The organism is Vibrio sp. J1-1 (assembly GCF_021728395.1).
Taxonomy (GTDB): domain Bacteria; phylum Pseudomonadota; class Gammaproteobacteria; order Enterobacterales; family Vibrionaceae; genus Vibrio.
In genome coordinates this window covers 173,015-230,685 of record NZ_JAKKCM010000001.1, presented here as the reverse complement: position 1 = coordinate 230,685, position 57,671 = coordinate 173,015, and the positions used below count along the sequence as shown (strand labels likewise).

The following is a 57,671-nucleotide window of genomic DNA, read 5'->3' as shown; positions in this document are numbered from 1 at the left end:
ACCTTGTTAGGATTATTGGCTCTCAACTACAAAGTCCAATGGTGCGTAGCGCCTTTAAGAAAGACTATGACGGAATTAACTTAACGGGAAGCTGATTATACTTATTGAAGTGATAGTTGGTAGCTATGGTCTAGAACTGGGTGAAATCAGAAACGGACTACGTTGAAACGTTTGATTTTTATGTGAAGGGTCTTGTTAGACGTCAGGGGCTGTTGTAAATGATGAACAATTGGTCCAGGGAACACCGCTAATCTGCGGCGAATTGTTCTCTCTGGACCAAGAATGTCGAGCATATTTGGCTATAAGCCCTTCGGTGAACTTATTACACCGAAGGAGCATAGTTAAGCGTATTTAACTTCGATTTGCTCTGCTTTTGAGAACCCTTCGTGCGTGGCAAGTTGTTTCCCGTAACGTTCAATATTAGGGAAATGTTTGCCTATGCCAAACTTATGTACCAATTCCACGATGAAAGACATCATGATGTCTGCCCCGGTTAAGCGTTCCTCTACCAGATAGGTTTTATCTTGCAAAGCTTGCTCGAAGTAACTCAAAACACTCATGGTTTCTTTATCTGCATAGCCTGATAGGAACTCTGTTTGAGCCGGTTCTTTACCTACGAAGACTTTCAGCAATATTGGTAAAATCGCTGAGCTTTCAGCAAAGTGCATCCACTGCAAGTACTGCGTATGAGCTTTCGTTCCACGCTCTGGAGCAAGTTGATCATCGCTGTACTTTTCAATCAGATACTCAGTGATAGCACCTGATTCAATGATGATTTCACCATCATCTTCGAGCACTGGTGACTTGCCAAGTGGGTGTATACTTTTAAGCTCTGGAGGAGCTAAAAAAGTCACTTTGTCACGTGTATACGGCACGATTTCATAGTCTACATTGAGCTCTTCAAGTAACCAGATAATACGCTTCGAGCGAGACTGATTGAGATGGTGAAGTTTAATCATTTTTTATCCTATATTTACAGAGGGTTGTTTACCTGTACGACAAGTTTGCCGAAGTTCTTTCCTTCGAGCAGACCCATAAACGCATCTGGTGCATATTTCAGGCCTTGTACGAGTTGTTCACGGTATTGGATCTTTCCTTCTGCCAACCACTGGTTCATGTCTTGCGCAAATTCATCGTAACGGTGTCCGTAGTCATCAAAAATGATGAAACCTTGTACTTTGATTCTCTTTACCAGAATTTTGGACATCAGCAGTGGTAGGTGATCAGTTCCTTGTGGAAGCTCAGTCGCGTTGTATTGAGAAATCAAACCACATACAGGAATACGGGCTTTAACATTCAGTAGTGGCATCACAGCGTCAAATACTTTGCCTCCGACGTTTTCAAAGTAAACATCGATACCGTTGTCACACGCATTTTTTAATTGTTGCGCGAAATCCTCGGCTTTATGATCGATACACTCATCGAAGCCAAGCTCTTCTTTTGCATAGCGACATTTTTCTTCACCACCTGCAATACCAACAACGCGACAGCCTTTAAGCTTAGCAATTTGACCAACCGTTGAGCCAACTGGTCCAGTTGCTGAAGCAACGACGATGGTCTCACCAGGTTTTGGCTGGCCAATATCAAGCAATCCCATGTATGCTGTAAAGCCTGGCATACCCGCTACGCCTAATGCATACGAAGGGTTTTGTGGGTTTTTACCCAGTTTAATCACCATTTCGCCAGTTGAAATTGCGTAATCTTGCCAGCCAGTATAAGCAAGCACCCACTCGCCAACTTCATAATCTGGGTGATTGGAAACTTCTACCTGAGATACGGTACCACCGACCATTACGTCGTCAATCGCAACAGGCTCCGCGTAAGATTCTGCATCACTCATACGACCGCGCATATAAGGGTCTAGTGATAAGTAAACGGCTCTTAACAACATTTCACCATCTTGTGGAACTGGTTTTGCCACTTCTTCCAGTCTAAAGTTTTCAGTTGTTGGTGCACCGTGTGGACGTGATGCAAGTACGATTCTGCGGTTAAGTGCGTCTGTCATGTTATTTTCACCTTTAAATTAGACCGGTCGTCTAGTTTCTGTTGCAAAATATCCCGCTATGAGAGCGGGAAAGTATTTTGTATCTGCAGAAGGCTAGCTTCAAACAGACACTAATAGGGTTGTTCTCTTACTGCGTTGAAGTCACTTACGATAAAGTGCGTGTATTCTGCAGCAGATCTTGAGTATAGGTCAGACTCTGCGTCAGTGCTGTCTGATCTTGATACAGCTTGTTAAGTAAACTTGCGCCATTCCAAAGATAGTAGAGTTGCCTTGCTAATAAAGCACTATCACCATTTGCAATAGAACCATCTCGAATACCCACATCAATACAGTCTGCGATGGCTTGAATTGATTTATCAGCTCCACGACGCAGTGCAAGTCGCATTGGTTCGGAAAGATCAGAAACTTCAGCGCTAAGTTTGACTAACAGACATTTGTTCGCATTACATACATCTTGTTCAACTTTTACCAACTCCTCAAAGTAGCTCATCAGACGCTGGTATCCGTTATGCTCGGTATTCGTAAAGAGTTCACCTAGCTTGCGGAAATAGCGATCGAAGTAAGCCTCAATCAAAGCCTCACCAAATTGCTCTTTAGACTTAAAGTAATGATAAAACGAGCCCTTCGGCACCGCTGCCGCTTTTAGGAGCTCGGAAAGTCCAACACTCGTAAAGCCTCGGGTTACGATTAGCTCGTATCCGACCTCGAGAATATGTTGGCGTGTGTCGTTAGTCTTTGTGTTCATGGGACATACTATAATTAAAATTAGACCAGTCGTCTAGTTTGTTTTGGTTAATTGGTATTCAATAACGAACAGTGTGTCGGTATCGGGGTAAATTTCCCGAATCAACTGCTTTAATTTGGGTAACTCCATGGCTTCTTGTTCCGCATGGAACTCATTGATTTCATCAAAGTTAAGTGGGGTTACAGATAGGATTTTGATATCGCAGACCTTACGGTTTGTCTCTAAAGTAAAGACTTCCACTTCAGTATTTGGGATGTAGTGACTTTCTGATTTATCCCGTATTGTGATGGTTTTTTTGCCCGATGTGATCAAAGGGGTCAGGAATTCAAAAAAGGTAATGGTTGTTGGATGAGATGACATGCAGCACTCACTTCTCAAGATTATTTCATCGCATTATATAGCGATACCTAAATAACCTCGAGGTGCTTATTTCAATGCACGTTGCTTAGTAATCCTCAGTTGGTACTGAGATGCGCAACGCTAAATGTACGACTGGCGATAAAAAGCTGACTAAACTCGTCAAGAGAAACTACGAATAGCAGACACAGTAAAGGCGAATACCAAAAGCATCCGCTTTTCATTCCGCGTATTGCTATGGGGGATTCTGGTGATTAGCCTGCTCTATTTGGCTAGATATAAAAAATCCCTCTCGATTGAGAGGGATTGATAAGGAGTAAAGGTGAATTAATTATTCGACGTCTACGCCATTCTCTTTAAATAGGCGGCGACATGCACGACCATCACTATGGAATAGATGACAACGATGTGCAGGGATACCAATTTCTATTTTATCTCCGAGATCAACAGCTAGCGTATCTGGTTGACGGAATATAACGTCAGCATCTGCACCGTCAAGATTTAGGTATACCTGAGTTTCGTTACCTAGTTTCTCAACAATCATCACTTCACCGTGAATGCTTGCGTCTGCTTCAGAAGCGGGTAGTAAATGCTCCGGACGAACACCCAAAGACATACGGTCACCGCGGTTAACGGTTGTGCCGTCAACAGGAATCCAGAATGATATGCCGTTAGATAGCTGAACTTTTACGCGTTCTGCTTCGGCTTCGTCAATAAATACACTCATGAAGTTCATTTTCGGAGAACCGATAAAGCCTGCAACGAAACGGTTTTGTGGGTAATGGTATAGCTCTAGAGGTTTACCAACCTGAGAGACATAACCACCATCCAAAACGACGATCTTATCAGCCATCGTCATCGCTTCTACCTGATCGTGCGTAACGTAAATCATCGTACAGCCCAATTGGCGCTGTAGTTTAGTGATTTGAGAACGCATGTTTACACGCAGTGCCGCGTCAAGGTTAGACAGTGGCTCATCCAGCAGGAACACGTTTGGTTGTGAAACCAGGGTACGGCCAATCGCGACACGTTGGCGTTGACCGCCTGAAAGTGCTTTTGGTTGGCGTTCAAGCAGGTGGCCTAACTGTAGGATTTCTGATGCGTGCTCAACACGTTTGTCAATCTCAGCTTTATCTGCTTTCGCTAGCTTGAGACCAAACGACATGTTGTCATAAAGGTTTAAGTGTGGGTATAGAGCGTAAGACTGGAATACCATACCAACACCACGTTTGGATGGTTCAACGTCATTCATGCGCTCGTCACCAATATATAAATCACCTGAAGTAATGTCTTCTAGACCGGCAATACAACGTAGTAGGGTAGATTTACCACAACCTGATGGACCTACGAAAACAACGAATTCACCTTCGTTAATTTCCAGATCTACGTTTTTAGAAATCAATACGTCGCCATACGCTTTACAAACATTTTTTAACGTGACACTCGCCATGTAGCTCGTCCTCGATCAAATTTTTATTTTTCACCACTCATCATTATATGAATTATCTAGCGAGCAGTAACAGTAGGAATCGGTAAGTTAAGGTGGTCGATAAGAAAAGTAGGGTAGCACTTCAATCAATTGTCCTAAGAAGTGCTACCCGTCACAGCCAAGTACGAGTTTCTCTCCCCCACATCAATAGCGTTGTCTCCCCCGTGAAAAAATAACCACAAACAACACCAATTAATGACATTCCACTCGTATGGCAATGCAAAACCAGCATATTTTCACCTAACGTATAGGTATTGCTGGGAAAGGGTTCTTACCATCCACTCTTGGATGGGTGCAGTTTCTAAGATTGTTCCATTTGTCACATCCTCCTAATCGAAATAATTGTGGGGGGAGTAGGCGGGGAGGAGTAAAAAGGGAGGAGTAATTAAGGAGTTGGGCGGAAATCACATTATCACACCACCTAAAGTTGAAGTGGATCACGACAAAAGCCCTTTTTGTGATTTGGGTCTCCTATGCATGGCGATATAGATCACGAAAATACGCCATAATTGATAGGGCGTAGGGATTAGGAGGATGAGACATAGTGGATTATTTCAGATGATATATGTCGAAATACGGCTGAACCTCAATGGACTAGCCCTACATCAAAAATATAACAAAGGATACGAACATGAAAAAGTTAAGCGCTGTAGCACTAGGTACTCTTGTTGCTTTGGGGTCATTTGGTGCTCATGCTGCCATCGAAGAAGGGCAACTGACTATCTGGATCAACGGCGACAAAGGTTACAACGGCCTTGCTGAAGTTGGTAAGAAGTTTGAAGAAGACACTGGCATTAAAGTAACAGTGGCTCACCCTGATGGCCTTCAAGATAGATTCCCACAAACAGCAGCGACTGGTGACGGTCCTGATATCGTATTCTGGGCACACGACCGTTTTGGTGGTTACGCGGAAGCTGGCCTTTTGGCTGAAATCAAACCTTCTAAAGAAATCCAGGAAGGTATCGTTGATTTCGCATGGGATGCAGTTCGTTACGACGGCAAACTTATCGGCTACCCTGTAGCGGTTGAGTCTCTATCTCTAATCTACAACAAAGATCTTGTTCCTAACCCACCTAAGAGCTGGGAAGAAGTTGCCGAGCTTGACGCGAAACTTAAGAAAGACGGCAAGTCTGCAATCATGTGGAACCTAAAAGAACCGTACTTCACTTGGCCATTAATGGCTGCTGATGGTGGTTACGCGTTCAAATACACTTCTGAAGGCTACGACGTTAAAGACGCTGGTATCGCTAAGCAGGGCGTGAAAGACTCTATGTCTTTCGTTAAAGCTCTTGTAGACAAAGGCGTAATTTCTGCAGATATGGATTACTCAGTATCTGAGTCTGCGTTCAACCAAGGTGAAACTGCGATGACGATTAACGGTCCGTGGTCTTGGGGCAACATCGAGAAGTCTGGCATCAACTACGGTGTTACTACACTACCTAAATTCCAAGGTCAGTCTTCTAAGCCATTCGTTGGTGTTCTAACTGCTGGTATCAGCACTGCATCACCAAACAAAGACCTAGCGGTAGAATTCCTAGAAAACTACCTGTTAACTAACGATGGTCTGCGTAAAGTTAATGATGACAAGCCATTGGGCGCGGTAGCACTTAACTCATTCCAACGTGAGCTAGATTCTGATGCTCGAATCTCGGCAACAATGGATAACGCAATGAACGGCGAAATCATGCCAAACATCCCTCAAATGAATGCATTCTGGGGTGCGGCTAAGAACGCAATCATCAACGTTGTTGACGGTCGCCAAACCGTAGATGCAGCGCTTGCTGATGCAGAAAAACAAATGACTAAATAATTCTGTAACACCTTTTTAAGGAGGGGGTAACTCCTCCTTACTTTTCTATACATATTCTTTATTCGCTAGCAGGTTCCCTATGCAGTCAGTTCAAGGTACAAAAGCTATGACAGCACCAGCAGCCAACCTTCCGAGCAGCAAAAAAGTGTTTATTAAATGGGCGCTTTTAGGCACAGTCGGCACTCTTAATGGTTACGCAACAATTCTTATGTATTCGCGCGGTGAGATTGCGTTTGCACTTCTTACGATTATTCTTACTGCTTTAGCGCTGTACATTTTTGGTAGTAAAAAGACTTACGCTCACCGCTACATCTATCCTGGTATTGCAGGGATGATTTTGTTCATTCTTTTCCCGTTGGCATATACCGTAGGTCTGGCATTTACTAACTACAGCGCGAAAAACCAGCTCTCTTTCGAGCGAGCTCAAACTGTACTTTTGGACAGAACGTATCAAAGTGGTGATAGCTACCCGTTCACGTTATACAAAACTGAGCAGGGACATCAAATTGTCATTGATAAAGACGGTGAGTTGCTGGCTACGCCTACTTTCCAGCTACAAGGCTTCTCTGCAACGGGTTTAGATCTTGAGCCAATCCAAGAAGTGACTGGTGAGAAAGAGCAAATCAAAACCATCGTGAGTAATCGTGATGCATTAAGCAGTGTTGACCTTCATCTCCCAAGTGGTGATGACATCCGCATGAGTGGTCTGCGTAAGTTTGCTGCCGTTGTACCGTTGTATACGCTACAAGAGGATGGTGAAGCTCTCTATAACAACCAAACTCAAGAAACACTTCTGCCAAATATGGAAACGGGTTACTACCAGCCGATTGATGAAAGTGGTCAGTTTGTTGGCAGTACAGTTTCACCAGGTTTCGTCGTTGGCATCGGCACCCATAACTTTGAGCGTGTTTGGAAAGATGACGGTATCAAAGAACCATTTATTAGCATCTTTATCTGGACGATTGTTTTCTCTGCACTAACTGTACTATTTACTCTAATTATCGGTTTGGTACTGGCGAGTGTGGTTCAGTGGGAAGAGCTAAAAGGCCGCTCTGCTTACCGACTATTACTTATTCTGCCTTATGCGGTACCAGCGTTTATTTCTATCTTGATCTTTAAAGGTTTGTTCAACCAAAGCTTTGGTGAGATCAACTTGCTACTTGAAGGCCTGTTCGGTATCAGCCCTGCTTGGTTCTCTGACCCGTTCATGGCGAAAAGCATGATCTTGATTGTAAACACCTGGCTTGGCTTCCCTTACATGATGATTCTATGTATGGGTCTGCTAAAAGCGATTCCGGATGACCTTTATGAGGCTTCTGCTATCGATGGTGCGAACTTTGTCTCGAACTTTACGCGCATTACATTACCAATGATGCTTAAGCCGTTGACACCACTGTTGATTGCAAGCTTTGCATTTAACTTCAACAACTTCGTACTAATCCAGTTGTTGACAGGTGGTGGTCCAAACATGATTGGTACATCGGAACCTGCGGGTTACACAGACTTGTTGGTAAGCTACACCTACCGAATCGCATTTGAAGGTGCTGGTGGTCAAGACTTTGGTCTGGCAAGTGCAGTAGCAACACTTATCTTCCTGTTGGTTGGCGCGTTGGCTCTACTAAACCTACGTGTTACTAAAGTAGCTCAAGATTAAGGAGACATTATAATGGCAATGGTACAAGGTAAGTCATTAAAGTATCGTGTTTGGGCTACTCATATTGCGATGTGGGCATTCTTGGCACTGATCATTTTCCCTTTGCTGATGATCATCGCGATTTCATTCCGTGAAGGTAACTTTGCAACGGGCAGTATGATCCCAGATAACCCGACATTGGATCACTGGAAACTGGCGCTCGGTTTCTCTGTGACCAACGCAGACGGTACAGTTACACCGCCTCCATTCCCGGTAATGACATGGCTATGGAACTCGATAAAAGTAGGTGGTATCTCTGCGATTCTGATTGTAGCGCTATCGACAACTTCTGCTTACGCGTTTGCTCGTATGAAGTTTAAAGGCAAGAACACCATCCTAAAAGCGATGATGATCTTCCAAATGTTCCCAGCAGTATTGGCACTGGTTGCCCTGTACGCTCTATTCGATAAGCTTGGTCAGTACATTCCGTTCCTAGGTTTAAATACTCACGGTGGTTTGATCTTCGCTTACTTGGGTGGTATTGCACTGCATGTATGGACGATTAAAGGTTACTTTGAAAGTATTGATTCTTCTCTGGAAGAAGCGGCAGCACTGGATGGTGCGACACCATGGCAAGCGTTCCGTTTGGTATTGCTCCCACTGTCAGTGCCAATCCTAGCTGTAGTATTTATCCTATCGTTCATCATGGTAATCGGTGAAGTTCCTGTGGCATCACTCCTACTTTCTGATGTAGACTCTTACACACTTGCAGTAGGTATGCAGCAATACCTATACCCACAAAACTACTTGTGGGGCGATTTCGCTGCTGCTGCAGTACTATCAGCAGTGCCAATCACTGCAGTATTCTTACTTGCTCAACGCTGGTTGGTTGGTGGTCTAACCGCCGGTGGTGTAAAAGGATAATCTCAACTGGTCTTTGAGGTTGACAAGAATAACTAGAAAAGGGCGACCAGAAGGTCGCCCTTATACTTAGCACTGATATTACACTTTTGGTTTGGCCGCCGATCAGTAATGTCGTGCTTATATTGGCGTTACGCATAGCTGGCTGTTAGCTTAGTTCCTTACGACACAATCACTAACAGTTCCTTGTAACCATAACCTGAGTTTCGGCTCAGGTTTTTTTATATTTGTATAATTATTATCTTTACGCCGAGAAACTCCCACGCACACGCTTTCGTATACCACGATTAAGTTAACAAGTAACAATGATTAGATAATTGCTGATGTTAGTGTACGCAAACCAAGATTATCGGCTTTGTAATGGATTACACATAGCCTTGGCGGTGGCCTGCGTAGCACTTCACATAAAAGTTATCGCGTAAAGCTGAAGGTTGAAGGGAAGATCGAACGGTTAGCGGTTAAAACTCGCGGCTGGAAGGTGCGCACCCAACATGTTGAAGCAAGGTATATAAGCTTTCTTGCTGCAGTGCGACACGACGAAATAGGTTGGCAAAGGTCACATCACCACCAAAGCACGTTTGAATATAATGGTTAATTTCAGTCTCGCTATAACCCTCGACATACATCGTTCTTACCCATTGATATTCGACTGCTTTTAAATTGGTCAATGTATCTTCACTTAAGGTGGTTTTTACTGGTTCCAAGATCCACACTCATCCATTTCCAAATTAGTGCTTGGATTTAAGCAAAGCAAGGTGAAGTATTTATGACAGGGGAGGAGGGCGTGTGAAACAAATGGTAGAACCATGACATTGCTTCACACAAAAATAGGGAAAGCGGTTTATGAAGGGTTAGCGTAGCGATTACTTGAGGTATTTAACGTGAGCTTCCATCTCTTCGCCGATTTCTTTACGCATGTTCATCAGCGTAATGGCGGAGCGCTCTAGTGCTTTGTCTTCATCGGATTCAGGAACCCACTTAGGAACATCTGTTGGCTTACCCTCTTCGTCTACGGCAACCATGATCACAATACAATGCGTGGTTAGACGGTTTTTCATTTCTTTGGGGTCGCTCGCCTGCACGTCAATGGCGATGTGCATCGAGGTACGACCGGTGTAAATCACTTTTGCGCTTACTTCGACGAGGTTACCAACATGAATCGGCGCAACAAATCGAATCCCACCCGCATAGGCGGTAATACAGTACTTCCCGCTCCAAGCGGCTGAGCATGCATAAGCTGCCAAGTCGATCCATTTCATTACTGCGCCGCCGTGGACTTTACCACCAAAATTGACGTCGCTAGGTTCTGCTAAAAATCGAAGGGTAATATCTCTTTGACCACTGCTCATCTGTGATTCCTTTGTGAGTTTTGTTGATACAACATACCTTGAAAAAATGATCGACACCACTAGTTTTGGACACCAAGTCAGTGCGTACAATCCACATAAAAAAGCAGGCACCGAGTTTGAACACCGTACCTGCTTTTATTGGTTATTAAACGTCTTGTTCGCTTAGAGCCATGGTCTTTTTGTATTGACTCAACTCGGCTTTGATTTGAACCAAAACATCTAGAGCGACACCAAAATGGTAAGTTGATACCGCTTCAGACAGAGCGTAACTCAGTTCAGGGTTGAGTTTTTCAAAACAACCTTGGTGCTTTCTATAATAAAACTCAGATTCTAAATCGCACTCTTCAAGCAAAGACTTTAGGTGGTTCACTTTGGACTCAAATTCCTCGAAACATTTAATATCACACTCCGGTTGAAGAGCTGTGGTATTAACGATACCTGGTTCTGAGATTTCTTTACACTTAGGAATTATTGATACACCGGAGTGATCGATATCGAGTTCAATGGTAAACCAAAAATTGCTCCCTTTATCTAGATCACTTTCGACACCAACTTGACCGCCCATTAACTCTGCAATGTGCTTAGAAATAGCGAGTCCGAGGCCTGTACCTCCGTATTTTCTGGTCGTAGAGGCGTCTGCCTGTTGGTAGCTGTCAAATACGACGGCCTGGTCGTGTTCAGATAAACCAATACCTGTGTCCATGACACTAAAGTACAAGTGAATATGGTTTTCGGTTCTGTGAATTACACTGACTGCAATGGTTACCTCTCCTCCTTCAGTAAACTTGATGGCATTACTGACATAGTTCAGGAGGATTTGCTTAATACGAAGTTGATCCCCAACGATTTGAGGAATGGACGGGTCAACTTTAGTCATAAGATGAACATCTTTTTTTCTGGATTTGTGCTCAAAAAGGTCATGTACATCCTGAATTGTCGCTTGGATGTCGAATGGTGCCTTCTCAAAGTCAACCTTATTTGCTTCAAGCTTAGAAAGATCCAGAATGTCGTTAATCAGTGTTAGTAAGTGTTTGCCAGATTTATCAATTTTCATCAGGTTATTTTTCTGCTCAGATGTGAGGTCTGAATTTAGCAGTATGTGAGATAACCCGAGAATCGAGTTCATTGGGGTGCGGATTTCATGGCTGACATTCGATATAAACTGGCTTTTGGCTACGTTAGCATCTTCTGCCGACCGTTTTGCCTCGGTCAGTTCAGAGGTCAGCCTATCCAATTTGCCGCCCATGTGTATGATTGCGTTTGCTGTTTCGTTAAGCTCTTTTAAACGGAAACCTTCATGAGCCAAATTAAAGTCACCAAGCCCGACTTGATTTACCATGCTCTGGATCTGGGTTAATGGCTTAGCAATAAATTCGCTCATCTTCTTGGAAGAACGCCAGATAAGGATCAAGAATAGAGTGTAGAAGGTGACTAAACCGAAGATAAGAATATAACCAATGTTTTGGTATTTTTCCTCTAGCGCACGAGAAGTTGCATACATTTCGTTCTCATCAACAATCATCAATAAGCGCCACTGGGTTTCAGGTATTGTCGACCAAGAGAGCAACTTATTTTCACCATTCAGTGTAAGCTGCATGAATCCGTTGTTGTTCTTGAGTAAACGCATACTCAAATCAGCGGTGTCGTCGCGTTTATGTAAGTTAAACGCGTCAGGCTTAAAAACTTCTTTGGTGATTGCTTGCTGGTAGCTGTGCTCAGTGAGTTCTTTCAGGCCAAAATCGTGTTCGCCTTGTGGTGGCAAAGCCATAATTGTACCGTTACTACTTGCTAAAATAGCGTAGCCCCCCCAAGGAATGGCTAGGTTTTGAATGCTATCGATAATGTCACTGACTTTGATATCAAGCCCGACAACCCCTTCGAGAAAACCTTGGTTATAGACTGGAGCGATAGCGGATGCCATCCAGCCATGACCCGCAGGATCAATATAAACATCTGTCCAAACTGTTTTCTGATCAGGGTTATTTTCAGCGTTAGCTTGGTAGTAAAAATTGTACTTTGGAATGTCCATTTTGGCCGGATACTGTTCGACGGTATAAAACCAAGGGTAGATTCGGTTGTAAGAGTCCCAGGAATTAAAGTAGATCGATGCAACCAAATCGTTATTTTTTTCGATTTGCTTCATCAGAGGATCAAGGTGAGCAAGCTTATACACCTTCTCCCAATCTTTGTCGGCGGTAAGGCCAGAGTAGAAAGAAGCGGAACCACCTAAATCTTCTTTAGAGTACAAGACGCCATCTTCGCTAACTGCAAGGTTAACTTTTTCAGAGCGGTCAATGGTGTGTTCTTCTGATAAAACACGTTCCGTTTCGTTGCTGTATAATGCGGTTAAGCTTTCTATTGAAAGCAGTTTTTCCCGAATGATTGCCGCCTCTCTTTCCGATGATATCTTTAACTCATCATTTACTTGTGTGTAAATGTACTCCATGTTGTCGGTGCTGATAAAGTGGTTACTTATCAGGTAAACGGCAATAAGAACCGATTCCACGAGGATGAGGGGAATGATTCCGGTTTTGACCATTGAACGCCACACCCACGATTGTGTGGTGATTTTTTTGTTTTTCATTCTTGTTCCAGCAGCTTCCATAAGAACTCGTCTTATCTAATCAGTGTATTTTTGTGCTATTGCATCGAATTCGTCAGCAATTTCAGCGAAGGCTTCGGTGATAGCAGGGTCAAACTGAGCTCCTTTCCCCGACAAAATGATCTTCACTGCGTCTGAATGTGAAAAGGCAGGTTTGTAAACTCGTTTGTTGATTAGCGCATCATAGACGTCTGCTAACGACATGAGTCGGGCGGACAATGGAATTTGCTCACCAGCAAGACCTAATGGGTATCCTTCACCATCCCAGCGTTCGTGATGTGAGTAAGCGATCTCTTTTGCGACCGTCAAGAATTTCATTGGCTGTCCGCATACTTTCTCTGCGCTTTTAATCGCTTCGTAACCAATGGTGGTGTGGGTTTTCATTATCTGAAACTCATCATCTGTCAGGGGACCTTCCTTCAACAAGATATTGTCTGGAATACCTATTTTTCCGATGTCGTGGAGTGGGGCTGATTTATGTAATAGAGCAATAAATTCATCGTTTAGCTCTGAAACATAACGCGAGTTTTGGCATAATTGTTCTGCTAAACGTTTTATGTAGGCTTGGGTACGCTTAATGTGGTTGCCCGTTTCGTTGTCACGGGTTTCTGCTAACGAAACCATGGCATAAAAGGCCACATCTTGAATTGCGTGAAGCTCTTCTTTTTGGCGCAAAGCTTCTTTGGTTCGTCTTTCAACCTCCTGCTCTAGGATTTGATTCTTGCCTTTTAAGGTATCAGAAGCCATTTTGAGCGTCACATGTGTGTTAACTCGTGCTTTCACGATCTCTGGGATAATCGGTTTAGTTATGTAGTCAACGGCACCTAGTTTTAGTCCTTTCTGTTCATCGACTCTTTCAGCTTTAGCTGTGATAAATATTATGGGGATATCACGGGTTGCTGGATTTGATTTAAGCTGCTCACATACCTGATAGCCGTCTATTTCCGGCATCATGATGTCGAGCAAAATCAAATCGGGATTAGCAGTTTCTGCAAGCGTAAGTCCGAGCTCGCCGCTGTTTGCCCCTTTTACCTTGTAATCATCTTTAAGTAATTGGTACATCAACGAGAGGTTCTCGGGGATATCGTCGATAACCAATACAGTTGGCTTGGATGAAGAAAAATCGAACATCCGTTCTCCTTTTGGCAGCAATAAGGCAAATTGCGATTTAGTGCTTATTATTTGTGTCAAAAATCGCTTAATGACAATGCACTATTATTTTTTAGTATTAGATAAGTCTAAAGTAGCACAAGGTTCTGTTACATATAGTGATGACCTTCAACTTATAGTGATCTCGGTTCCAAATTTTATTGGTTTTTAATATGGAATTTTAGCTGTGACAGGGTGAGTTTAGTGGTTTGTATAACTGGGTGCTTCTTGTGAGCGATTATGTTATCTACTTCATAAATTGTCATATTTGAAATGTATCAAAGAAAGCTATTATACTCTCGTTTAGACACGTTACTTAGAGCACTTTGTCACTGAAATACGTTACATTTTTGCTTCGTGTGCTTGCATTTAGATGTCTAACCAATGCCGTTTATTTTTGACTTTTTGAGTTGGTTTTGAACGCATTCGAGATGTTTTTATTTATTAAGACTTATACTTATGGCTATTAAGTAGTTGTTAATTGATCCATGCCTTTCACCTATTTAGGTTGTGTAAAGATAAAGGAACATTCAATGAGTAAAGATAATGGTGGTATTCCTAAACACAGCGGAAAAGCAAACCCTATAGATACCGATTATCAAGTCGGTCAGGACAACGTCGTGTTATCCGTTGGGCCTTTTGGTTTAGATATTCATAACCGAGTGTTTGCGGTTTCAGGGTTAGCAATTGTGATATTCGTATTTGCTACCTTAATTTTCAGGGAGCAAGTAGAGCCGATTTTTGTCCACATGCGATCCTGGTTAACCTCTAGCCTTGATTGGTTTTTCATCCTTTCCGGTAACATATTTGTCTTAGTTTGTATTGGACTCGCTATTTCTCCTCTAGGCAAAGTTCGGATAGGTGGGACCGAGGCTTTACCCGACTACAGTTACGCAGGCTGGCTGGCAATGTTGTTTGCCGCTGGTATGGGGATTGGGTTGGTGTTCTTTGGCGTATCGGAGCCAATGTCCCACTTCAGTTCTTCCCTTGCAGGGCCTGTACTTGAAAACGGAGTCCGGACAGATTGGGCGCCATTAGGTGGGGCTTCTGGTGATACAGAGGCGGCTCAATCATTAGGCATGGCAGCGACGATATACCACTGGGCTTTGCATCCGTGGGCTATTTATGCGTTATTAGCGTTAGGCTTGGCCATATTCTCTTACAATAAGGGGTTGCCATTAACGATGCGTTCAGTCTTTTACCCAGTTTTTGGTGAACGTATTTGGGGGTGGCCAGGGCACATTATTGATATTTTGGCGGTAGTCGCTACGGTATTTGGTCTCGCGACGTCATTGGGTTATGGTGCTTCACAAGCAGCAACCGGTTTAAACTTCCTGTTTGGTGTACCACTAACGGATACAACACAAATAGTCCTAATTATTGTTATTACTGCTTTTGCTTTGATATCCGTACTTGCGGGGTTGGACGGTGGCGTTAAACGCCTTTCTGAAATTAACATGGTATTGGCGGCATTATTGCTGTTCTTTATAGTTATTGTTGGACCAACCTTGTTTATCTTGACGGGCTTTTTCGACAACATTCTGTCTTATATGAAAAATTTCCCTGCATTGTCGATGCCATTTAATCGCGAAGACGTCAACTACTCTCAAGGCTGGACTTCATTCTACTGGGCTTGGTGGATTTCATGGTCGCCATTTGTTGGTATGTTTATCGCACGTGTATCGCGCGGACGTACCGTTCGTGAATTTATTTTCTGCGTACTCATTGTCCCTTCAACAGTCTGTGTTTTCTGGATGACGGCCTTTGGTGGAACAGCAATTAGCCAGTTTGTAAATGATGGTTATGAAGCTGTGAAAGATGCCGAACTTCCGTTGAAGTTGTTTGAAATGCTGGAAGTTATGCCTTTATCAAGCATTACCTCTTTTGTTGGTATCATTCTGGTTGTGGTGTTCTTCATTACATCATCGGACTCGGGTTCGTTGGTTATCGACACTATTGCAGCTGGTGGTAAAGTCGATGCACCGACACCACAGCGCGTATTTTGGTGTACGTTTGAAGGTTTAGTTGCGATTGCGTTGTTGCTAGGTGGTGGTCTAGGCGCGGCACAAGCGATGGCCGTGACGACAGGTTTCCCATTCACTATCGTCTTATTAATCGCTACATTCTCTCTGATTTTAGGGCTAATGAATGAGCCAAGAGACCAAAAGTAGGGCTCTCTAATCACTAGCCATGGGCGTATCCATCAGGATGCGCCCGTTATCGTTCTTAAGAGGCCATTCAGTCAGGCTCTTCCAAAACCTTTTGGTCTCTTTGTCATCACCAATACCTAATCCAACTTTGTTGAAGTCAGCAATATGCACCCACTTTATGGGCCGATTTTGGGTGGCTTTAATAGTCTAGTGTTATACCTTCAAGACGAAATTGCTTTACGTGCAGGTTAGTTCTTACTGGGCGTAGATGTGACAATTATGTTAATGTCGCTGCACGTTGTCGGTTATATCGAACTGGCTCTATCAATACTCTGCGGTGTCATATTGAACTTTATCATTGGTTTAAATCACCGTGCAGACCGTTATCAAGTTAATAATTAACAAGGAGAATTTCAGTGCTTAATCATGTAACAGCCTATGCCGGAGACCCAATTTTGTCTCTCATGGAACAATTTATGGCGGATGAACGTTCTGAAAAAGTGAATCTGAGTATCGGCCTGTACTACGATGAAAATGGCAAAATTCCAACGCTACCATCTGTGGCAACTTCTCAGCAGCAGTTAGCAGCAGAAGAAAGTCAGCCCTGTATCTATCTGCCAATGGAAGGCTTAGCACCATACCGCGATGCGGTTCAAGCTCTTGTGTTTGGTGAAAATCATCCTGCTTTGGAAGAAAAGCGAGTGGCGACGATTCAATCACTCGGTGGTTCTGGTGCGCTGATGATCGGTGCGGATTTCCTTAATCATTATTTTCCAAACTCGAAAGTGTGGGTGAGTAATCCAACATGGGAAAATCACAATGCTATTTTTGCCGGTGCTGGGTTTGAAGTGGATACTTACCCGTACTTTAGCCCCGAAACCAAAATGCTCGATTTCGATGGCATGATTTCAACGTTAAAAGCGCTGCCAGAGCAAAGTATTGTCCTGCTTCATCCTTGTTGTCATAACCCTACGGGCGTTGATCTTACCAATGAGCAATGGGACAAAGTGATCGAAGTGGTTAAAGCACAGAAACTGATCCCATTTTTCGATATGGCTTATCAAGGATATGGTGAAGGGATTAATGAAGACGCTTACGTTATTCGTCAAATTTCGCAAGAAAAAGACGTCGTGAGCTTTGTAAGCAACTCATTCTCGAAAACTTTCTCACTTTACGGTGAACGAGTTGGTGGATTATCTGTAGTATGTAGCAACGATGAAGAAGCGTCCCGTGTTCTTGGTCAGTTAAAAGCGACGGTTCGCCGTAACTACTCAAGCCCTGCAAAACACGGTGCCGTTGTGGTTTCGAACGTGCTAAATACTGAAGATCTCAAAGCTCAATGGTTTGGTGAAGTAGAAGGCATGCGTCGCCGTATTCTGACGATGCGTGAAAATCTGCACGAACAGCTAAGAAATCTGTGTCCGGACAAAGATTTTAGCTTCTTAATCAAGCAAAAAGGCATGTTCAGTTACACGGGCTTCTCGCAAGAGACGGTTGAAAAACTTCGTGATGAACACGGTATCTATCTGATTAACAGTGGCCGTATGTGTCTAGCAGGTTTAAACGAACAGAATGTTACCCGAGTGGCTAAAGCATTTTCTGCTGTTTAATAAGACATTAGATTAAGAATATACACCTAAGCACTCTTAAGGTGCTTGGGTGATTTCTTATGTTTGTTATCAATGTGAATGTAAGACCCTGGTTACCCTTGTCTGAAAACAATTAAGATCGTGATCTCGGCCTTATGAAGCTATATTAATAAATCTATCATCATCTATATAGCCAAAAAGAATAATTACTATTAGATTAAAAAGTCTAAAGTTTTATCTCTCAATACCATTTTTGTATCGTTCAAAACCTATCTCTTTTAGGTCCGTTCTTATCGCTGTTTACTCTGGTAACTCTTCAATTAACAGTTCACTAACCTTTTGCTGTTAAGGGTAAATCTGAACAAAGTGTCGCCCTGGTATATTCCAAAGCGTACTTTGACTTGAATCCTTTTGCTGCCACTCCATCGTCTCCTCTGCTTTATGAGAGCTGAGGCGTTCCTCCAGCTTAGCACAGCGTAGGCTGACGTTTTACCGCTCGCTAAACTACAAGTTGCATATTGTTATTCCTATTTAATCTGATGCATATACATATGTGTAACTACAATTTTACAAATGATTTACAACCTAAATGGCCCAATCTCGAGCTATTTTAGTCACCACAACACAAGGAAGAACAGCTATGAACAAGACAATGATTTTTGTTTTGATAAGTTCACTGTTGAGCACTGGCGCGTGGGCTGGTCCGCCAGGAGAAAATACGAATGGTAGTACAACGATTTCGATATCCGAGAGCATTCTCGGTGCGGATTCGTGCACAAATCCGGCATCTGCCACTGCAAACGATTCTGATAGCGATGTGTCAGCTAATGCTTTAGCTTACGCCATGTCTGGCGCTTCATCTTATATAGATATCAGTTATTCCGGTGGAGTGACTCTGGACCTAACAAGGCACGGGAATAATGGTGCTGTGCATCAGGTCGAGCTGAACGCGAGTATGGGAAGTGGTACGCTTTTTGCTCAAGTTGCTAAGTCTGAAAGCGAAGGAGGAGCAGAGGCTTCAGCTTATACTAGTGCAGAAGCGCAAGCAGCTGCTGAGATGATAGCAATAGCCTACATGAGTGTATTCCAAGGTATAGATGAGGATATTGACCTCGTAGTAACAGAGATCACCGTTAAGATTGGCACCGAAGCGATAGCTTCTGCTGTTGCCGGGGTAGAAGGCAGCGCGGAGAGCTCGGCGAGTTCAGAGTCTGGTGCTGATGCTGATAGTGATAGTTCGGCTTCTGCGAGTGCTGAAGGGGGAGGCCTATCTGCGAGTGGTTCTTCATTTTACGTACAAGGTGCGAATATAGAGGAGTTCACAACACAAATGAGTGCGACAAGCGGCACTGTATTTAATGTTCAAACCTCTGCTCTTGCTAAAGTATACGCTGACGCGATGGCCACATCATTCGCCTACGCGATGGCAGAAGCATCTGCTGAAGCTCAGGCTGCTGGGCAGCTTACATTTGAATGGGATTTACCTGTTTTAGGATCCGGTTCGTTACCTATTGTGACAGATTTTAACTCCGCGACTAATGCGGCGCAACAAATTGCAAATGCCGCTCAATCCATCGCTGCATACGCACAAGCGGCTGCTACCTCTTCAGCAAGCGCTTTAGGTGGATCTTCCGTTACCATGGGTATGATGGTTCATTATGAGAATTTGCCTGGTACCGAAGATTTATTGGAAGTCGTGGGAAATGGTAGCCTTGGTTTAAACTGTTCTCAAGCTTCGGCCAGTGCGACTGCAAGTGCGGATGCGGAAACCAATTAAGTATTAAGCAAAAATTAATAACAAGTCATCCAACAAATACGTTGGGTGACTTTACTTTTTGCTCAAAGATTTAATTATATTCAATTTCTTCTAGTAGTCGTGCACGGTAAGTCCTTGGCGTAACGCCAAACCAAACCCGACACGCACGATTGAACGTCGCTTGCTCTGAATATCCAAGTAACCCACTAATTTGGCTTAGTTTTAGGTTTGGGTCCTTCAAGTACTTTGTCACTATCATTTGTCGATCGTTCGCTAACAGTTGCTCGTAGGTTGTATTCTCCCGGGCGAGTTTTCTCTGCAGAGTTCGCTTGTGCATTGAGAGGTGCGCAGCAATGTTTTCAGTGCTGCATTGACCTGTGGGAAGCAGCGCACGAATTAATCGTCTTACATCACCAGATACGGAACTTGCAAAGGGAGTGGGTTGTGAATCCAGATAGTGCCTTGCCAGTTTGCAGGTTTGTTCATCTTCACTAGAGAGCGGTATGGCAAATGCTGATTTGGGAAGGATAAACCCACACCAGTCTTGATTGAACTTTACAGGGCAGCCAAATACGGTTTGGTAAGAGGCTTCATCTCCCAATCGAGCATGCATAAAGTGCACAGAGAGCGGTTTAAACTCATGGCCGCATAATAACTTTATGACCTGCATAGCATTGGCCAAACCCAGCTCGTAGCACTGAACTGAATAGTCTATACCGCGTCCCTGGACAGTGTATTCCAGCCTCATCGCGCTAACTTTTTCACTGGTTTCAGGCGTATACTTGGTGGTTAATGCAGAGCAATGTAGATGCAAATAGTCGGATATATTGTCGAGCGCATCACCAACTGTGGCGGAGCTTCGCGCGATGACTGAAATCGGGCCAAGAATGCCCATACCCTGATATTTTGCGAGTCGCAGCCCAAAGTCAGGGCAGTCAAGAGCCGTTACGGTATCTTCTAGCAGCGCAATCATATTGCGAAAAATAAGAAAGGAATCCTCATCCCGTCTTTGCTCGTTAGGTATGTGATACTTTGCGAGCAGCGAATTCGGATCTCCGCCCAATAACCTGGTCAGATTGTCATACCCGCGAAGGTTTGTTGCCCTAATTAAAATGTGCACGACTTCTCCGTTGTCTAGATTAACCATTCCATGGTTATCCATTCCTCTATTTAGCGAAAGTTTTAGAGTTAACATTTTAGTAACATTGTCGCGTTATATCAAAAAAAAGTCGTCATTCATCAATATTGTCTTACCCCCTTTCTGAAATATTGAGCAATGTTTAGTCAACAAGGAAAAGGTTATGAACGCTGTACACTACGACACAATCATTATCGGGGCTGGTCTTTCAGGGATTGGAACGGCTTGCCACCTAGCGTCTGAGCACCCTGATAAAACACTGGCGATTTTAGAAAGAAGGGAACGAATGGGAGGTACCTGGGATTTATTTCGCTACCCAGGAATTCGTTCTGATTCAGATATGGCGAGTTTCGGGTTTGACTTTAAACCTTGGTATTCAGATAAAGTGTTGGCTGAAGGAAAAAGCATCCGGGAGTACGTTGCGGAAACAGCCGAAGAATTTGGCTTTGATGATAAGGTGCAATACGGCTTGGCGATAACCAAAGCAGATTGGTCGGATGAAAAACAGCGCTGGACAGTGACGGCGACTCATGAGCCTTCTGGTGAGGAAAGAATATTTACTTGCTCGTTTTTGATCAACTGCGCTGGCTACTACAATTTTGATAAAGGCCATCGACCTCATTTCCAAGGAGAAGAGTCGTTTAAGGGGAACATTGTTCATCCTCAGTTTTGGCCAGAGGGTTTTGATTATTCGAATAAGAAAGTGGTCGTCATTGGTAGTGGTGCAACAGCCATAACACTTTTGCCAAGTATGGCGGAAAAAGCTGCGGGTGTGACTATGCTCCAGCGCTCGCCAAGCTACATTATGGCGGTTCCGAATACGGATAAAATTTCTGTTTTCCTTAATCGTTTTTTACCGAAAAAGTGGGTGTTCAATCTGATAAGAAAACGCAACATTCTCATGCAACGAGGTATGTATCTGGCGTGTCGTAAATGGCCAATGAGAATGCGTAAAGTGCTGCTATCGCATGTTCGTAAACAAGTGGGATCTGATTTTGATATGAGCCACTTCACTCCGAATTACAACCCATGGGAGCAGCGCTTGTGTGCAGCGCCTGACGGTGATTTTTTCAAAACCTTGCGTTCAGGTAAGGCGAATATCGTCACGGATCATATCGAACATTTTACGGGAAAAGGCATTAAGCTGAAATCTGGACAGTACCTAGAGGCTGATGTGGTTGTGACCGCAACGGGTTTGGATATCCAGTTAATGGGTGGCATGGAGTTTCTGTTAAATGGCGAGCCAATCAACGTTCCGAATCGCATGATCTACAAAGGAATCATGGTTGAAGGGGTGCCAAATTATGGTTGGATATTTGGTTATACCAATGCGCCTTGGACGTTAAAAGCGGATATAGGCGGCCGTTATTTATGTAACTTGTTTACTCTTATGAAACAGAAGGGCTTCGCAGCGGTTCGTCCAGTAGACAACGATAACACGAGTACTGGCGTCAGTATGCTGGATGGGTTTGCTCCGGGCTATATGGAACGAGCAAAAGAAAGAATGCCGAGACAAGGGAAGGAGGGGCCTTGGGTTGTCACTATGCACTACGGGAAAGACAAAAAAGCGTTGACTGAGGATCCTATCGAAGATGGCGTTTTGCAGTTTTCTCCTGCTGTAGATCAAGATAAAGCAATGGTTCAGGAAGTTGAAGCGACAGCATAACCCGACTTGCCAGATGATAAGGACGTGAAAAATGACAATACCAGATCACACCAAGCCGCCAGTAGTACTTATCCCAGGTATGTGGAGTACCGGAGAAACCTTGTCAGAACTAAAGCAGGCTTTTGAGGCTCAAGGGTATGAAGTGGATTCTTTGTGTCTTCCAGAGCACAAGGCGAAGCTCGAATACGATCAAGCGGATAAGAACCGACTTGCGAGAACGTCTTTACAAGACTATGTCGATTTTATCTGTGCCAAAGTTAAAGCTCATGGTGTCGCTCCGATTCTCGTCGGGCATTCAATGGGAGGATTGTTAGCACAATTAGTGGCGGCTAGGGTACCAGTCAGTAAGTTAGTACTCCTTTCGTCAGCGGCTCCTGGCGGAATTAATGGCTGGAGCTGGTCTGTGATTCGTACCTTTGGACGTAACTTATTGATATTTCACCTTTGGCGCAAAGTCACGGAAGTTGGCGAGAGTAATGTCCGCTATGGTATTGCTAATTCTCAAAGTGACTCTGTTCAAGAGCAAATCCTGGACAATATGACCTTTGAGTCGGGCATGGCAACGTTTCAGATTGGCGTTGGTGGCTTTTTCAAAAGTGGTTTTTCACGGGTTGATGCGAAGCAGGTGAGGAGCCCAATACTGGTACTGGGCGGAACCGCAGATTGTATTACGCCTATCAAGGTACAACGCGCTATCACGAAAAAGTATGGGAAACAGGCTACTCTGGTCGAATTACCAGAGGTATGTCACTGGACCATAGGAGGAAGCAATTTACCCCAGGTTACATCGGTGATCTTTGACTGGCTTGATGAGCAAATGAAAATCGCAGCATAGCGGCCGCAGTTTGAAAAATGCCCTCCAGTAAAAGGAGGGCATTTTGTTTACTCTTAGCTAGCGAATTGGAATCTTGTGTTCTTCTTCACTTTGGCCGGTTAGTTTAGGTACCACGACAGTCAAAACACCGTCGGAAAAATCAGCGCTAATTTCTTCGACATTGATGTTGTTACCGAGCGTAAAACTTCGAGACATCTTGCCACTGTAGCGTTCACTGTGGACTACCTTACCTTCTTTTTCTGTCTCTTTTTTAGTTTCGATACTTGCTTCGATGGATAACACACCTTGCTGGCAGCTAAGTTTGATATCTTCTTTTTTCACTCCCGGCAAATCGGCAGTGACTTCGAAGGCTTGGTCTTTCTCGACAATATCAACTCGTGGCGAAAAAGTACCCTCTTCGAATCGTGTCCTCAATGCAGGAAATGAATTGTCAAAGAACCGGGAGAAATCAGCCCAGCTATCACGAGGAACCAAGCTCATAAGTACCTCCTAATTCACTCTTTCCTAACATCACTATAAGTGTAATCCGGGTGTGCGAATTTTCAGGAAAAATCACTTCTCTGTTTGATTAAAATCAATTATCCGAGAAGAGTTCTGACCCGGTATTTAAACAGTTGTCGAAGGTACCTCTGGTGGGAAGTTACGGCTTGTACGGCGCACTTTGAACTGCGAGAGAATAACTCCGAAAATAACAAATAAGCCGCCAAAAATATGGTAGAGATGGATCGCTTCGCCCAGCAGTGAGGATGCCAATGCCACAGAAACCACAGGCAACAAATTCATAAACATGGCGGTGGAGTCAGCTCCAATTAAATCTATCGCCTTTACCCACATCAGTGGTGCGAAAATTGAGGCAGCGATACCCGCGTAAGCAATTAACGGTAGCGCTTCTTGGCTTGGTAAAAGTTGCTCGCTCGTCAACCAGAGTGGTGTCAGCATGGTCACTGAGAAGAACCCTTGTATGTAAACCAATGTTAAATTGTTAAAAGGCATCTTCCAACGCTTTAGTAGCACGCAATAAGCTGCGTAAACGAACGCGGCCAGTAACATCAAACCATCACCCTGAGTGATATCCTGATGCAAGAAATAAGTGATGTCTCCATGGCCAAGCATAAAGGCTAACCCCAATAACGACATTGAGCCGCCCACGATGCTCAGTTTAGAAATAGACTTACCTAACAAAGGCACGCTGAGAAATACACTGATGAGTGGAACCAATGAAGTAATCAGTGCCATATTAGAAGCTGTGGTGGTTAAACCAGCGTAATAGCCAAGAGATTGATTTAAAACCATACCTAGTAGAGCAAGGCAAGCCAGCTTGGTGAGATAAGGGCGAATAACCTGACGCTGCTTAATCACGGCTGGTAGACAAAATGGTGTCAGGATCAGCAGTGCGATAAACCAGCGGTAGAAACTCATCGCACTAGGCTCAATCACGCTGGCCGCCATTTTGTTTACGATAGTATTCCCACCCCAAATCATGACGGTAAAAAACGGAAGTAAGTAAACCATGAAAATCCTATCGAACAATAATTGATGACGATAGTCTGGCAGGTCTTTATAATGAAAAGTATCTCCTAAAAGACATAGTGAGCGATAGGAAGACAATTTTGAAAAAGAGTTCGCGAAACCTCCACCCTTCATTATCAATCGATCGGGCTCCATCCGATGTGTTTATGAATTTTGAAGCGTTTTTGTCAAATACAGAGACTCGAATGCATAGCCATCCATGGGGGCAGGTGCAATTGATCAGCGGTGGTATTTTGGAAATAGATGCCGAAGACACGCGCTTTTTAGCCCCCCCTCATTTAGCTATTTGGGTGCCTGCGGGTATTCGTCATACCAGTTATAACCGTAAACCGATCGAATATTGCTCGTTAAATATCTCTCCGGAATTGACGGCGCATTTCCCGACCAAAACCAGTTTGATTAAGGTGACATCGGTTATTGCAGCCATAATTGAAGACTTTCGCCAACGTGACATCAATGTCGCACATAGTGATGAAGACAAACGCCTAGTGCAGGTGCTGCTCGATCAACTGGCAAAACAAGAAGTGGAGCACCATTTTTTACCGACCACCGATAATAAGTATCTGGAACCTATCCTTAAAGCGGTGGAAGAATCACCCACGGATGAAATCAGTTTGGCGGAGTGGGCCGCAAAGGTGCATACCACAGAGAGAACGTTAGCGCGTCACTGTCAGAGTGAACTAGGGATGAGTTTTACAGAGTGGCGATTACGTGTTCGGTATCTGCACTCTATGGAGTTGCTGCGTAAGGGACAAACGGTAAAAGAAGTCGCACTGACGTTGGGTTACAATCAGGCTAGCCCTTTTATTGCCATGTTTAAGAAATACTCCGGCATGACACCGGAGCAATACAAGAATCGCTTGTTATAACTGACATCGTTGAAAGTATAAAATGTCTAAATGAATTCCATACACACTCAGCCAACTATTTATAACGAGCTTAAGCAAGCGTTATCCTAAGTGCTTAAACTGCAACGCCACCAGTCGCTGATAAAGCTCGCAGCTTTGCATCAATGATTGGTGGTTACCAATATCGATCAGTGCGCCATCCTCTAATACGGCTATCTTATCTGCATGTTGGATGGTTGATAAACGATGAGCAATGATCAGCGTGGTGCGGCCTTTCATTAACGCCTCAAGTGCTTGCTGAACATAGTGTTCACTCTCGCTGTCTAGTGCGCTGGTGGCTTCATCAAGCAGTAGGATTTTAGGATCTTTAAGAATGGCGCGAGCAATCGCAATTCGCTGTTTTTGGCCTCCCGATAGCCTTACGCCACGCTCGCCTAAAAAGCTACGATAGCCCTCAGGCAGCTTCTCAATAAACTCATGCGCATGGGCTTTTTTCGCGGCTTCGATAACTTGTTCGTCCGTTGCCTCTGGGTTGCCGTAGCGAATATTGTGGAATACGTCGTGGCTGAATAAAGCGGGCTGTTGTGGGACTAGTGCCATCTGCTGGCGAAGCTCGTTCGGGTCGAACTGACGAATATCAACGCCTCCAAACAGAACCTGACCTTGCTGTGGGTCGTAAAAACGTTGTAGCAGTTCGAACAGTGTCGTTTTACCAGCACCCGACGGGCCAACCAGCGCCAATACTTTACCTTGCTCAGCAGTGAGGTTTAATTCTTTGATAGTCGGTTGGTCGGGGCGAGAAGGATAGTTGAAATTAACCGAGCTAAATGTAACCTCCGCTGGCATCTCTGTGCTTATCGGTAAAACATGGTTTGGCGCACGAATATCGCTTTCAACTTGCAGAATCTCAATCAGCCTTTCGGTTGCGCCTGCGGCTCTTTGTAGCTCACCAAGCACTTCGGAAATGGTTGCTGTGGAGGAGGCGACCATAATGGCATAAAACACAAATGCCGCTAGATCACCAGCTGACATTTTTCCGTGGATGACATCACTTCCGCCAACCCAAAGCATGCCAGCAATCGCGCTAAACACAATCAGAATGACACCAGATATTAAAATCGCGCGTTGCTTCACTCGCTGTCTACCAATCTCGAATGCTTTCTCCACCTCCACGGCAAAGGCGGCTTTCTCATGTTGTTCTGAGCTAAAACTTTGTACCGTTTTAATATGTTCTATCGCTTCACCTGCATAGCTGCCCACATCTGCCATTGAGTCTTGGCTTTGGCGAGACAGTGCACGTACTCGTCGCCCATAAACCAAAATGGGTACCAGAACGAATGGCACAGAAGCAAGGACAATCAGCGTGAGCTTAAAGTTGGTGGCAAATAACATAATGATCGCGCCAATGCACATTAAGGCGCTGCGCATCGCCATAGAAAATGAGGAGCCAATAATGCTCTGTAGCAAAGTGGTGTCAGTAGTGAGGCGCGACATAATATCGCCACTACTGTTGGTCTCAAAATAACTAGGGTGCAGAGAAATAACATGGTTAAACACTGCGAGGCGAATATCTGCGCTGACGCGTTCACCTACGGATGAAACAAGATAGAAACGAAAGAAAGTCCCGATAGCAATACACAGAGTGACACCGACAATAAACTGAATCGCACTCGTTAGCTCTTGCAATGACTGTTGAGCAAAACCTTGATCGATCAGCATGCGTACCCCATAGCCAACTGATAACGTCAGGCTTGCGGTTGCGACTAGTGCGAGCAAGGCAGCAGCAACACGCCACTTATAAGGAGAAATAAAGGTGGTTAGTTTAAGAAGAATGCTGAGGTTTTTGCTATTTTTACTGCTCATGAGTGGTCCATAAACCTTTAATAGTATTTGGAATAGTAAGCCACTTAGTCTAGTGAAACCAGTAACAGTTACTTTCGAGGAACGATGAACGGTTTTTACTATAATAAATAAAAGGCATGCTGGTGGTCTTGCTGGTTACCAATCTAATGGCTGAAGAAGCAATTGGTTTTGTATCACGTGTTAAATAAATACTGTTGGCTGATATAACAAAGAAACAGTGCTATACCATAGAGTGGGAAGTAATAAATAAAGGTGAAATAACTCATGAGCAACAGATTAGAAACCGCCATGAAATTTTTCGACGCATGTGAAACAGGAAAAGGCTGGGATGCATGCAAATCTTATTGTCACTCTGGTGCAACTTTTTCATCTCAGGCTGGCGCACTGGCAGATATTGACAGCCTAGAAGCTTATACAGAATGGACGAAGTGGTTATTAACACCTATTCCAGATGGCCGTTACGAATTAAAGAGCTTTTCAGAAGACAAAGAGCGTAATATTGTTACTGCTTTCGCTGTTTTTCATGGCACACAAACTGGTTTAGGTGGCCCAGTCGATCCTACAGGAAATACTGTCGAAGCTGATTATGTCTATGCGATTCTATTTGAAGGTGACCTTATCAAGCATATGACCAAAATATGGAATGATACTATCAGTCTTCAACAACTCGGCTGGGCATAGCTCACCTATCAAGGTTATCAAACTCACTTCGGCACACTGTACCGCCGTCGATGCCGTTTAATGTAGTGATAGAAATCTGTTTAACACCGAGTCGCAATTTAACTTAACGTTTTCCTACTTCCTGCTGCTTGCCTTACTTTTATCCATATTCAATTCAGTCACGTATGGATGAATTGATTTTGCCCCATTCGTTATTAACCCTGATTTACGTCCCAATTCAGAAAGTCACTCTTTGGCTTACTTTTACTCCTCTTTGATCGAAATAAGAAGCAAGTAAAAATTAGTGTTACTGAGCTCTCAATGAGTTAAGTTCAAATCAGCTAAAACGTGACAAAGTAAGAGTGAGCGAACAACCCACTCTGCTTCGTAGGATTACCAAATACCTACCAACGATTAGCAAGATAGTTAAGGGAAAGTAATTTGAGTGATTAACAATGCTTATGAAGAGCATTTTGCTACCGTAAACCATTGCGAAGTTAGCAATTGCTTTCGCTAACTTCACTGTTCAGTTTTTCCTTCCGTAGCCCGACATTCGAAAGTTGCATAGGCACAAAGCCAGATAGTCCTTCTACTCGTTTGAGCCAAGTTTCCAGAACAGGGTAGTCAGCTAAACTTATTCCGCCTTCTGGTGCTAACTTGATATAACTATAGAGGGCTAAATCCGCAATAGTAGGCTTTGTTCCAACCAACCATTGGCGGCCGTTTTGGTAGTTCTGAAGTTGTTTGAGTAGCTTATGTGCTTCTTGAGTGAGTGGTTCACGGTCTATGCTGCGATTGAACAGGTTCGCTGCGCGTAGTTTGGCTATTGAGCCTGCGAGTCGATGAGCCGCTAGAGAAAGAAACTGTTCGATATTTGCACGTGCTAGAGGCGAATCCGGAAGCCATTGCTGTTCTCTATCATAGACGGTAGCGAGATAAACCAAGATTGCGTTTGAGTCAGAAATAACGGTTTCACCATCTACTAATACGGGTATTTGACCAAACGGATTAAGTGCCAAAAACTCTGGCCGTTGATGTTCCCCTGCTGGTAAATCGACGGGAATGAGCTCAAAATTCAATTCGAGGATACTTAAAAGCATGTGCACACGGTGTGCGTGCCCTGAAAAGGGGTGCCAGTATAGTTTTATCATTGTGTTCTCCTAACTCGTTGTCTGTTAGATATTTAAGAACAACTTGCGAAGAAGAAAAACCCCGCTAACATGGAATGATAATTTCCAGCATGTTGACAATTTATGGACACTATAGATGGAATGAGAACAGTAGTGGCAGTAATAGAAACCGGCTCATTTACCGCTGCTTCAGAGCGTTTAGGTATTTCTAAATCTTTGACTTCCAAATACGTTAATCGCGTAGAAGAGCAGCTCGGAGTCACACTGTTTCATCGCACCACCCGCAAGCTTTCAGTTAATCAGTCTGGCCAAGAATACTACCTTCAAGCACAACAGGTTTTGGCTAAGTTTGACCAGCTTTACCATCAACTTCACTCAAATAATAAGGAGGCTTCAGGTCCTCTACGTATAACGGCATCGCAGGGTTTTGCAGAAGAGTTATTAAGTCCACTTATTCCTGAGTTTCACGCTCTCTATCCAGATATACAGATTGATATCATCGTTACCAACCAAAAACTTGATTTAGTGGAACAAGCCATAGACATCGCTTTTCGTGCCAGTGAATTAGAAGACTCCAGCTTAAGATACCGCAAGGTCATGTCACTTCAAAGTTCAGTTTACGCCGCGCCTGAGTTAGCAAGACAGTACTGCCATGATCGGGAAATAACACAATTGCCTTGCCTTATCGATAGCAATCTTCACCCGACAGCTCGTTGGCCTGTAGCTAGCACTTTGAACCAGAGCAATAGTTGCAATAGTCTTGCCGTACGTGCCGTTTTCAAAAGCAATAGTCCAAGGCTTATTCGTCAGTTGACGCTCTCAGCAATCGGGGCAAGCTATCAACCCGATATTATCGCTGCACCTTATGTGAAAAAGGGTCTATTGCAAAAGCTTGATATCGGTTTTAAACCACTTAAGTATCCATTGAACGCTCTCTACCGTGGAGGTGCTTATCAACCTGAACGAGTGAAAGTCTTTTTAGATTTTGTTATTGATAAGCTCGGTATGCTTAACTGAAAGTAATCAAAAGACAATCAGTTTTGACATGCGAAAATATCATAGATTCTAGGCAACACCTCATCAGAGTTTGTATACAAGCCAACATCTGTAAGCTAGCTGTACTAGTTAGCTCAGATCTTCCTCAAAGCGAGTTTCAGAAGTCACTGCAATATATTATCAAGACTAATAATAAGTGGTTCAGACAAAGTCTTTTATTGAAATTGTTCTTCTTCCTACGTGCTTTTATCTAAACTTGCTTGGTGCTGTAAATGTTCAATAAACATTGGGATCTTTTTTGCCAAGTGTTTTCTGGAAGCGTAAAAAACATACAAAACCAAATCTTCAGGCTTGTACTCCATTTTAACAATTTCCAGAGAACCAGCATCTATCTCATTACGACAGGATTCGGTTGGTAGTATCGCGAATCCCAAACCGGCTAATGCGCCTGATTTAGCTAGATGCCCACTATTGACTTTAAATGAAGACTGTACTTTTTGAGTTATAAGCTCACCTTTAGCGTTTTTGAAGACCCACGGTGTTCCATTTAACGCGGTAAAGCTATTGATACACGGAACGTGTTTCAAATCGGTAATCTGAAAAGGTATGAGAGACGTCTGTATGAGTTTGGGGGATACTACAACAGCACTTGGCCAGCGCTTAATCTCTTTGGCTACCCAATTATTGTCTTCGAGCTTTCCTCGGTGAAAACTTAAAATGATGTCAAACCCATCAAGTAAATCCTCTTTCGGGCTAATGCTGGTATCGCAACATAATGAGATTGAGGGATGCTGGGTACAAAAAGAAACCACTGCTTGGGCTAAAGCAGGTGAATCAGGCATTAGAACTTTAAGTTGCCCCATGACTTCATGAGAATGCTGAGTCACTTCCTCAAGAGCATCATTAAGTTTGTCTAGCAATGGCTGCGTACGTAAATAAAGGTGTTCTCCTGCATCCGTCGGAGCGATTCGGCGTGTGGTTCTGTCAAATAGTCGAGTATCCAGCCGTTCTTCCAGCAAAGCGATATGGCGACTGACATTTGATGTTGGCAAACTTAGAAATTCCGCAGCCCGTTTAAAGCTGTTGTTCTCATAGACACAGTGAAAACTTTTTAGCCACTGTTGGTCAATCTTATCAAGCATCTCATTTAATCCCATTATATTGGATTATCAAACCCATATAACCCACTTTATTACCAGAAACAGGCTTATACAATAGCCCTCACTAAAGTTATCTGGAGAGGTCTCCCATGAGTTGGTTAGAAAAGCTATTAGATAAGAAGAATATTATCAGTACACGTAAAGCGTCGATTCCAGAGGGGGTATGGGTTAAATGCCCCTCTTGTGACCAGATCTTATATCGCATAACCCTTGAGGAGAATCTGGAGGTGTGTCCAAAATGCGAACACCATATGAGGATGGCGGCACGCCGACGCTTAGACAGCTTTTTGGATAAAGGAGAGCGAGTTGAGATTGCCAGTGAACATGAGCCGAAAGATTTGCTGAATTTTAAGGATCTGAAGCGCTACAAGGAACGCCTTGCTCTAGCCCAGAAAAGTACAGGAGAAAAAGATGCCTTAGTTGCGATAAGAGGAAAACTTATGGGCTTACCTGTTGTTGCCTGTGCATTCGAGTTTTCTTTTATGGCAGGCTCGATGGGTTCAGTTGTAGGTGCTCGTTTCGTTCGGGCAGTTGAAGCTGCTATTGATGCAAACTGTGGATTAATATGCTTTTCTGCTTGTGGGGGGGCTCGAATGCAAGAGTCATTAATGGCTCTGATGCAAATGGCGAAAACCAGTGCAGCTTTGAATCAATTATCAATGGCTAAATTACCCTACATATCGGTCCTAACAGATCAGACCTATGGTGGTGTCTCAGCAAGTCTAGCCATGCTAGGAGATATTAACATTGGCGAGCCTAAAGCAAGAATCGGATTTGCGGGGCGTCGTGTTATAGAACAAACTGTCCGAGAAAAATTACCCGAGGGCTTTCAGCAGAGTGAGTTCCTCTTAGATCATGGTGCTTTAGACATGATTGTTGATAGACGTGAAATGCGCAAACGAGTTGGTGGGCTAATTGCTAAAATGACAAATACAACTGTTTCGCTCGATGTATAGCTTATAGGTTCTGTAACCAAGCAGATCTAGCCAACTGAGTGAGATTTACTCGAATTTGCATAAAATCATTTGAGATATTCAAAGTTACGATGTTCATTCATGTCCATTTTTTGTAAGAAAGTTTCCTACTACAATTTGGCGTCTTAAAAATATTGTCACATAAATATCAACTTATGGTTGTTTTTGATGATATCAATATATGGTTGTTTCACATTTCGAATAATTAAGAGCCGCATATAGCGGCTCTTTTTTTGCCCTAAATTTGGTTAGGAGAGTGGTGCCAGTTCAAGCAATTATCACACTTACCGCAGTTAACTACTCGTATTTGTACGACACTTGTAAAAGATGACTGTTATTTAAACTCTGATAACTAAAAATCGGCCAACTACCACCAAATGGCTATTTTTTAATTCAGTAACTAAAGTGTGAGAATTCTAGCAATACACTGACAATTAATGTGGAAAAATCGAAGAACAAAATATGGTGCTAAATTATCCAATCAAAGTAAATAGGTGCTCAAAGTAGCACAGAGAAAACACTTGATAGCAAAACAAATTTTTTCGAAAACTCGTTTTCATTTTGAATTGAAGTTAACCAGTGTTTTACCAGCTAGAATGAATGTTTATTGACTACGATTGGTACAACAACAAATAGAGGCAGAACAATGAAAAACGTCTTTCTGGGAGTACTGGTTGGTCTAACTGCTTTCACATCTCCGGTTTTTGCTGGTGGTGATATCGAAGCAGGTAAAGCGAAATCCGCTACATGCGCTGCTTGTCATGGTGCTAATGGCATCGCAATCATGCCTATTTACCCCAACTTAAAAGGACAAAATGAGCAGTATCTGGTCAGCTCATTGAAAGCCTACAAGAATAAAGAGCGTAGTGGCGGTCAAGCTGCGATCATGCAACCTCAGGCGGCAATGTTGAGTGATGAAGATATCGCCAACGTCGCGGCATACTATGCGAGCCTCAAATAGTCTAACTGGCAGCCTTAAGACCGTTGGTAACTCCATGGATTAAGGCTCTCAACCGGACATCTATACGCCAGTTCAAAAGTCAGAAAGTCACTACAAACCTATGCGAAATCACTTGCATTGCCTTCGTAGTACGTTGCCGAGAATACGTCCATGTTAAGTGGGTATTTACAAACTCAGTTATTTCTATCCATGAGTTAAGTGTTTTGACTTTTGTGGTGCCAATTCATTCACGCCAGACCCGGCTTTAAAATGAATGAGCAACAAACAAATTAAGCAAGGAACGCAGGATGCATTGGTTCACACGACTAAACAAAATCGTCAAAGCATTTGTTTTTGTTACCCTTCTAAGTTGGCTAGCTCTGTCTCCCGCTTATGCTCTGTTTGTCAGCCCGGCCAAAGACCCTTTCGTTTTATTAAACAACGCTTTCCCTGCAGCTACCCGTATCAGCGAAAAACAAACGCACCCTCCTGTTTGGGAGGTTTATCAGCAGGAAAACCTTGTCGGCTATGCTTTTGAAACCAACGATATCGAGCCAATCCCTGCTTATTCAGGCGAACCCGTTAACATGCTGGTTGTAATAGATCCGCAGGGAAAATACCTCAACGCTCAAATTATCGAACACCACGAACCCATAATTCTTGCTGGCATTCCGGAAAGCAAGCTTGCCGCTTTTGCTGAACAATACCTTGGGTTATCAGTCAACGACAAAATAAAAGTCGGTAATAGTAAATCCTCTGAATATGTGGCCATTGACGGTTTATCTGGTGCGACGGTAACCGTAAAAGTCATGAACGCGGCTCTTACCAAATCTGCAAATGAGGTGGCGAAAACACTTGGTATCATTGAAGCGGAGCGGGGCGTTATCCAACCGCCGTCGACTATTATTGATGACCTATTTGAAACCGCTACCTGGCAACAACTCACAGGAGACGGGTCGATTCGTAGGTTATTCCTCAATCGCGGTAATGTAGATAAAGCTTTTGACGGTACCGAAGCTGAAAACGTGGACAATGCTCCTCCCGGAAAAGAACAAGAGATGTTCGCGGAAATATATTATGCATTGGCCGATGTACCTACGATCGGGAGAAACCTGTTCAGTGAAAAAGACTACGACTGGCTGATGTCAACACTTAAACCCAATGAACATATGCTGGTAGTGTTGGGGAACGGTTACTCATTTAAAGGTTCCGGGTACGTTCGCGGCGGCATTTTTGACCGAATCCAGGTCTTGCAGAATGATAATGAGATCGAGTTTCGGGATCTTGACCATCACCGAATCACCGACCTTGCTATTGCAGGCGCACCTCAATTTAAAGAGATGTCGGTCTTTCGTATTCAGACACATCACGAATTTGATCCCGGCGCTGACTGGCAACTTGAACTATTAGTCCGTCGGCAAACCGGCCCAATTGATAGTATTTTCTCCAGTTTTCAGGCTGAATATGATATCCCGGATCGCTACGTTGATACACCGCCAGCCATTTATCCCGAGCCTGAGCTAACACTTGTCGAACAAGCTTGGCAGGAACGAAACGTAGAGGTCTATATCCTATCTGCGTTATTGCTGGTGTTACTTTTAGTTCTTTTTTTTCAGGACATATTGGTCCGTCACCCCAAATTTATGCATAACCTGCGTCATGCATTTTTGATCGTTACAGTCGTATTTATCGGTTGGTCATGGGGCGGTCAGCTTTCAATTGTCAACGTATTCACCTTCCTTCAGGCATTGATGAAGGACTTCTCATGGGATCTATTCCTGCTTGACCCGATTATCTTTACGCTCTGGAGCGCAACTGCAGTCATTCTATTATTATGGGGGCGCGCTGTGTATTGCGGCTGGCTATGCCCGTTTGGTGCCTTACAAGAGCTAATCAATGTCGCCGCCCGCTATCTTAAAATTCCCCAATATGAATTACCGTTCGCCGTTCATGAACGTTTGTGGGCTATCAAGTATCTTATCCTGCTGGGCTTATTTGGCCTATCACTCGATTCGCTGGCATTAGCTGAAAAATTTGCCGAAATTGAGCCATTTAAAACAACATTTTTACTCAAATTTGATCGTGAATGGCCATTTATTTTTTGGGCCGGGTTGTTACTACTCGCTAACCTGTTTCAACGAAAAACTTTCTGCCGTTACCTATGTCCATTGGGTGCCGCTCTGTCTGTATCCAGTAACATACGCCAGTTCAACTGGCTAAAACGTCGTTCAGAGTGCGGTCAACCCTGTAAAACATGTGCCAAAGAATGTGAGATCCAAGCCATTCATCCGAATGGACAGATAAACATGCGCGAATGTCATTATTGCTTAGACTGCCAAATCACTTACTACAACGCGGATAAATGTCCACCGCTTAAAAAGCTGGCTCGAAAAAAACGTCGAGATTCCAGCCAGGATATTCCAATAACGGAAACACCCTAAGTGCAACACAAAAGTACTCTATAAGCTTTAACTACATGAAAACTGAATGTAAAGAAGCACTAACTTAGCAAACGGAGACATAATAATGAGTGACCCCAAGAATAACGGACTACCAACACAAATCGATAGTGATGCGCCAGTGGATGAATCACGGCGTAAATTTTTTGGTAAGAGTGCAGCCATTGGTTTAGGTGCTGCTGTTGCTCCTATGTCTGCCGCTATGTTTGCTTCAATGGCACAGGCAAAAGCACAGGAAGTGAGTAACTCTGCTGTTGTACACCCAGGTGATATGGACGAGTATTACGGTTTTTGGAGTGGTGGCCATTCCGGAGAAGTTCGTATTCTTGGTCTTCCGTCCATGCGTGAATTAATGCGTATCCCTGTATTTAATGTCGACAGTGCGACTGGTTGGGGAATTACCAACGAAAGTAAGCGTATCAAAGGTGATAGCGCTCACTTACTAACTGGTGACTCACACCACCCACATATGAGCATGACTGACGGCCGATATAACGGTAAGTATGTATTTATCAACGATAAAGCCAACACCCGAGTTGCACGTATTCGATGTAACGTAATGAAAACAGACAAAATGCTCACCGTACCAAACGTGCAGGCAATTCATGGATTACGGGTACAAAAAGTACCTGAAACTAAGTATGTCGTCTGTAACGGTGAGTTTGAGATCCCGATGAATAATGACGGGAAGTCTAATCTGGAAGACGTGAGTACTTATCGTTCACTCTTCAATGTTATCGACGCGGAAAAAATGGAAGTAGCATTCCAGGTGATGGTCGATGGAAACCTCGACAACACTGATGCTGATTATGACGGCAAGTATTTTGCGTCAACCTGCTATAACTCCGAAATGGGCATGAACTTAGCAGAGATGATTACCGCAGAACGTGACCATGTTGTGGTCTTTAACCTGGCACGATGTGAACAAGCGTTAAAAGCAGGCAATTATAAAACCTACAATGGCAACAACGTACCGGTACTTGACGGTCGCAAAGGCTCAGAGCTCACTCGTTACATTCCGGTTCCTAAATCCCCTCACGGTTTAAACACCTCTTCTGACGGAAAATACTTTGTTGCCAATGGCAAACTATCTCCCACTGTATCTGTAATTGCTATCGATAAACTTGATGACCTTTTCAATGATAGCATTCAGCCTCGGGATACCATCGTTGCAGAACCAGAATTAGGCCTTGGGCCGCTACACACAGCATTTGATAACCGGGGGAATGCATACACGACCCTGTTCCTTGATAGCCAGATTGCCAAATGGAACGTTGAAGACGCCATCAAGGCATATAATGGTGAAAAGGTGAATTATCTGCGCCAAAAACTGGACGTACACTATCAACCTGGGCATAACCATACCTCACAAGGTGAAACCCGCGATGCTGACGGAAAATGGCTCGTTTCACTGTGTAAGTTTTCCAAAGACCGCTTCCTTCCTGTCGGCCCGCTACGCCCGGAAAATGATCAGCTTATCGATATTTCCGGCGAAGAAATGAAGTTAGTACATGATGGTCCAACTTATGCTGAACCTCATGACTGCATGATCGTCCACCGCAGTATCGTTAAACCACAAAAACTGTGGACACGTGATGATCCGCTGTTTGCAGAAACTGTAGCAATGGCAGAAAAAGATGGTGTTGATGTCATGACACAGAACAAAGTTATCCGTGAAGGTAATAAAGTCCGTGTTTACATGACCTCAATCGCTCCTAACTTTGGCATGACAGAGTTCAAAGTAAAACTTGGTGACGAGGTGACCGTCGTTGTGACTAACCTGGATATGGTCGAAGATGTCACACATGGTTTCTGTATGACAAACCATGGTGTTCAAATGGAAATCGGTCCGCAAGCTACAGCGTCAGTCACCTTTATCGCTGATAAACCAGGCGTACAATGGTACTACTGTAACTGGTTCTGTCACGCGCTACATATGGAAATGCGCGGGCGTATGCTGGTTGAGGCATAATCGTCAGAAACGCTATCGCCAGTCGATAGCGTTTCATTCCTGCATCGTAATTAAACCTGATATAAGCCGAAGAGGACAGTGATGCTCTATCGTTTCATTGCATTAGTCATACTATTATCCCTGCAGGGTAACGCTTTTGCGGCAACAATTAAGGTAACAGAAGACGATGATTTACAACGGATATTAGACGCCGCGGTTAATGGCGATCAGATTATCCTCTCCGATGGAGAGTACAATGGTAATTTTATCATTCGCCATGGCATTACGTTACAAGGTTCATCACGAGCAGTTCTCAATGCTAACGGCAAAGGACATGGGCTGTTATTAAAAAGTGATAATATTCAAATTATTGGTGTAAAAATTGGTAACTGGGGGCACAACTTAACCGAAGAAAACGCTGCTATCTATGCAGATAAAAGCGCTAATCATCTGGTTATTAAGGATAACCACTTACAGGGAGACGGCTTTGGGATATGGCTACAAGGTGGTCAAAATATTGAGGTCATCAACAATACGATTATTGGTAACCCACAGTTACGTTCCGCTGACAGAGGCAACGGAATTCAGTTATCCCAGGTAAAGAATGTCACAGTAGAAGGGAATAATGTCAGCAATACCCGTGACGGACTTTATATTATCGCCAGTCAGAACAATGAATTGCTCAATAATACCATGCACAACCTTCGTTATGGTATTCACTATATGTATTCCCACAGCAACCGGGTTGAAGGCAATCTCGCCTATCAAACCAGAGCAGGCTACGCCTTAATGAGTTCACGCCAGTTAACCGTCACCAATAACATCAGTCGTGATAGTGAAGACTATGGTATTTTGATGAATTTCATCACGTATTCAACAATAAGTCACAATCAGATCAAGCATGTCTGGACTAAGCCGGAGCACAAAGTTAACGGTCGCGACGGGAAAGGGCTATTCATCTACAACTCCGGCTACAACACCATCAGCTATAACACCATTGAAACGGCAGAAATTGGCATTCACCTTACCGCAGGTTCGGAAAACGTTCAGGTGTATGGCAACAGCTTTATCAACAACCCAGTGCAAATCAAATATGTTGTTAATCGAGAACAAGAGTGGAGCAAGGATGGGACCGGAAACTACTGGAGCAATTATTTAGGATGGGATCTCAACCACGACCAGCGGGGTGATACCCCTTTTGAGCCAAATGACGGAATAGACAAACTCATTTGGAAATATCCGGAAGCAAAAATACTGTTAGATAGCCCTGCTTTATTAATGCTGCGCTGGATCCAAAAGCAGTTTCCGGTCCTTAAGCCTGCTGGCGTAAAAGACAGCTTTCCTTTGCTCGCACCAATAGCTCACTCCAGCAAGGAGTTCAATAATTTACAAACTGAGCATCCCTAATGCTCCTTAAATCATCCGACATCAGAGTAACCCTATGACAGCCGAAACGCCCATTCTTACATTGAGTGAGACAAGCAAAAAATACCAACAGCTCACTGCGCTGCATACTATAAACCTGACTTTAAATCCGGGAGAGGTGCTCGGGCTGTTTGGTCACAACGGTGCAGGTAAAACCACTATGATGAAAATCATCTTAGGAGTAACCCCGGCCAGTAGTGGACAGGCACGTGTTTTTGGCGTAGACCCTCTATCACAACAAGCATGGCTAAGCCGTCGAAAAATTGGTTACCTGCCGGAAAACGTCAGTTTTTACGAACAACTGACAGGACTAGAAGTACTTACCTACTTTGCCCGGCTCAAACGAGTTGCCAAGCAAGAAGTATATGAATTATTAGAACAGGTCGGTTTGACTCATGCTCAAAACAGACAAGTAAAACAGTATTCGAAAGGGATGCGGCAACGTCTGGGTCTCGCACAGGCCTTCCTGGGCAACCCTAAGCTATTACTATTAGACGAACCCACCGTTGGACTGGACCCTATCGCTACTCAAGACTTCTATCAGCGCGTTGACCAGCTAAAAGCTAATGGTGCCAGTGTGATTCTTTGTTCTCATGTTCTACCCGGCGTCGAACAACACATAGACAGAGCCTTAATTCTGGCGAAAGGTCAGCAGAAAGCCATTGGAAGCTTAGATCATTTGCGCAAGCAGGCGAATCTTCCGGCAACCATCAATGTTCCGCACCTTTCCCGACTTATAGAAAACGACTCGAGATTAGTTCAATGGCAGACAGGTACAGATCAGTTGCAGGTACCTGAAAAGCAAAAGTTAGAGGTTATCCGTCAACTGTTGAGCTGTAATGAACTAACCGATATCAACGTTGAGTCAGCCAGCCTAACACAACTCTATCAGTACTATCTAAAACAAGACAAGACAACCACTCAGCATGACACTGGTTTAAACCCAACTGAGTGCATACTTAGTTCGCCGGAGATAACATCATGATGCCACCCGTAATGATCGTTGCATTAAAAGAATTTCAGGATGGTTTACGTAATCGTTGGTTTTTATCTATTACTTTTATTTTCGCTGTGCTGGCTATTGGGCTTAGCTATTATGGTTCAGCCGCATCTGGCCAGTTAAATGTAGTCTCTCTTTCCAGCACGATAGCCAGTTTATCCAGCCTTGCGGTATTTTTAATTCCTCTTATTGCGTTACTGCTGAGCTACGACAGTTTTATTGGTGAGCGGGAATCTGGAACTCTATTGCTACTCATGACCTATCCTTTGAGCCACCACCAACTTCTGGCCGGAAAGTTTTTCGGTCAGGCGACAATTATTGGTTTGTCGACGCTGTTAGGCTTTGGTAGTGCTGGTGTACTAATGGCTTTCGTTACGGGCAGTACTGACGTACTACCTGCATTTAGTTTGTTTATCTTTTCAGCCATGCTTCTAGGCTGGAGCTTTATCGCTCTGGCTTATGTAATCAGTTTATCGGTCAGTGAAAAGTCTAAAGCCGCAGGGATTGCTCTGTTGGTATGGTTCTTATTCGTGCTGGTTTTTGATCTGGCATTATTGGCAGTATTAATTGGTGTCGAAGAGGGGCTAAGTCAAACCTTCCTGATTCAGGTAATGCTATTTAACCCAACCGATTTGTTCCGTCTCATCAACCTGACAAATTTAAACACTGGTGACATCGATGGCGTACTGGCGATTGCTATCAACCAAAGTCAATCTGCAACGACTCTCATTATGATTATGGTCGCTTGGGTCTTAGCGCCTTTAGGACTCGCTTCGATATTGTTTCGACATCAAAAACTATAAATTGCTGCCGTTCAAAACACCAAATTTAGGAGCTCTGATGCATAAACTACTCATTCAATACTTAACCAAATTGAAATACCTCAACATAATACTACTTTCTGTTGTTATTACAGCCTGCAGCGACCCGCAAGCTGAACAGAATGCTATGGTTCATCGAGCAGTCAGCATTGAACAATCAGATGAATGCCACCTGTGTGGCATGCTCATCAGTCGTTTTCCTGGGCCAAAGGGAGAAGGCTACAATAAATCGACTCAATCTATGCAAAAGTTCTGTTCTACCAAAGACCTATTCAACTACATTTTACAACCAGACAATCAGCGTCAAATAAAAGAAGTTTATGTTCATGACATGAGCAAAACCCCATGGCAAAAACCTGAAGATGAATACTTTATCGATGGACGAGAGGCCTGGTACGTCATCGGTTCGTCTCAAAAAGGATCTATGGGTTCAACACTGGCAAGTTTTAGTAAGCAGAAAGATGCAACGTACTTTGCTGATCAATTTGGTGGTAAAGTTTATCGTTTTGGTGAGATCACCCTCGATATGCTGTGATTATGGTGGCTATCTGGGATAGCAGTGTTTAGCCTTAGCCCAATAAAAGGACAGCTTCCACTCTCATATTGGGACACTATATGAGAGTGGAAGCGGTAACTTGGTGGAATTACATTAAGATTTTATCAATTTATGCGGTTGGCTTTAGCTGAGATAGTACGTAATCCAGGCCGCCTACAACGGCTGCAACCTGAGCGTCGTTACACTCTTCGTCAGTGACTTTCGGGCTGTCAGGGTAGACTTCAGTTGTCGTGCCATATTGGCAGTTAGTCACACCGCCACATAATCCCAGTTTCACCATTGGGTAGTTGATCACGCCAACTTGAACAACAGGTGAGCCGATGATTTCACCTTTCTCGTCAGCTGGGGCAATGTGCGTCACTTTTGCTACCGATTCAATCACCGCTTTTTGGAACTCTGGTTGTGGGTTCTCCGAATCACCTACAGTGTAAAAACCGTCCGGGATCATACCTTCGATGTATTCAATACCATCGCGAGCCGCCAGAGCAGGGCGGAACTCGGTTTCATCTGAGTCAGTCGTCTCGTGAAGATCAATGTGCATTAATACATCGCCCAGTGTCGCAACAAGCTTGATGAGGTTAGCGGACTCTTCCGCAGGGCTGTTTGCATAGAAAGATCGGTTCGGATCAATCGCGTTTGGATTCCAGCGGTTAATCACTTCATAACCCCAAGGGCTCACACACGGCGCAACTACGATATTGAAGTGCTCAGCGTAACGCTCAGCTTCTGTGTCCACGAATTTTAATGCTCCATGTACACCACTGGTTTCGTAGCCGTGCACGCCACCAGTGACAAGAACAACAGGCTTTGCTGAATCCCAGTTGCGTGTTTTGATGCAAAATAGTGGGAAACGATCTTCGTCATATGAGAGCGCACCGTATTGCTCGACATCAAAACGGTCGCGAAGTGTGTCGATTTTACTGACGACTTCTTCCGGATAGCTGCGTTTAACATCGCGTTCGGCTAACCAGGCTTTACGTTCAGCTTCGCCCCAAGGTTGCCCTGGGGTACCAATTGGGTAAGTGTATCCGCTTTTCATCTATACTTTTTTCTTTTGTTTACTCAAAGGTAAGACAAGACTAGACGTGTCTTATCTTTACAGCAATATAAAATACCGCTCGTTACCATAATCTTTGCCAGATAATCACTTTGCTGAGCATATTTGTGGTGATACATTTTAATTTTGACTAGGTTTAATGTAACTGATTGCATTTAAAGAGATAAAAAATGGCTGGAGCAAGTTTACTCACACTGTTAGATGACATTGCCACGGTATTAGATGACATCGCGGTGATGTCAAAAGTGGCAGCGAAAAAGACAGCAGGTGTGTTAGGAGATGATTTAGCATTGAACGCTCAGCAGGTACAAGGAGTTGCCTCTGAACGTGAAATACCTGTTGTTTGGGCCGTGGCGAAGGGGTCGTTTAAGAACAAACTGATTTTGGTACCGTCGGCGCTGCTCATTAGTGCCATTATTCCTTGGTTGATCATGCCATTGCTTCTGCTTGGTGGTTTATTTCTCTGTTTTGAAGGCACAGAGAAAGTGCTAGAGAAACTCTTTCCTCATGCTCATTCACACGAAGAAAAAGAAGAGATACTGGATAAAGGAGAGTCGGTAGAAGCGTTCGAGAAACGGAAAGTCAATGGGGCGATTCGTACCGACTTTATTCTTTCTGCTGAAATTATTGTGATTGCTTTAGGTACGGTTTCAGAAGCCAGTTTTGTCACGCAGGTTATTGTGGTGAGTCTGATTGCGATAGTGATGACCATTGGTGTTTATGGCTTAGTCGCTGGGATAGTTAAGCTGGATGACTTGGGCTTATACCTTGAGGTACGCGCGAAAGGAAAAGGTTTCATGGCAAAAGTCGGGAACGCACTGGTAACTTTTGCGCCGAAGTTGATGAGATTGCTAACCATAGTCGGCACGGCTGCGATGTTTTTGGTTGGTGGGGGCATCATTGTTCACAATGTGCCAGCCATTCATCACTTTGTAGAGCCAATCTTGATGGACTTTAGTGGTCACTCTTTTGCCACCGCAGTGTTACCGATTTTACTCAACGGTCTTATCGGCTTTGTTGCCGGTTTGCTTGTCGTTGGTGCCTGGACATTGATAGAAAAGGTGCGTGGGAATTAATCTCACCCAAAAAAACAACAAGGGTCATGACTTCATTTGTGGATATAAAGTCATGACCCTTTTTATTTGTTAGCGTTAATTAAGTGAAGCGCTTATTTAACTTGCCATTCAATCTGTTCGTTTGCACGGATAGGAACAACGATGTCACTGCCAAACGGCATAGTTTCTGGTACATCCCAAGAGGCTTTTTCTAAGGTAATTGTATCGGTGTTACGAGCAATACCGTAGAAGTCTGGGCCATTGAAACTTGCAAATGCTTCTAGGTTTTCCAGTTTACCTTCTTTGTCGAATACCTCAGCATATAGCTCAACGGCTGCGTGTGCTGTGTATGAACCCGCACAGCCACAAGCCGACTCTTTCGCACCTTTTGCGTGTGGCGCTGAATCTGTACCCAGGAAGAATTTCTTACTACCGCTTGTTGCCGCTTCAATCAGCGCTTGCTGGTGGGTATTGCGCTTTAGGATTGGCAGACAGTAGAAATGCGGCTTAATGCCACCGACAAGCATGTGGTTGCGGTTGAAAAGTAGGTGGTGAGCAGTAATCGTCGCCGCAACGTTATCAGACGCGTTTTTAACGAAGTTAGCGGCGTCAGCGGTGGTGATGTGTTCCAGAACAATTTTTAGATTTGGGAAATCATTAACGATAGGAGCAAGAACCGTATCAAGGAACTCTTTTTCACGGTCGAAGATATCAACATCGTGATGTGTGACTTCGCCATGAACCAAAAGTAGCATGCCGACTTCTTCCATTGTTTCCAGAACGTGGTAGATGTTCTTCGCATTGGTCACGCCAGAATCAGAGTTGGTGGTTGCACCTGCTGGGTATAATTTTGCAGCAACAATTTTGCCTGTCGCTTTTGCGGCGCGAATTTCGTCTGGAGAGGTGTTATCGGTCAGGTACAGCGACATTAAAGGTTCAAATTGCTCGCCGTGTTGTTCTTTAAGGATTCTATCGCGGTAGGCTAGCGCCATTTCAGTGTTGGTAACAGGTGGGACGGTGTTTGGCATGATCAGCGCGCGGCCGTTGTAGCGGCTGATATCACGAACGGTGTCTTTAAGAACATCCCCATCGCGTAAGTGAACGTGCCAGTCGTCAGGACGAGTAATAGTCAGTGTTGTCATTAATTGCTCCCACCATTGAAAAAGTTGTCTGATTGGAGCCTAAACGAAGCAACTGCATTGTGAGCAAACGCTTGCGCTTAGGCGACAGGATGATAGAGGAATTGACTTCACATTTCATCCCATTTTTCACTTTTCTACGATTGTGGAAGCGCGATAAGTTATTTCATCGTCAACCAAAGCGCATGAATCGTACCCGGTAGGAAGAAGAAAAAGGTCAGAATTAAGTTGATGAAGAAATCTTTATTGAAGCCTCTTTCCATGTACACCGCGACTGGTGGAAGAAATATACACAGTAAAATTAGAACGAGTTTTCTTGTATCCATGATAAGCCTCTAGTCAATTTATCGTTGTTGTCAAAAGAGTGGCGAATTATGTGTCTTGTGTCACATTATATCAATCGGTGTTTAGTCAGCGTGTTGTAAAAAATACAATGTTTAGATTTAGTTAAGTTGACTCCTTACATTAGTCAAGACTTCTCCTTACAATAGCGCAATAAATAAAATACACCGCAGGAAGAAGGCTATGTCACAACCCATCTTATCCCAAATAAATGTCTTTCCGGTTAAATCAGTTGGAGGGGTAGCTCTCTCGTCTGCATGGGTAGAAAAGCAAGGCTTGAGCTTTGATCGCCGATTTATGCTTGCCAAAGCAGATGGCTCGATGATCACCGCAAGGAAGTACCCACAGATGGTCACCGTGAAATCAGCGATACTCGCCGATGGTGTTGTGTTTAGCTCCTTAGGTATGGAGCCGCTTAAAATCCGCTATCAAGACTTCAAAATGCAGGAAACCCCTGCGACCGTATGGAGCGATACGTTTACTGCTTATACGACAACCGATGAAGCTGATGACTGGTTCACCCGTGTGTTAGGGCAGCGAGTCGAACTGCTTTTTTGTGGTGAGCAATCGAACCGTGTGCGAGAAAAGTTCGGCCATAACGTGAGTTTTGCTGATGGTTACCCGGTTTTGGTCATCAGTCAGGCTTCGCTTGATGAACTGAATAAGCGAAGCTCAGAACAGCACTCTATGGATCAGTTCCGTACCAATCTGGTTGTCGCAGATACCAAGCCATTTGAAGAAGATTCTTGGAAACGAATTCGTATCGGCGAGGTGGAGTTCGAGTCACTCAAGCCTTGTGAGCGTTGCATTCTTACGACGGTCAATACGCAAAGAGGTACGTTCCGCGAGAGTAAAGAGCCACTGAAAACGCTACAGCAGTTCCGTGCCAATGAGCGAGGAGGGGTCTTTTTTGGGCAAAACCTTGTGGCCTGTAACGAAGGTATTATTCGCCAAGGCGATAAAGTTGAAGTGCTTGAATACAAACAACCTGAGTTTTATGAGGATAACTCTCCTGCACGTTTAACGTTAACTTGCGTCGAACGTGAAGAAATAGCACAAGATTTTGTGACGTTTTGGTTAGAACCAAGCAAAGGCCAGCTACCGAATTACTTACCTGGACAACATTTACCAATCGATGTTGAAGTGGATGGTAAAAAGATAGGCAGACGTTATACGCTCTCTTCCAGTCCTTCTCGTCTGGGACGATATGCTGTCTCAGTTAAGCGAATTTCTGGTGGCCGTGTGTCGAATTCGCTATTGGATAATCTGCAGGTTGGCGATGTATTAGAAGCGGAAAAACCAGATGGGGAGTTTCATCTTAAGCCGCATCACACTCAGCGCCTGTTGTTGCTTTCAGCGGGCAGTGGCGTTACTCCAATGCTGTCGATGGTGCGTTATTTAGCCGATAACAACCAATTAGATGATGTCGTGTTCTACCATCAGTGCCGCACCGAAAAAGACATTCCTTGTCGAGTTGAATTGGAGTTGTTGAAACGAGAACATCCAGGACTAGAGGTCAAGTTTTGTCTGACTCAACCAGCGATAGATTGGTTTGGATTGAAAGGTCGACTAAGTCTTTCACACATCAAACAGATTAAAGATGCCGAACAGCGTCAGGTGTTTGTTTGTGGCCCTGATGGCTTTATGCAAAAAGCGAAAAACTTGCTAATGAAAAAGGGGCTGCCTGAAGAGAACTACCATCAGGAAGCGTTTGGTGTCTCTGCGGTTACAGCCCAGCCAGAGAAAAGTATCGAAATCGAGTTCAACGGCTCTAAGATTACGGGTAATAATCAGAAAACACTTTTAGACCAACTTGAAGATGCCGGAAAGGACATTAGCAACAGTTGCCGCGCAGGATTATGTGGTGCATGTAAAGTACAATTGAAATCGGGGCAAGTTCACCATCCTGACGTACCAGCTTTAAGCGCTGAAGAGCGTGCAATGGGAACGGTATTAGCGTGTTGTGCCGTTCCGGATACAGATGTCACAGTGACTGACTAGCCAGACTGAGATACCTAAAAAAACGCTGCCCTTGAGCAGCGTTTTTTAGCTTAAGCGTGCAAGCGCTATCACGATGATTTAGTCGTAAATCGTAGGGATAGGCTGACGTTTGTGCTGCGTAGCTTTGTAAATAGCAACCAGACGGTCACTCACTTGTTGAGGCACTGGTTTGCCTTCTAGGAAGTCATCAATTTGTTCGTAAGACAGATTCAACGCATCTTCGTCCGCTTTTTGCGGCGCAAGCTCTTCTAAATCTGCTGTTGGTGTCTTTTTCACTAGAAGTTCTGGTGCGCCTAATGTTGCCGCTACCTCACGCACTTGACGTTTGCTCAAACCAAACAAAGGAGCAAGGTCACAAGCACCATCACCAAACTTCGTGTAGAAGCCAGTAATGTTTTCTGCCGAGTGATCGGTTCCCAGCACTAAACCGCCAACGTAGCCAGCAATTTCGTATTGTGCGACCATTCGGGCACGCGCTTTTACGTTGCCTTTCACAAAGTCTACTTTTGCCGCGTCGGTTGGTAGAAGGCCAGTTCCCTCTAGTGCAAAGCTAGAAGCGGCGTGCATACCGTCTACACCTTGTTTGATGTTTACTGACACAGAGTGAGTCGGTTCAATGAACGATAAGGCAAGTTGTGCCTCATCCTCATCTTTTTGCTCACCGTAAGGCAGACGAACCGCGATGAATTGGTAGTCGTTACTACCACTCGCTTCATTGAGTTCATTGACTGCAAGTTGGGCAAGGCGACCACACGTGGTTGAGTCAACACCGCCACTGATGCCAAGCACGAGTGACTTACAACCTGCTTCTTGTAGTTTACGCTTTATAAAAGCAACACGGCGTTCAATTTCGAAATGCGGATCAATAGAAGGGAGTACTCGCATTTCATCACGGATGGATTGTTCCATTTAGGGTTCCTTTTCCTGCAAATATATCAGACACCAACAGCGTTGGTATTTACCAAAACCAGTAAAAGCGATTGCTTGATTACTTACAAATGGTGACAAACTATCCAATTGAGGCTCACAAACATCACTTAGGTGTCAAAAAGCTATAAAGATTAGTAGTATCATACCGAAATCATCAAATTAGAAAACTCTCTTAAATCAGGTAATCGCTGGATATGAAAAAAATTGCCATTTTTGGTAGCGCATTTAATCCACCTAGCTTAGGCCACAAAAGTGTTATCGAGTCTTTGGGCCACTTTGATCTTGTGCTTCTTGAACCTAGCATCGCACACGCTTGGGGCAAGGAAATGTTGGATTACCCAACCCGGTGCAAGTTGGTCGATGCGTTTATCAAAGATATCGGGCTTTCTAATGTTCAGCGCTCGAACGTGGAGCAAGCTTTATACCAGCCTGGACAAAGTGTGACGACCTATGCGTTATTAAACAAAATTCAAGAAATTCATTCGACGGACGATCTAACTTTTGTCATTGGCCCTGACAATTTCTTTAAATTTGCTAAATTTTATAAAGCACAGGAAATTACTGAGCGCTGGACCGTTATGGCGTGTCCTGAAAAAATAAAAATTAGAAGTACAGATATTCGAAAAGCGTTGATGGAAGGAAAAGACATCAGCGCCTTTACTACGTTAACAGTCAGTGAACTATTGCTCCACGAAGGTTTATATAGAGAAACTTTATCTGGTAACTGAGAGGTTAAATGTTCATGGTCAGATTAGCCGTATTTAGTACGTGCGTACTGCTTGTAAATTCGCAAGCCAGTTTAGCATGTAACTATTTTTCTGATCGATCTGTCGTTTTTGCTGACAATACCATGCCTATTTGTGAAGAATTATTTGACAGCGCTGACGTATTAAGTGCTGACACTTTGAATTGGTATGCACCAGAAGTCGAACTGGATGGGCCCACGAAAAGTTATTGGGAAGAGTGGGCGTTTACACCGCACGAAACACCTATCCTTACTCAAAATCTAGAGAAGAACTACTTTGGTCTTGGGATCTGGATGCCTGAAGATCTCCTAGAAGACGAAAGTAAAATGACTACGGAAGAGTGGATTCGTAATCACGGTCTGATGTTTAGCATAGGTTTTGGTGACAAAGGCGATGGTGAGCCCAGAGTGCGTTTGGATTATCGTTGGCATGATTACTATGATGCTGACTGGATGATGCAGATCGAAGTGCCATTTTGAACAATTTAAAAAGCGTACCTTAGATGATGTACGCTTCTTGTTTTTTGGACGGACGTTACTTAGTTTTTTGGACGGATGCTACTTAGCGTATAAGCGAATTTAGTGAGTAGTGATAAAGTTTAGTGAATAGTTATAAAGGCTCACCAAAGACCAAGAAACAAAGTTGCTCATACTCTTCGCGATTTCCTGCAAAAAGTGCTTCTACAATATCAGCATCTTTTTTCCCTGATAACTTCATCTTTCTTGCTTCTCGCAGCGTGAGGACTAGACATAGCTCTCTTGAGATACTTACTTCACACCCAGGCTCCCACTGATTAATAGCTTTGCTTAATGTCGAGCTAGATAGAGCGGGAGAAATCATCCCAACTTCGTGCTTTATAACAGCAAGCAAGTCTAGTTGGACATCCGAGCGCGATTCGACTGTCGACAACTTGTCGAGTAAAGCTTTGAGTAAGACTGATGGTTTAATGAACCCTGCTTGCTGAGAAAAGTCATCACGCAAACGCACAGAAAAATTACAGCAATGAACACGAGTATTAGGTAAAAAGGTGAGGGAGCTCAAACATCCCTGAGGAATCCAAAAAAACTGACCCGGTTCAATGGCATACTCATGCTTACCCAATTTAATGATCACTAATCCTTCAATCACAGATAACAAACTGTGCTTTAGCGCTTTTTTGCGCGCAGTAACATTAAGAAAAGGGTAATTAGTGTCGTGAAATTCAATTGCGTAGTTCATTATTATTACCAGTGATTTTTGGGCGCTAAGCGTAACGCTAAACCTACCGGATTCCAACCGGTTAAAAAAAATTTTTAGCCACACTATTTTTAGGTGAACTGGTATGACCATGAGAAAAGTATGAGCTAAAATGCTGCTATACACTAAAACTATGCGTAAAATGTGCCAGCTTTTTTAGATATGTAATGAATAATGACTGCCAATACCGACCCTTATATTGAAATTCGTCCTTATAATGACGAAGAAATTCCAGCAGCGCTGGACCGTCTAATCCAAGATGATGAATTTATCACCGCGATTCTTGATCACCGTTTTGCCAACAAAGCAGGATGGTTTAAAACTCTTATGAGCCCGATTGTTCGCCTTTACCTCAAAGCAAAGTGGAGCAAGCTTGATTCTGTAGAAGCGATTCAGATCGAAGTGAAAAAGTATCTTGAAGATACGCTGAAAAAGACAACGGATGGCGTCACTTTTTCTGGTTTAGATAAGTTGGATAAAAATACCTCTTACTTATTCATTTCTAACCACCGTGATATCGCGATGGATCCTGCGTTGGTTAATTATGGTTTACACCAGACTGACCACCGTACCGTTCGCATTGCAATTGGTGATAACCTTCTCAAGAAGCCTTGTACGACGGAGCTGATGCGATTGAACAAGAGCTTTATTGTTAAGCGTTCAGCGAAAGCACCACGAGAAATGATGAAAGCGTTAGGACAGCTGTCGAGTTACATCAAACATTCTCTTGATACGGGCAACTCTATTTGGATCGCACAAAAGGAAGGCCGAGCAAAAGACGGTAACGACTTCACAGATCCTGCCATTCTGAAAATGTTTCATGTCGAAGGTCGCAAGCAAAAAATTAGCTTTGGAGAATACACTCGCTCTTTGAAAATAGTGCCTGTATCTATCTCTTACGAGAACGACCCTTGTGACCTTGCGAAGGCGAAAGAGTTATTTGCCAAAGCAGAAAGTGGCCGTTATGAGAAAGGTGAATTTGAAGATATTGAAAGTATCATTCAAGGTATTATTGGTTACAAAGGACGCATTCATGTGGCTTTCGGCGATGTGATTGAGCAAGAGTTTGAAACACCAGAGTCTCTTGCTGCTGAGGTCGACCGTCAAATTCACAACAATTACCGACTTTATCCAATCAATTTGCTCGCCGCTGGCCGCGATGATTCAGGCGTGCCTGAAAAGGTAAAACGTCAATTGGCTGATAAGCTTGAAGAATTGCCAGAAGGTGCACGTCCTTTCCTTGTCGCGAGTTATGCCAACCCTGTAAACAATCAAGAGTAGCATTGGTTGGTTTATTTCTGAATCAATACGCCTCGGGCTCTGTCCCGAGGTTTTTTAATCCTTTTAAGGTGCGACAGTGCCACCTAAGGTCAAGTTACTTGGCCACTTAGTTATTTGATTCCCGCCCAGAAATATATTTCCTTTCACCGTCATATTGTCCGGAAATGCTGTGAGTGCTGAGCCTCCAATGTAAAGATGTCCATCGACGATTAAGCCATCCGGTAAAGCCGTTAATGGTGTGCGAATGACACTTAAATCACCATAGACACGCAGTCTTACCGGAAGTTTTTTTAGTGGTGTGTCAGTAAGGTTCAAATATCCGCCGAGTTTTACGCCTTTTGGCCAGTTTTCGATTTGGCTACCTAATACGTTTGCATAACCTTTTATTTTGATATTTGGCCTGATGGTTTTAAGTGCGCTGTTTGTTGCCTCTAAACTGCCCCCGACATTGAGGCCTTTAGGTAGCTGGGTGATAGACGTTTGGGAAATGTTCAGGTTGCCTTTAATAGACAAATCAGATGGTAATTGAGTATAGGGCTTGTTGCGCAGATCAAGGTTGCCATAGTTGTCTAGGTAACCAAACTTGGTGTAGTAATCCAGCTCGTACGCAACAGAAGGAGTGTTGAATGTTGTCAGTGCAATAATAAGTAGAGTGAAACGCATGGCTGATGACTTTACTAGAGATAAAACCTCAAAAGCATATATCAAAGCGCGAATTGCGGCTATTCCAAGTGTTAACACTTGAAGGAAAGTAACAACTTACATGGAAGTAATTAGAAAGCGAGCAGAGTGCTCGCTTTGGAATAGGATTAACGCCTTAATGTACGAGTTTTCAATTCAAAGATCAGCTTTTCTGCACTGACTTCGAACTTGAAACGGGCTGACGCTTCTTTAGACTCTTCTGTGATTTCACTGACATTATATTCAACGTTGGTACATACGGATTTAGCCAATTCAATGTAGTCTGCTAACCCAGATTCTAGGGCTACTTTAGACTCTGCGAAAATCGTTACGTCGGCAACTTCGTCGCCTTCTTTGATGACAAAGCCAATTTCACCCGCACAGCCACATGCTTCGCAGACTTGGTTTCCTTCTAATTCGATGCTCATAACGAATCCTCTTGTAAAAACTAAGGGTATTCTAGCAGGTATTTGATCTCTATCTACAAAAATGAATGAATTTGCATAAAAAGCACACAGATTGAAGGGTTTATCTATCAGTTGGGGGCTAGGTGGATATACCTAATGTGATATATATCAATATTTAAGAGTAATTACACTAGTTACGAACGAGTTTTGTGCTTGGTCAGTTGAACTGGGGAACAATTTATAAGAGTATTTATTGATTGAATAACTCTACATGATTATCATTCTTAACACCTGAGTGACTTTAATTGATGGTCTGGTGCAACACCTTGATGTCGTTATCTTTTCATCTGGGGAACGTGTGGTATACGCTGATTAGCCTGTCCCGGTATGTTGGCTATTGCGCAGTACTTTATCGCTATGACAAAGGTCCGAGTTTAGATTAGGAAGCACAGTAATAAAACTGAGGATGATTTCAATCTGGCCTCGTTGAGTTGTGAGTTAGATGGATTTAAAAAAGAAGAGCTTAAAATATGCCAAAGCGTAGTAAAGAAGATACCGAAATAACTATCCAGAAGATCATGGATGCCGTCGTTGACCAGTTGCTTAGACTTGGTTATGACAAAATGTCGTACACAACGCTGAGTCAGCAGACGGGTGTATCACGTACAGGTATTAGTCATCACTTCCCTAAAAAAACAGATTTTACCGCAGCGCTCGATGCTCGCATATTTAAAATGTTTGTTGAGCACTTAAGGTTTGATAAAGGGTTGGAGACGTTTTCGGATAGCTGGATGACAGCGCTGGAAAATGCTGAATTTGTGGCTATTCTAAAACTCCTGTTTCATCACATCGTAGCCACTGAAAATGCCCATGAGTTTGCAACGAATGGTATTGATCGCCTGTATAAGATGGTCGACAACCAATTTGGTGATGGTGGTGACAAAGAACTCGAGTGGTTGATTGGTCGTTCTCTAATTCAAATGAGTAAATAACCGATAGAGAATTAAGCAAGCCCTGCTAGAAACCAGCGGGGCTTTATGTTTTTGGCCCCAGCACTTTTTGCATTAAGAAGTTTTATCCACTAAGCCAGTGTTCCACGGCTATAATACCAATCACAGCGGTAGAGATCGTCAGGAATTACAATGAATCAACAAGTGAAACAAGAGCGCCTGCAGGACCGTCTGGGTTCGGAAATCAAAGCGTTTCGTCAGGAGCGTAGAACATTGCAGCTAGCCACTGTCGATGCGGAAGGCCGACCTAACGTCAGTTACGCCCCGTTTGTACAAAACCAGCAAGGTTACTTTGTTCTCATTTCGCAGCTCGCTCGTCATGCACGTAACTTGTTAGAGAACCCCAATGTCTCTCTGATGATGATTGAAGATGAAGGTTCTTCTGGTCAAATCTTTGCACGTAAGCGCTTGACGTTTGATGCGGTTGCAATCGTTGTGGAGCGTGACACCGAGCTTTGGCAACAAATTGTTGCTCAGATGAAAGCACGTTTCGGAGAGATTATTGATGGTTTGAGCAACCTAGAGGATTTCGTTTTGTTCAATCTAAAAGCGGAAAAAGGCCTGTTCGTGAAAGGCTTCGGTCAGGCATATCAGGTTTCTAGTGATGATCTTGTTGATTTTGTCCATTTAGAGAAAGGGCATCAGAAAATTTAAAGACTTACTAGATAACATCAAACCATCTAGGGGGCACAGTTGCTCTGTATCCCCCGCTATTTGAACTACCATCATGAAGCCATTGCTTTAGCTTCAATCTCCTTCGCGCCTCGCAACATGGCTTCAATCAACTCACCAGCGTTAAACTTTACCAGAGCCTCGTGCGCACCCACTTGGTGGGCTCGATCAACACAGATCTCACTGGAAAGAGAAGTATGTAGAATACGGTACGAGTGGTTGAGTGCCGAGTCATTTTGTACTTCGAACGCCAGCTCGTACCCATCCAGTCCCGGCATTTCAATATCACTGACCAATAAATCAATTGGGCTATGCAGTGCTGCTTGGTCTCTCATTAATTGCAACGCATCTGCGCCATTTTTGCTGATCTGGTACGGGATGTTAATGCTGTCTAATGCATCACTAAGTTGCTTACGTGCAATCGAAGAATCGTCAACGAGTAAGATATTGAGAGCTTTTAAGCGTTCACGCTCTACGTCAGTCAGCATTGGAATTTTTGAATGCTCATATTGCGGATAGATCTTGGACAATAGCAATTCGACATCCAGCATTTGAACCATTTTGTTTTCATACTGAGTAATGCCCGTGACAAAAATATTTTGACCAGCGCTCTCGGGTGGTGACTCTATCGTTTTCCAGTCACAATCAATGATTTTTTCAATGCTTCGAACCATAAAGGCAACAACGGTTCTCAGGCAGTCGGTCACAATCAAGTAACAGCTTTGGTACTCTTCTTCCTGAATCGGCCGGAACCCGACGGCTGCGGACATATCAATCACAGGCACGGTTAGGTTGCGAATCGTCACAGTGCCTATTACGTGCTGGTGGGAGTATGGGATCTTCGTGGTCGGCATGTACGGAACAATTTCACGGACTTTAAGAGTGCCTATCGCGAAGTATTGTTGCAGGGTAAGCTTGAATACTAACATCCCCTGAGATTGATTCGCTTTGCTAACGACTTTTGCCATGAAATAACCTTATAAATACCAAATGATTACCTCTAATCTAATCGGATAAACCGGCGGCATCAACAGCCCTACACCGAAAAGTTAAGTTTTCATTCATTCTATTAGCTTTGCAGATGTGAGAATGCTCAAATTCCGCTCAGCTCGTGTTAACAAAACACAAATAGAGCTTCCCTGTAGGCGTGGTGAGAGAAATGTTTGGCGTGATCGGGTGTATTCGGTAAACTTGCGCTAACAGAACAGCGAGAGATAAACAGATGGCAAATACAGCAGCCGCATTGCATATTCTTGTGAAACACAAAGAACAAGCAGAAGACATCATCAAGCAACTTAAAAAAGGGGCTAAATTTCAGACACTGGCAAAGAAATACTCGACTTGCCCGTCTGGAAAACGCGGAGGTGATCTTGGTGAGTTTCGTCGTGGGCAAATGGTGCCTCAGTTCGACAAAGTTTGTTTTTCAGGTGAAGTGCTAACCCCGCATTTGGTAAAAACAAAATTTGGCTGGCATGTGGTAAAGGTTTTATATAGAACATGATACTTAGCACGTGCGATTTGCGCACGTGCTAGCATCTTATCTTAAATAACACGTGAGGGTACATCTATGGCATCAGATTATTACGGAACCAGTGCCAGTTATGCACGTAAAGAAGCTGGTTATCGCGAGAAGGCACTGAAGCTCTATCCTTGGGTATGCGGAAGGTGTGCTCGAGAGTTTGTGTATTCAAATCTGCGCGAATTAACGGTTCATCACAAAGATCATGACCATACGAATAATCCAGAAGATGGCAGCAACTGGGAGTTGCTATGTCTGTATTGCCACGATAATGAGCATAGTAAGTACCTAGAGCATGAACGTTACGGCAGCGAAATAAAACCAGGTGAAGATGAACACCAAGGAGCGACATACAATCCATTTGCTGATTTAGCGAAGATGATGAAGAAGTGATTCTTTAAGGCTCAAGCGATTTGCGGTTGTGCCTTAAATCATTTTGCACCGAAATCAGTTAGAGTAAAAAATCCATTCGATTCCTTTCATACGTATTTGCATTAGTAAAATTATCCCTTTCGCTGCTGGCGTGATGTTTTCTACCTTGAAAAAATGCAGGTTGTGTTAAGTAAGTCGCCAAAATATGTAATTCGATTAGTTACATGCCCCATATCAGATAGTTAGAGTATATTAATCTAATTGGATAGGGTAAGGCTCATCAGTTAAATATTAGCGATATTAAACGGTATAGTGGTTACTTGCCTTGGTGAGAGTTTTTAAAGTACGCAAGCCCGTGTTGTAAGCAACGTTCAAGACACGTCAAGTATCTCTTACACCAGAGCTATTGATTACCATTTCAACAATTTTTCTTTCACACCATGACTTACTAACGTCTTCAAACTGAAGGAAAAATCGACAACGCACCTGAATTGAAGCCATAACGTCCCCAAAAAGCGTAGGTTTTAGCATACAAACACCAGTTGGAGTTAAGACCATTCCCCTTGGTTTTCCGTTCGAAAATTGCTCACAAAGATCGAAGCGCCCTAATGTAATGTTAACTTAATGTTTAATAAGTGAGATTTTTGTTGTCCTTTTACTAATGTCTAATATTCCTACCGATAGCAACACATGCTTAATAAGCTCATATCAATAAAGGTACTCGAAAGCACCTAGGATGTTGTCTCGTATTGGTCGAAGGTCAGTACACCAAGCGAAACTCTAGTTGACATAGTTCAGCTTCGAAACATAACAAAGGATAACTCAATGTCTGACACAAGTAAGACTTTTTACAGGGATGTGCGCAAAAAACCGCATGAATTTGAAAACCGAGAAGACTTTCTAAACCATGATTTAACCGTCATGAGCTTTCGTCGCTGGGGTATTCATTTGCCTTCACGTGATTACAGTATTGAAATCGAAGATTGGGTACCTGCATTAGCCGCCACCATTGGTAAAGTGGTTATGGTGACCGCCATGGTTGCCGCTTTTGCGGCTCAGTTCGGTTTATCTCCGGAGTTCGTTGCAGAAAACGTGCGTTACGAGCTGCTTATTGCGGGTGCTCTGTTCGTTATCCTGTTTTCTGCAATCCTAAACCCGAACGCAAACTTAGCCGGTACCCACGGCCCAATGATACCGCTGATTCCTATGATTGCTGCCGCAGGGGGACATCCTCTGGCTCTCGGTTTGATGGTATGTGCTTTTGGTTTAATTCTCGCTTTTACTAAAGGCGGTTCTAAACTCATGACCCTGACTGGCATTGGGGTTCGAGGTGGGTTGCTGATCTACCTCGGCGCAGTGGGGTTGATCGGACAGATTAATAAGACTGAAGCGTGGGCTGCAAGTGCGGACCAAAGTTACATCTCGTTTGTGGTCATTGGTCTAACTGTGTTGGTTTATGCCTACTTAGCCAAGATCAACAAACGTTGGTTAGCAATCCCACTGTGTTCCGCACTAGCGGGTATTGTCGCTTATGTTATGGGCGCTGAGTTTGCTTTTACCACTGAGCCAGGCCTGCCTAATTTCAGTCCATTCTACTGGTGGGGTGAAGATACCGGATGGCAACTAGGCTGGCCAACCCTGGAGCACTTTATTGCCGTTACTCCATTTGCTCTACTAGCAGTCGCTATGTGGTCTCCTGACTACCTCGGTCACCGT

General features: G+C 43.7%; 52 protein-coding genes and 1 pseudogene (1 of these 53 cut by a window edge). 29 read left to right on the top strand and 24 right to left on the bottom strand.

The features are described from left to right. Positions 1-341: 341 nt before the first annotated feature. From L3V31_RS01015 to malK, 6 genes and pseudogenes are all read right to left on the bottom strand, one after another. Entirely contained in the window at positions 342-959 is a 618-nt protein-coding gene (locus L3V31_RS01015) for a glutathione S-transferase family protein (RefSeq protein WP_237313932.1), read from the bottom strand. 14 nt (positions 960-973) lie between these two features. Then, the gene (locus L3V31_RS01010; RefSeq protein ID WP_237313931.1) at positions 974-2,005 is read right to left on the bottom strand and encodes an NADP-dependent oxidoreductase; all 1,032 of its coding nucleotides are present in this window, start codon (positions 2,003-2,005) and stop codon (positions 974-976) included. 145 nt (positions 2,006-2,150) lie between these two features. Then, positions 2,151-2,750 (bottom strand): TetR/AcrR family transcriptional regulator, encoded by a 600-nt coding sequence (locus L3V31_RS01005; RefSeq protein WP_237313929.1) that lies wholly within the window; start codon positions 2,748-2,750, stop codon positions 2,151-2,153. Positions 2,751-2,783: 33 nt separating this feature from the next. Then, positions 2,784-3,110 (bottom strand): N(4)-acetylcytidine aminohydrolase, encoded by a 327-nt coding sequence (yqfB, locus tag L3V31_RS01000; RefSeq protein ID WP_237313926.1) that lies wholly within the window; start codon positions 3,108-3,110, stop codon positions 2,784-2,786. A 95-nt stretch (positions 3,111-3,205) separates the two neighbouring features. Further along, a pseudogene (locus L3V31_RS00995) lies at positions 3,206-3,324 on the bottom strand (VanZ family protein); the annotation flags it as partial. 114 nt (positions 3,325-3,438) lie between these two features. Further along, entirely contained in the window at positions 3,439-4,557 is a 1,119-nt protein-coding gene (gene malK / locus L3V31_RS00990; protein WP_237313924.1) for a maltose/maltodextrin ABC transporter ATP-binding protein MalK, read from the bottom strand. 670 nt (positions 4,558-5,227) lie between these two features. On the opposite strand from malK, the gene malE reads away from it, so the two are divergent. The 3 genes from malE (at position 5,228) to malG (ending at position 8,963) form a co-directional block, all read left to right on the top strand. After that, positions 5,228-6,406, top strand: a complete 1,179-nt coding sequence (gene malE / locus L3V31_RS00985) for a maltose/maltodextrin ABC transporter substrate-binding protein MalE (protein ID WP_237313923.1) — start codon at positions 5,228-5,230, stop codon at positions 6,404-6,406. A 79-nt stretch (positions 6,407-6,485) separates the two neighbouring features. Next, positions 6,486-8,060: a maltose ABC transporter permease MalF gene (malF, locus tag L3V31_RS00980; RefSeq protein ID WP_237313921.1), complete on the top strand. Its 1,575-nt coding sequence runs from the start codon at positions 6,486-6,488 to the stop codon at positions 8,058-8,060. A 12-nt stretch (positions 8,061-8,072) separates the two neighbouring features. Next, entirely contained in the window at positions 8,073-8,963 is an 891-nt protein-coding gene (gene malG / locus L3V31_RS00975; RefSeq protein WP_237313919.1) for a maltose ABC transporter permease MalG, read from the top strand. Positions 8,964-9,418: 455 nt separating this feature from the next. Here malG and L3V31_RS00970 read toward each other — a convergent pair whose 3' ends face one another. The 4 genes from L3V31_RS00970 to L3V31_RS00955 all read right to left on the bottom strand — a co-directional run bounded on the left by L3V31_RS00970 (position 9,419) and on the right by L3V31_RS00955 (position 14,042). Further along, the gene (locus L3V31_RS00970; RefSeq protein WP_237314528.1) at positions 9,419-9,664 is read right to left on the bottom strand and encodes a hypothetical protein; all 246 of its coding nucleotides are present in this window, start codon (positions 9,662-9,664) and stop codon (positions 9,419-9,421) included. A 159-nt stretch (positions 9,665-9,823) separates the two neighbouring features. Continuing rightward, complete coding sequence (locus tag L3V31_RS00965) at positions 9,824-10,309, bottom strand: acyl-CoA thioesterase (RefSeq protein WP_237313917.1); 486 nt, start codon at positions 10,307-10,309, stop codon at positions 9,824-9,826. 145 nt (positions 10,310-10,454) lie between these two features. Then, a complete protein-coding gene (locus L3V31_RS00960; protein WP_237313915.1) occupies positions 10,455-12,893 on the bottom strand; it encodes an ATP-binding protein in 2,439 nt (812 codons plus the stop codon). A 36-nt stretch (positions 12,894-12,929) separates the two neighbouring features. After that, positions 12,930-14,042, bottom strand: a complete 1,113-nt coding sequence (locus L3V31_RS00955) for a two-component system response regulator (RefSeq protein ID WP_237313913.1) — start codon at positions 14,040-14,042, stop codon at positions 12,930-12,932. Between the two features lie 551 nt (positions 14,043-14,593). Here L3V31_RS00955 and L3V31_RS00950 point away from each other — a divergent pair. The 3 genes from L3V31_RS00950 (at position 14,594) to L3V31_RS00940 (ending at position 19,576) form a co-directional block, all read left to right on the top strand. Beyond that, entirely contained in the window at positions 14,594-16,231 is a 1,638-nt protein-coding gene (locus tag L3V31_RS00950) for a BCCT family transporter (RefSeq protein WP_237313911.1), read from the top strand. A gap of 395 nt (positions 16,232-16,626) precedes the next feature. Then, on the top strand, positions 16,627-17,820 hold the full coding sequence (locus tag L3V31_RS00945; RefSeq protein ID WP_237313909.1) for an amino acid aminotransferase: 1,194 nt from the start codon (positions 16,627-16,629) through the stop codon (positions 17,818-17,820). Between the two features lie 619 nt (positions 17,821-18,439). Beyond that, positions 18,440-19,576 (top strand): hypothetical protein, encoded by a 1,137-nt coding sequence (locus L3V31_RS00940; RefSeq protein WP_237313907.1) that lies wholly within the window; start codon positions 18,440-18,442, stop codon positions 19,574-19,576. Positions 19,577-19,646: 70 nt separating this feature from the next. On the opposite strand, the gene L3V31_RS00935 is transcribed toward L3V31_RS00940, so the two are convergent. After that, entirely contained in the window at positions 19,647-20,702 is a 1,056-nt protein-coding gene (locus L3V31_RS00935; protein WP_237313905.1) for an AraC family transcriptional regulator, read from the bottom strand. A gap of 154 nt (positions 20,703-20,856) precedes the next feature. On the opposite strand from L3V31_RS00935, the gene L3V31_RS00930 reads away from it, so the two are divergent. Together L3V31_RS00930 and L3V31_RS00925 are read left to right on the top strand one after the other, a co-directional pair. Then, a complete protein-coding gene (locus tag L3V31_RS00930; protein WP_237313904.1) occupies positions 20,857-22,359 on the top strand; it encodes an NAD(P)/FAD-dependent oxidoreductase in 1,503 nt (500 codons plus the stop codon). Positions 22,360-22,390: 31 nt separating this feature from the next. Then, on the top strand, positions 22,391-23,194 hold the full coding sequence (locus L3V31_RS00925) for an alpha/beta hydrolase (RefSeq protein WP_237313902.1): 804 nt from the start codon (positions 22,391-22,393) through the stop codon (positions 23,192-23,194). A gap of 57 nt (positions 23,195-23,251) precedes the next feature. Here L3V31_RS00925 and L3V31_RS00920 read toward each other — a convergent pair whose 3' ends face one another. Together L3V31_RS00920 and L3V31_RS00915 are read right to left on the bottom strand one after the other, a co-directional pair. Beyond that, positions 23,252-23,674 (bottom strand): Hsp20/alpha crystallin family protein, encoded by a 423-nt coding sequence (locus L3V31_RS00920; RefSeq protein WP_237313900.1) that lies wholly within the window; start codon positions 23,672-23,674, stop codon positions 23,252-23,254. Between the two features lie 126 nt (positions 23,675-23,800). Next, entirely contained in the window at positions 23,801-24,706 is a 906-nt protein-coding gene (locus L3V31_RS00915) for a DMT family transporter (RefSeq protein ID WP_237313898.1), read from the bottom strand. A 98-nt stretch (positions 24,707-24,804) separates the two neighbouring features. On the opposite strand from L3V31_RS00915, the gene L3V31_RS00910 reads away from it, so the two are divergent. Further along, complete coding sequence (locus L3V31_RS00910) at positions 24,805-25,593, top strand: helix-turn-helix transcriptional regulator (RefSeq protein WP_237313896.1); 789 nt, start codon at positions 24,805-24,807, stop codon at positions 25,591-25,593. Between the two features lie 81 nt (positions 25,594-25,674). Here L3V31_RS00910 and L3V31_RS00905 read toward each other — a convergent pair whose 3' ends face one another. Further along, positions 25,675-27,435, bottom strand: coding sequence for an ABC transporter ATP-binding protein/permease (locus tag L3V31_RS00905; RefSeq protein WP_237313894.1), 1,761 nt, complete (start codon positions 27,433-27,435; stop codon positions 25,675-25,677). Positions 27,436-27,699: 264 nt separating this feature from the next. Between L3V31_RS00905 and L3V31_RS00900 the strand changes: the two genes are divergently transcribed. After that, positions 27,700-28,116: a nuclear transport factor 2 family protein gene (locus L3V31_RS00900; protein ID WP_237313893.1), complete on the top strand. Its 417-nt coding sequence runs from the start codon at positions 27,700-27,702 to the stop codon at positions 28,114-28,116. A 476-nt stretch (positions 28,117-28,592) separates the two neighbouring features. On the opposite strand, the gene L3V31_RS00895 is transcribed toward L3V31_RS00900, so the two are convergent. Then, positions 28,593-29,246 (bottom strand): glutathione S-transferase, encoded by a 654-nt coding sequence (locus L3V31_RS00895; RefSeq protein ID WP_237313891.1) that lies wholly within the window; start codon positions 29,244-29,246, stop codon positions 28,593-28,595. A 102-nt stretch (positions 29,247-29,348) separates the two neighbouring features. Here L3V31_RS00895 and L3V31_RS00890 point away from each other — a divergent pair, with 102 nt between their 5' ends. Next, a complete protein-coding gene (locus L3V31_RS00890; protein ID WP_267135862.1) occupies positions 29,349-30,242 on the top strand; it encodes a LysR family transcriptional regulator in 894 nt (297 codons plus the stop codon). Between the two features lie 215 nt (positions 30,243-30,457). On the opposite strand, the gene L3V31_RS00885 is transcribed toward L3V31_RS00890, so the two are convergent. Continuing rightward, positions 30,458-31,363 carry a LysR family transcriptional regulator gene (locus tag L3V31_RS00885; RefSeq protein WP_237313888.1) on the bottom strand — a complete coding sequence of 302 codons (906 nt, stop codon included), beginning with the start codon at positions 31,361-31,363 and terminating at the stop codon, positions 30,458-30,460. 107 nt (positions 31,364-31,470) lie between these two features. On the opposite strand from L3V31_RS00885, the gene accD reads away from it, so the two are divergent. The 8 genes from accD to L3V31_RS00845 all read left to right on the top strand — a co-directional run bounded on the left by accD (position 31,471) and on the right by L3V31_RS00845 (position 41,486). Further along, positions 31,471-32,337 (top strand): acetyl-CoA carboxylase, carboxyltransferase subunit beta, encoded by an 867-nt coding sequence (gene accD / locus L3V31_RS00880; RefSeq protein WP_237313886.1) that lies wholly within the window; start codon positions 31,471-31,473, stop codon positions 32,335-32,337. A gap of 664 nt (positions 32,338-33,001) precedes the next feature. Continuing rightward, positions 33,002-33,316, top strand: coding sequence for a cytochrome c (locus L3V31_RS00875; protein WP_237313884.1), 315 nt, complete (start codon positions 33,002-33,004; stop codon positions 33,314-33,316). 287 nt (positions 33,317-33,603) lie between these two features. Next, on the top strand, positions 33,604-35,736 hold the full coding sequence (locus L3V31_RS00870; RefSeq protein WP_237313882.1) for a NosR/NirI family protein: 2,133 nt from the start codon (positions 33,604-33,606) through the stop codon (positions 35,734-35,736). An 85-nt stretch (positions 35,737-35,821) separates the two neighbouring features. After that, positions 35,822-37,726 carry a TAT-dependent nitrous-oxide reductase gene (gene nosZ / locus L3V31_RS00865; protein ID WP_237313880.1) on the top strand — a complete coding sequence of 635 codons (1,905 nt, stop codon included), beginning with the start codon at positions 35,822-35,824 and terminating at the stop codon, positions 37,724-37,726. A gap of 81 nt (positions 37,727-37,807) precedes the next feature. Further along, a complete protein-coding gene (locus L3V31_RS00860) occupies positions 37,808-39,112 on the top strand; it encodes a nitrous oxide reductase family maturation protein NosD (protein WP_237313879.1) in 1,305 nt (434 codons plus the stop codon). 34 nt (positions 39,113-39,146) lie between these two features. Continuing rightward, on the top strand, positions 39,147-40,115 hold the full coding sequence (locus tag L3V31_RS00855) for an ABC transporter ATP-binding protein (RefSeq protein ID WP_237313877.1): 969 nt from the start codon (positions 39,147-39,149) through the stop codon (positions 40,113-40,115). Next, a complete protein-coding gene (locus L3V31_RS00850; protein WP_237313875.1) occupies positions 40,112-40,933 on the top strand; it encodes an ABC transporter permease subunit in 822 nt (273 codons plus the stop codon). Before L3V31_RS00855 ends, L3V31_RS00850 begins: the two co-directional genes overlap by 4 nt. A gap of 37 nt (positions 40,934-40,970) precedes the next feature. Then, complete coding sequence (locus tag L3V31_RS00845) at positions 40,971-41,486, top strand: nitrous oxide reductase accessory protein NosL (RefSeq protein WP_237313873.1); 516 nt, start codon at positions 40,971-40,973, stop codon at positions 41,484-41,486. A 130-nt stretch (positions 41,487-41,616) separates the two neighbouring features. Here the strand turns inward: L3V31_RS00845 and L3V31_RS00840 are convergent, their stop codons facing one another. Further along, positions 41,617-42,546 carry a M14 family metallocarboxypeptidase gene (locus tag L3V31_RS00840; RefSeq protein WP_237313871.1) on the bottom strand — a complete coding sequence of 310 codons (930 nt, stop codon included), beginning with the start codon at positions 42,544-42,546 and terminating at the stop codon, positions 41,617-41,619. A 188-nt stretch (positions 42,547-42,734) separates the two neighbouring features. Here L3V31_RS00840 and L3V31_RS00835 point away from each other — a divergent pair, with 188 nt between their 5' ends. Next, positions 42,735-43,640, top strand: coding sequence for a DUF808 domain-containing protein (locus tag L3V31_RS00835; RefSeq protein WP_237313870.1), 906 nt, complete (start codon positions 42,735-42,737; stop codon positions 43,638-43,640). Positions 43,641-43,732: 92 nt separating this feature from the next. Here the strand turns inward: L3V31_RS00835 and pyrC are convergent, their stop codons facing one another. Both pyrC and L3V31_RS00825 read right to left on the bottom strand, forming a co-directional pair. Next, a complete protein-coding gene (gene pyrC / locus L3V31_RS00830; RefSeq protein ID WP_237313868.1) occupies positions 43,733-44,761 on the bottom strand; it encodes a dihydroorotase in 1,029 nt (342 codons plus the stop codon). Positions 44,762-44,919: 158 nt separating this feature from the next. Next, positions 44,920-45,084, bottom strand: coding sequence for a YqaE/Pmp3 family membrane protein (locus L3V31_RS00825; RefSeq protein ID WP_237313866.1), 165 nt, complete (start codon positions 45,082-45,084; stop codon positions 44,920-44,922). A gap of 199 nt (positions 45,085-45,283) precedes the next feature. Here L3V31_RS00825 and L3V31_RS00820 point away from each other — a divergent pair, with 199 nt between their 5' ends. Then, complete coding sequence (locus L3V31_RS00820) at positions 45,284-47,101, top strand: hybrid-cluster NAD(P)-dependent oxidoreductase (RefSeq protein WP_237313864.1); 1,818 nt, start codon at positions 45,284-45,286, stop codon at positions 47,099-47,101. A gap of 78 nt (positions 47,102-47,179) precedes the next feature. On the opposite strand, the gene nadE is transcribed toward L3V31_RS00820, so the two are convergent. After that, a complete protein-coding gene (gene nadE, locus L3V31_RS00815) occupies positions 47,180-48,010 on the bottom strand; it encodes an ammonia-dependent NAD(+) synthetase (RefSeq protein ID WP_237313862.1) in 831 nt (276 codons plus the stop codon). Positions 48,011-48,225: 215 nt separating this feature from the next. Between nadE and L3V31_RS00810 the strand changes: the two genes are divergently transcribed. Next, on the top strand, positions 48,226-48,759 hold the full coding sequence (locus L3V31_RS00810) for a nicotinate-nicotinamide nucleotide adenylyltransferase (protein WP_237313860.1): 534 nt from the start codon (positions 48,226-48,228) through the stop codon (positions 48,757-48,759). Positions 48,760-48,773: 14 nt separating this feature from the next. Further along, complete coding sequence (locus L3V31_RS00805; RefSeq protein ID WP_237314527.1) at positions 48,774-49,256, top strand: hypothetical protein; 483 nt, start codon at positions 48,774-48,776, stop codon at positions 49,254-49,256. Between the two features lie 130 nt (positions 49,257-49,386). Here the strand turns inward: L3V31_RS00805 and L3V31_RS00800 are convergent, their stop codons facing one another. Continuing rightward, positions 49,387-49,995 (bottom strand): AraC family ligand binding domain-containing protein, encoded by a 609-nt coding sequence (locus L3V31_RS00800; protein ID WP_237313858.1) that lies wholly within the window; start codon positions 49,993-49,995, stop codon positions 49,387-49,389. A gap of 192 nt (positions 49,996-50,187) precedes the next feature. Here L3V31_RS00800 and L3V31_RS00795 point away from each other — a divergent pair, with 192 nt between their 5' ends. Further along, positions 50,188-51,294 (top strand): 1-acyl-sn-glycerol-3-phosphate acyltransferase, encoded by a 1,107-nt coding sequence (locus tag L3V31_RS00795; protein ID WP_237313856.1) that lies wholly within the window; start codon positions 50,188-50,190, stop codon positions 51,292-51,294. Positions 51,295-51,357: 63 nt separating this feature from the next. On the opposite strand, the gene L3V31_RS00790 is transcribed toward L3V31_RS00795, so the two are convergent. Beyond that, complete coding sequence (locus L3V31_RS00790; protein WP_237313855.1) at positions 51,358-51,957, bottom strand: hypothetical protein; 600 nt, start codon at positions 51,955-51,957, stop codon at positions 51,358-51,360. A 146-nt stretch (positions 51,958-52,103) separates the two neighbouring features. Then, complete coding sequence (locus tag L3V31_RS00785) at positions 52,104-52,403, bottom strand: DUF406 family protein (protein WP_237313852.1); 300 nt, start codon at positions 52,401-52,403, stop codon at positions 52,104-52,106. 509 nt (positions 52,404-52,912) lie between these two features. Here L3V31_RS00785 and L3V31_RS00780 point away from each other — a divergent pair. Both L3V31_RS00780 and hutZ read left to right on the top strand, forming a co-directional pair. Then, positions 52,913-53,374 carry a TetR/AcrR family transcriptional regulator gene (locus L3V31_RS00780; RefSeq protein ID WP_237313850.1) on the top strand — a complete coding sequence of 154 codons (462 nt, stop codon included), beginning with the start codon at positions 52,913-52,915 and terminating at the stop codon, positions 53,372-53,374. Positions 53,375-53,524: 150 nt separating this feature from the next. Further along, on the top strand, positions 53,525-54,046 hold the full coding sequence (gene hutZ, locus L3V31_RS00775) for a heme utilization protein HutZ (RefSeq protein ID WP_237313848.1): 522 nt from the start codon (positions 53,525-53,527) through the stop codon (positions 54,044-54,046). Positions 54,047-54,117: 71 nt separating this feature from the next. Here the strand turns inward: hutZ and L3V31_RS00770 are convergent, their stop codons facing one another. Beyond that, on the bottom strand, positions 54,118-55,032 hold the full coding sequence (locus L3V31_RS00770; RefSeq protein ID WP_237313846.1) for a chemotaxis protein: 915 nt from the start codon (positions 55,030-55,032) through the stop codon (positions 54,118-54,120). A 254-nt stretch (positions 55,033-55,286) separates the two neighbouring features. Between L3V31_RS00770 and ppiC the strand changes: the two genes are divergently transcribed. From ppiC to L3V31_RS00755, 3 genes are all read left to right on the top strand, one after another. After that, complete coding sequence (ppiC, locus tag L3V31_RS00765) at positions 55,287-55,565, top strand: peptidylprolyl isomerase PpiC (protein ID WP_005375342.1); 279 nt, start codon at positions 55,287-55,289, stop codon at positions 55,563-55,565. 66 nt (positions 55,566-55,631) lie between these two features. Then, complete coding sequence (locus tag L3V31_RS00760; protein ID WP_182009061.1) at positions 55,632-55,976, top strand: YajD family HNH nuclease; 345 nt, start codon at positions 55,632-55,634, stop codon at positions 55,974-55,976. An 804-nt stretch (positions 55,977-56,780) separates the two neighbouring features. After that, positions 56,781-57,671 carry the 5' portion of a DUF3360 domain-containing protein gene (locus tag L3V31_RS00755; protein WP_237313844.1) on the top strand. The gene runs 567 nt beyond the window's last position, so the window shows 891 of its 1,458 coding nt (coding positions 1-891); its start codon is at positions 56,781-56,783; the stop codon falls past the right edge of the window.

Excerpts from the sequence above, each read along its gene's own strand:
- L3V31_RS00955 (WP_237313913.1), bottom strand. The coding sequence starts at position 14,042 with ATGTTCGATTTTTCTTCATCCAAGCCAACTGTATTGGTTATCGACGAT.
- L3V31_RS00785 (WP_237313852.1), bottom strand. The coding sequence starts at position 52,403 with ATGAGCATCGAATTAGAAGGAAACCAAGTCTGCGAAGCATGTGGCTGT.
- L3V31_RS00845 (WP_237313873.1), top strand. The coding sequence starts at position 40,971 with ATGCATAAACTACTCATTCAATACTTAACCAAATTGAAATACCTCAAC.
- L3V31_RS00950 (WP_237313911.1), top strand. The coding sequence starts at position 14,594 with ATGAGTAAAGATAATGGTGGTATTCCTAAACACAGCGGAAAAGCAAAC.
- L3V31_RS01005 (WP_237313929.1), bottom strand. The coding sequence starts at position 2,750 with ATGAACACAAAGACTAACGACACACGCCAACATATTCTCGAGGTCGGA.
- L3V31_RS00860 (WP_237313879.1), top strand. The coding sequence starts at position 37,808 with ATGCTCTATCGTTTCATTGCATTAGTCATACTATTATCCCTGCAGGGT.
- L3V31_RS00960 (WP_237313915.1), bottom strand. The coding sequence starts at position 12,893 with ATGAAAAACAAAAAAATCACCACACAATCGTGGGTGTGGCGTTCAATG.
- L3V31_RS00760 (WP_182009061.1), top strand. The coding sequence starts at position 55,632 with ATGGCATCAGATTATTACGGAACCAGTGCCAGTTATGCACGTAAAGAA.
- L3V31_RS00890 (WP_267135862.1), top strand. The coding sequence starts at position 29,349 with ATGGACACTATAGATGGAATGAGAACAGTAGTGGCAGTAATAGAAACC.
- L3V31_RS00875 (WP_237313884.1), top strand. The coding sequence starts at position 33,002 with ATGAAAAACGTCTTTCTGGGAGTACTGGTTGGTCTAACTGCTTTCACA.
- L3V31_RS00935 (WP_237313905.1), bottom strand. The coding sequence starts at position 20,702 with ATGGTTAATCTAGACAACGGAGAAGTCGTGCACATTTTAATTAGGGCA.
- L3V31_RS00925 (WP_237313902.1), top strand. The coding sequence starts at position 22,391 with ATGACAATACCAGATCACACCAAGCCGCCAGTAGTACTTATCCCAGGT.
- L3V31_RS00820 (WP_237313864.1), top strand. The coding sequence starts at position 45,284 with ATGTCACAACCCATCTTATCCCAAATAAATGTCTTTCCGGTTAAATCA.
- L3V31_RS00790 (WP_237313855.1), bottom strand. The coding sequence starts at position 51,957 with ATGCGTTTCACTCTACTTATTATTGCACTGACAACATTCAACACTCCT.
- L3V31_RS00825 (WP_237313866.1), bottom strand. The coding sequence starts at position 45,084 with ATGGATACAAGAAAACTCGTTCTAATTTTACTGTGTATATTTCTTCCA.
- L3V31_RS00840 (WP_237313871.1), bottom strand. The coding sequence starts at position 42,546 with ATGAAAAGCGGATACACTTACCCAATTGGTACCCCAGGGCAACCTTGG.
- hutZ (WP_237313848.1), top strand. The coding sequence starts at position 53,525 with ATGAATCAACAAGTGAAACAAGAGCGCCTGCAGGACCGTCTGGGTTCG.
- accD (WP_237313886.1), top strand. The coding sequence starts at position 31,471 with ATGAGTTGGTTAGAAAAGCTATTAGATAAGAAGAATATTATCAGTACA.
- L3V31_RS00795 (WP_237313856.1), top strand. The coding sequence starts at position 50,188 with ATGACTGCCAATACCGACCCTTATATTGAAATTCGTCCTTATAATGAC.
- L3V31_RS00835 (WP_237313870.1), top strand. The coding sequence starts at position 42,735 with ATGGCTGGAGCAAGTTTACTCACACTGTTAGATGACATTGCCACGGTA.
- malF (WP_237313921.1), top strand. The coding sequence starts at position 6,486 with ATGCAGTCAGTTCAAGGTACAAAAGCTATGACAGCACCAGCAGCCAAC.
- L3V31_RS01015 (WP_237313932.1), bottom strand. The coding sequence starts at position 959 with ATGATTAAACTTCACCATCTCAATCAGTCTCGCTCGAAGCGTATTATC.
- L3V31_RS00805 (WP_237314527.1), top strand. The coding sequence starts at position 48,774 with ATGGTCAGATTAGCCGTATTTAGTACGTGCGTACTGCTTGTAAATTCG.
- malE (WP_237313923.1), top strand. The coding sequence starts at position 5,228 with ATGAAAAAGTTAAGCGCTGTAGCACTAGGTACTCTTGTTGCTTTGGGG.
- L3V31_RS00800 (WP_237313858.1), bottom strand. The coding sequence starts at position 49,995 with ATGAACTACGCAATTGAATTTCACGACACTAATTACCCTTTTCTTAAT.
- L3V31_RS00965 (WP_237313917.1), bottom strand. The coding sequence starts at position 10,309 with ATGAGCAGTGGTCAAAGAGATATTACCCTTCGATTTTTAGCAGAACCT.
- L3V31_RS00930 (WP_237313904.1), top strand. The coding sequence starts at position 20,857 with ATGAACGCTGTACACTACGACACAATCATTATCGGGGCTGGTCTTTCA.
- L3V31_RS01010 (WP_237313931.1), bottom strand. The coding sequence starts at position 2,005 with ATGACAGACGCACTTAACCGCAGAATCGTACTTGCATCACGTCCACAC.
- L3V31_RS00850 (WP_237313875.1), top strand. The coding sequence starts at position 40,112 with ATGATGCCACCCGTAATGATCGTTGCATTAAAAGAATTTCAGGATGGT.
- L3V31_RS00900 (WP_237313893.1), top strand. The coding sequence starts at position 27,700 with ATGAGCAACAGATTAGAAACCGCCATGAAATTTTTCGACGCATGTGAA.
- L3V31_RS00940 (WP_237313907.1), top strand. The coding sequence starts at position 18,440 with ATGAACAAGACAATGATTTTTGTTTTGATAAGTTCACTGTTGAGCACT.
- malK (WP_237313924.1), bottom strand. The coding sequence starts at position 4,557 with ATGGCGAGTGTCACGTTAAAAAATGTTTGTAAAGCGTATGGCGACGTA.
- yqfB (WP_237313926.1), bottom strand. The coding sequence starts at position 3,110 with ATGTCATCTCATCCAACAACCATTACCTTTTTTGAATTCCTGACCCCT.
- nadE (WP_237313862.1), bottom strand. The coding sequence starts at position 48,010 with ATGGAACAATCCATCCGTGATGAAATGCGAGTACTCCCTTCTATTGAT.
- L3V31_RS00855 (WP_237313877.1), top strand. The coding sequence starts at position 39,147 with ATGACAGCCGAAACGCCCATTCTTACATTGAGTGAGACAAGCAAAAAA.
- ppiC (WP_005375342.1), top strand. The coding sequence starts at position 55,287 with ATGGCAAATACAGCAGCCGCATTGCATATTCTTGTGAAACACAAAGAA.
- nosZ (WP_237313880.1), top strand. The coding sequence starts at position 35,822 with ATGAGTGACCCCAAGAATAACGGACTACCAACACAAATCGATAGTGAT.
- L3V31_RS00885 (WP_237313888.1), bottom strand. The coding sequence starts at position 31,363 with ATGCTTGATAAGATTGACCAACAGTGGCTAAAAAGTTTTCACTGTGTC.
- L3V31_RS00920 (WP_237313900.1), bottom strand. The coding sequence starts at position 23,674 with ATGAGCTTGGTTCCTCGTGATAGCTGGGCTGATTTCTCCCGGTTCTTT.
- L3V31_RS00895 (WP_237313891.1), bottom strand. The coding sequence starts at position 29,246 with ATGATAAAACTATACTGGCACCCCTTTTCAGGGCACGCACACCGTGTG.
- L3V31_RS00915 (WP_237313898.1), bottom strand. The coding sequence starts at position 24,706 with ATGGTTTACTTACTTCCGTTTTTTACCGTCATGATTTGGGGTGGGAAT.
- malG (WP_237313919.1), top strand. The coding sequence starts at position 8,073 with ATGGCAATGGTACAAGGTAAGTCATTAAAGTATCGTGTTTGGGCTACT.
- L3V31_RS00870 (WP_237313882.1), top strand. The coding sequence starts at position 33,604 with ATGCATTGGTTCACACGACTAAACAAAATCGTCAAAGCATTTGTTTTT.
- L3V31_RS00810 (WP_237313860.1), top strand. The coding sequence starts at position 48,226 with ATGAAAAAAATTGCCATTTTTGGTAGCGCATTTAATCCACCTAGCTTA.
- L3V31_RS00905 (WP_237313894.1), bottom strand. The coding sequence starts at position 27,435 with ATGAGCAGTAAAAATAGCAAAAACCTCAGCATTCTTCTTAAACTAACC.
- pyrC (WP_237313868.1), bottom strand. The coding sequence starts at position 44,761 with ATGACAACACTGACTATTACTCGTCCTGACGACTGGCACGTTCACTTA.
- L3V31_RS00780 (WP_237313850.1), top strand. The coding sequence starts at position 52,913 with ATGCCAAAGCGTAGTAAAGAAGATACCGAAATAACTATCCAGAAGATC.
- L3V31_RS00770 (WP_237313846.1), bottom strand. The coding sequence starts at position 55,032 with ATGGCAAAAGTCGTTAGCAAAGCGAATCAATCTCAGGGGATGTTAGTA.